This is a genomic window from Arthrobacter sp. GQ119 (assembly GCF_059759125.1).
Map to the genome: position 1 here is coordinate 165008 of NZ_JCAXEA010000005.1, position 54866 is coordinate 219873.

The 54866-nt window shown below is 65.9% G+C and carries 54 protein-coding genes, 1 tRNA gene, 1 other RNA gene and 1 pseudogene (1 of these 57 cut by a window edge); 29 read left to right on the forward strand and 28 right to left on the reverse strand.

The features are described from left to right. From AC6CH3_RS06760 to AC6CH3_RS06780, 5 genes are all read left to right on the forward strand, one after another. Positions 1 to 11 carry the final stretch of an adenylosuccinate synthase gene (locus AC6CH3_RS06760; RefSeq protein WP_487440125.1) on the forward strand. Its footprint begins 1279 nt before the window's first position, so the window shows 11 of its 1290 coding nt (coding positions 1280-1290); the start codon falls outside the window, past its left edge; it ends in the stop codon at positions 9 to 11. Between the two features lie 210 nt (positions 12 to 221). Next, on the forward strand, positions 222 to 752 hold the full coding sequence (locus AC6CH3_RS06765; RefSeq protein WP_498131691.1) for a hypothetical protein: 531 nt from the start codon (positions 222 to 224) through the stop codon (positions 750 to 752). 111 nt (positions 753 to 863) lie between these two features. Then, the gene (locus AC6CH3_RS06770) at positions 864 to 1412 is read left to right on the forward strand and encodes an RNA polymerase sigma factor (protein ID WP_498131692.1); all 549 of its coding nucleotides are present in this window, start codon (positions 864 to 866) and stop codon (positions 1410 to 1412) included. Further along, on the forward strand, positions 1409 to 2104 hold the full coding sequence (locus AC6CH3_RS06775; RefSeq protein WP_498131693.1) for a hypothetical protein: 696 nt from the start codon (positions 1409 to 1411) through the stop codon (positions 2102 to 2104). Before AC6CH3_RS06770 ends, AC6CH3_RS06775 begins: the two co-directional genes overlap by 4 nt. Before the next feature lie 232 nt (positions 2105 to 2336). After that, the gene (locus AC6CH3_RS06780) at positions 2337 to 2762 is read left to right on the forward strand and encodes a CoA-binding protein (protein WP_498131694.1); all 426 of its coding nucleotides are present in this window, start codon (positions 2337 to 2339) and stop codon (positions 2760 to 2762) included. Positions 2763 to 2790: 28 nt separating this feature from the next. Here the strand turns inward: AC6CH3_RS06780 and AC6CH3_RS06785 are convergent, their stop codons facing one another. Next, a complete protein-coding gene (locus AC6CH3_RS06785; protein WP_498131695.1) occupies positions 2791 to 3819 on the reverse strand; it encodes an isopenicillin N synthase family dioxygenase in 1029 nt (342 codons plus the stop codon). A gap of 45 nt (positions 3820 to 3864) precedes the next feature. Here AC6CH3_RS06785 and AC6CH3_RS06790 point away from each other — a divergent pair, with 45 nt between their 5' ends. Genes AC6CH3_RS06790 through AC6CH3_RS06810 form a run of 5 tightly spaced genes read left to right on the forward strand, consistent with a single transcriptional unit; the run spans position 3865 to position 6427 of the window. After that, a complete protein-coding gene (locus AC6CH3_RS06790; RefSeq protein WP_498131696.1) occupies positions 3865 to 4269 on the forward strand; it encodes an MmcQ/YjbR family DNA-binding protein in 405 nt (134 codons plus the stop codon). Next, entirely contained in the window at positions 4262 to 4810 is a 549-nt protein-coding gene (locus AC6CH3_RS06795; protein ID WP_498131697.1) for a DUF1990 domain-containing protein, read from the forward strand. Before AC6CH3_RS06790 ends, AC6CH3_RS06795 begins: the two co-directional genes overlap by 8 nt. 14 nt (positions 4811 to 4824) lie before the next feature. Further along, positions 4825 to 5448: a hypothetical protein gene (locus AC6CH3_RS06800; protein WP_498131698.1), complete on the forward strand. Its 624-nt coding sequence runs from the start codon at positions 4825 to 4827 to the stop codon at positions 5446 to 5448. A gap of 18 nt (positions 5449 to 5466) precedes the next feature. Then, positions 5467 to 5760, forward strand: coding sequence for a DUF503 domain-containing protein (locus AC6CH3_RS06805; RefSeq protein ID WP_498131699.1), 294 nt, complete (start codon positions 5467 to 5469; stop codon positions 5758 to 5760). A 13-nt stretch (positions 5761 to 5773) separates the two neighbouring features. Beyond that, on the forward strand, positions 5774 to 6427 hold the full coding sequence (locus tag AC6CH3_RS06810; protein WP_498131700.1) for a type IV toxin-antitoxin system AbiEi family antitoxin: 654 nt from the start codon (positions 5774 to 5776) through the stop codon (positions 6425 to 6427). Positions 6428 to 6552: 125 nt separating this feature from the next. Here AC6CH3_RS06810 and purL read toward each other — a convergent pair whose 3' ends face one another. From purL to purS, 3 genes are read right to left on the reverse strand one after another with little or no spacing between them, the layout of a single operon-like run. After that, positions 6553 to 8871, reverse strand: a complete 2319-nt coding sequence (gene purL, locus AC6CH3_RS06815; protein WP_498131701.1) for a phosphoribosylformylglycinamidine synthase subunit PurL — start codon at positions 8869 to 8871, stop codon at positions 6553 to 6555. Continuing rightward, complete coding sequence (gene purQ / locus AC6CH3_RS06820; RefSeq protein ID WP_498131702.1) at positions 8868 to 9644, reverse strand: phosphoribosylformylglycinamidine synthase subunit PurQ; 777 nt, start codon at positions 9642 to 9644, stop codon at positions 8868 to 8870. Before purQ ends, purL begins: the two co-directional genes overlap by 4 nt. A 1-nt stretch (position 9645) precedes the next feature. Beyond that, a complete protein-coding gene (purS, locus tag AC6CH3_RS06825) occupies positions 9646 to 9897 on the reverse strand; it encodes a phosphoribosylformylglycinamidine synthase subunit PurS (RefSeq protein WP_400579806.1) in 252 nt (83 codons plus the stop codon). Positions 9898 to 10135: 238 nt separating this feature from the next. Between purS and AC6CH3_RS06830 the strand changes: the two genes are divergently transcribed. Further along, positions 10136 to 10321, forward strand: coding sequence for a hypothetical protein (locus tag AC6CH3_RS06830; RefSeq protein ID WP_498131703.1), 186 nt, complete (start codon positions 10136 to 10138; stop codon positions 10319 to 10321). Positions 10322 to 10677: 356 nt separating this feature from the next. Beyond that, positions 10678 to 13758 carry a S8 family serine peptidase gene (locus tag AC6CH3_RS06835; protein WP_498131704.1) on the forward strand — a complete coding sequence of 1027 codons (3081 nt, stop codon included), beginning with the start codon at positions 10678 to 10680 and terminating at the stop codon, positions 13756 to 13758. A gap of 117 nt (positions 13759 to 13875) precedes the next feature. Here the strand turns inward: AC6CH3_RS06835 and AC6CH3_RS06840 are convergent, their stop codons facing one another. The 3 genes from AC6CH3_RS06840 to AC6CH3_RS06850 are packed head-to-tail and all read right to left on the reverse strand — an operon-like array spanning position 13876 to position 15837. After that, on the reverse strand, positions 13876 to 14265 hold the full coding sequence (locus AC6CH3_RS06840) for a serine protease inhibitor (protein WP_498131705.1): 390 nt from the start codon (positions 14263 to 14265) through the stop codon (positions 13876 to 13878). Then, entirely contained in the window at positions 14262 to 15209 is a 948-nt protein-coding gene (locus AC6CH3_RS06845; RefSeq protein ID WP_498131741.1) for a 3-methyladenine DNA glycosylase, read from the reverse strand. The genes AC6CH3_RS06840 and AC6CH3_RS06845 overlap by 4 nt, the downstream gene beginning before the upstream one ends. Before the next feature lie 25 nt (positions 15210 to 15234). Beyond that, on the reverse strand, positions 15235 to 15837 hold the full coding sequence (locus AC6CH3_RS06850; protein ID WP_498131706.1) for an SSI family serine proteinase inhibitor: 603 nt from the start codon (positions 15835 to 15837) through the stop codon (positions 15235 to 15237). A gap of 242 nt (positions 15838 to 16079) precedes the next feature. Here AC6CH3_RS06850 and AC6CH3_RS06855 point away from each other — a divergent pair, with 242 nt between their 5' ends. Next, the gene (locus tag AC6CH3_RS06855) at positions 16080 to 18491 is read left to right on the forward strand and encodes a S8 family peptidase (RefSeq protein ID WP_498131707.1); all 2412 of its coding nucleotides are present in this window, start codon (positions 16080 to 16082) and stop codon (positions 18489 to 18491) included. A 150-nt stretch (positions 18492 to 18641) separates the two neighbouring features. Here AC6CH3_RS06855 and AC6CH3_RS06860 read toward each other — a convergent pair whose 3' ends face one another. Further along, the gene (locus AC6CH3_RS06860) at positions 18642 to 19154 is read right to left on the reverse strand and encodes a MarR family winged helix-turn-helix transcriptional regulator (protein WP_498131708.1); all 513 of its coding nucleotides are present in this window, start codon (positions 19152 to 19154) and stop codon (positions 18642 to 18644) included. 110 nt (positions 19155 to 19264) lie between these two features. Between AC6CH3_RS06860 and AC6CH3_RS06865 the strand changes: the two genes are divergently transcribed. Both AC6CH3_RS06865 and AC6CH3_RS06870 read left to right on the forward strand, forming a co-directional pair. Beyond that, the gene (locus tag AC6CH3_RS06865; protein ID WP_498131742.1) at positions 19265 to 19459 is read left to right on the forward strand and encodes a hypothetical protein; all 195 of its coding nucleotides are present in this window, start codon (positions 19265 to 19267) and stop codon (positions 19457 to 19459) included. A 152-nt stretch (positions 19460 to 19611) separates the two neighbouring features. After that, on the forward strand, positions 19612 to 19803 hold the full coding sequence (locus tag AC6CH3_RS06870; protein ID WP_498131709.1) for a hypothetical protein: 192 nt from the start codon (positions 19612 to 19614) through the stop codon (positions 19801 to 19803). Positions 19804 to 19875: 72 nt separating this feature from the next. Here the strand turns inward: AC6CH3_RS06870 and AC6CH3_RS06875 are convergent, their stop codons facing one another. The 5 genes from AC6CH3_RS06875 to AC6CH3_RS06895 all read right to left on the reverse strand — a co-directional run bounded on the left by AC6CH3_RS06875 (position 19876) and on the right by AC6CH3_RS06895 (position 26005). Continuing rightward, the gene (locus AC6CH3_RS06875) at positions 19876 to 21234 is read right to left on the reverse strand and encodes an aspartate kinase (RefSeq protein ID WP_498131710.1); all 1359 of its coding nucleotides are present in this window, start codon (positions 21232 to 21234) and stop codon (positions 19876 to 19878) included. A 164-nt stretch (positions 21235 to 21398) separates the two neighbouring features. Then, positions 21399 to 21998, reverse strand: a complete 600-nt coding sequence (gene recR, locus AC6CH3_RS06880; protein WP_400579816.1) for a recombination mediator RecR — start codon at positions 21996 to 21998, stop codon at positions 21399 to 21401. 192 nt (positions 21999 to 22190) lie between these two features. Further along, positions 22191 to 25508 (reverse strand): DNA polymerase III subunit gamma and tau, encoded by a 3318-nt coding sequence (locus tag AC6CH3_RS06885; protein ID WP_498131711.1) that lies wholly within the window; start codon positions 25506 to 25508, stop codon positions 22191 to 22193. Then, positions 25507 to 25603, reverse strand: an RNA gene (ffs, locus tag AC6CH3_RS06890) — signal recognition particle sRNA small type. Before ffs ends, AC6CH3_RS06885 begins: the two co-directional genes overlap by 2 nt. Positions 25604 to 25681: 78 nt before the next feature. Then, on the reverse strand, positions 25682 to 26005 hold the full coding sequence (locus AC6CH3_RS06895) for a hypothetical protein (RefSeq protein ID WP_498131712.1): 324 nt from the start codon (positions 26003 to 26005) through the stop codon (positions 25682 to 25684). Positions 26006 to 26186: 181 nt separating this feature from the next. On the opposite strand from AC6CH3_RS06895, the gene AC6CH3_RS06900 reads away from it, so the two are divergent. Beyond that, positions 26187 to 26274 (forward strand) — tRNA-Ser (locus AC6CH3_RS06900). A gap of 64 nt (positions 26275 to 26338) precedes the next feature. Here AC6CH3_RS06900 and AC6CH3_RS06905 read toward each other — a convergent pair. Beyond that, entirely contained in the window at positions 26339 to 27247 is a 909-nt protein-coding gene (locus tag AC6CH3_RS06905; protein WP_498131713.1) for an oxygenase MpaB family protein, read from the reverse strand. Between the two features lie 649 nt (positions 27248 to 27896). Here AC6CH3_RS06905 and AC6CH3_RS06910 point away from each other — a divergent pair. Further along, positions 27897 to 28250 (forward strand): annotated as a pseudogene (locus tag AC6CH3_RS06910) (M23 family metallopeptidase); the annotation flags it as partial. A 236-nt stretch (positions 28251 to 28486) separates the two neighbouring features. Here AC6CH3_RS06910 and AC6CH3_RS06915 read toward each other — a convergent pair. The 3 genes from AC6CH3_RS06915 to AC6CH3_RS06925 all read right to left on the reverse strand — a co-directional run bounded on the left by AC6CH3_RS06915 (position 28487) and on the right by AC6CH3_RS06925 (position 29472). Beyond that, complete coding sequence (locus AC6CH3_RS06915; RefSeq protein WP_498131744.1) at positions 28487 to 28669, reverse strand: hypothetical protein; 183 nt, start codon at positions 28667 to 28669, stop codon at positions 28487 to 28489. Positions 28670 to 28788: 119 nt separating this feature from the next. Next, a complete protein-coding gene (locus AC6CH3_RS06920) occupies positions 28789 to 29256 on the reverse strand; it encodes a hypothetical protein (protein ID WP_498131745.1) in 468 nt (155 codons plus the stop codon). Positions 29257 to 29262: 6 nt separating this feature from the next. After that, a complete protein-coding gene (locus tag AC6CH3_RS06925; RefSeq protein ID WP_498131746.1) occupies positions 29263 to 29472 on the reverse strand; it encodes a hypothetical protein in 210 nt (69 codons plus the stop codon). Between the two features lie 450 nt (positions 29473 to 29922). Here AC6CH3_RS06925 and AC6CH3_RS06930 point away from each other — a divergent pair, with 450 nt between their 5' ends. After that, entirely contained in the window at positions 29923 to 30834 is a 912-nt protein-coding gene (locus tag AC6CH3_RS06930) for a metallophosphoesterase (protein ID WP_494033222.1), read from the forward strand. 55 nt (positions 30835 to 30889) lie between these two features. Here AC6CH3_RS06930 and AC6CH3_RS06935 read toward each other — a convergent pair whose 3' ends face one another. After that, complete coding sequence (locus tag AC6CH3_RS06935) at positions 30890 to 32428, reverse strand: stealth family protein (protein ID WP_498131714.1); 1539 nt, start codon at positions 32426 to 32428, stop codon at positions 30890 to 30892. A gap of 172 nt (positions 32429 to 32600) precedes the next feature. Continuing rightward, positions 32601 to 33530, reverse strand: coding sequence for a hypothetical protein (locus AC6CH3_RS06940; protein WP_498131715.1), 930 nt, complete (start codon positions 33528 to 33530; stop codon positions 32601 to 32603). A 147-nt stretch (positions 33531 to 33677) separates the two neighbouring features. On the opposite strand from AC6CH3_RS06940, the gene AC6CH3_RS06945 reads away from it, so the two are divergent. Together AC6CH3_RS06945 and AC6CH3_RS06950 are read left to right on the forward strand one after the other, a co-directional pair. Next, entirely contained in the window at positions 33678 to 33977 is a 300-nt protein-coding gene (locus AC6CH3_RS06945) for a type II toxin-antitoxin system VapB family antitoxin (RefSeq protein WP_205651433.1), read from the forward strand. Next, positions 33970 to 34641, forward strand: coding sequence for a LytR C-terminal domain-containing protein (locus tag AC6CH3_RS06950; protein ID WP_498131716.1), 672 nt, complete (start codon positions 33970 to 33972; stop codon positions 34639 to 34641). Before AC6CH3_RS06945 ends, AC6CH3_RS06950 begins: the two co-directional genes overlap by 8 nt. A gap of 3 nt (positions 34642 to 34644) precedes the next feature. Here AC6CH3_RS06950 and AC6CH3_RS06955 read toward each other — a convergent pair whose 3' ends face one another. Beyond that, entirely contained in the window at positions 34645 to 35295 is a 651-nt protein-coding gene (locus AC6CH3_RS06955) for a TetR/AcrR family transcriptional regulator (protein ID WP_498131717.1), read from the reverse strand. Between the two features lie 52 nt (positions 35296 to 35347). After that, on the reverse strand, positions 35348 to 36076 hold the full coding sequence (locus tag AC6CH3_RS06960; protein ID WP_498131718.1) for a DsbA family oxidoreductase: 729 nt from the start codon (positions 36074 to 36076) through the stop codon (positions 35348 to 35350). Between the two features lie 240 nt (positions 36077 to 36316). Between AC6CH3_RS06960 and AC6CH3_RS06965 the strand changes: the two genes are divergently transcribed. Then, positions 36317 to 37405 carry a glycosyltransferase family 4 protein gene (locus AC6CH3_RS06965; protein ID WP_498131719.1) on the forward strand — a complete coding sequence of 363 codons (1089 nt, stop codon included), beginning with the start codon at positions 36317 to 36319 and terminating at the stop codon, positions 37403 to 37405. A gap of 39 nt (positions 37406 to 37444) precedes the next feature. Then, positions 37445 to 39577: an amylo-alpha-1,6-glucosidase gene (locus AC6CH3_RS06970; protein WP_498131720.1), complete on the forward strand. Its 2133-nt coding sequence runs from the start codon at positions 37445 to 37447 to the stop codon at positions 39575 to 39577. Here AC6CH3_RS06970 and AC6CH3_RS06975 read toward each other — a convergent pair. Genes AC6CH3_RS06975 through AC6CH3_RS06995 form a run of 5 tightly spaced genes read right to left on the reverse strand, consistent with a single transcriptional unit; the run spans position 39574 to position 44227 of the window. Further along, complete coding sequence (locus AC6CH3_RS06975) at positions 39574 to 40113, reverse strand: GNAT family N-acetyltransferase (RefSeq protein ID WP_498131721.1); 540 nt, start codon at positions 40111 to 40113, stop codon at positions 39574 to 39576. The two genes, AC6CH3_RS06970 and AC6CH3_RS06975, sit on opposite strands and share 4 nt — an antisense overlap. A gap of 11 nt (positions 40114 to 40124) precedes the next feature. After that, positions 40125 to 41120, reverse strand: coding sequence for a sugar phosphate isomerase/epimerase family protein (locus tag AC6CH3_RS06980; RefSeq protein ID WP_498131722.1), 996 nt, complete (start codon positions 41118 to 41120; stop codon positions 40125 to 40127). 1 nt (position 41121) lies between these two features. Continuing rightward, a complete protein-coding gene (locus tag AC6CH3_RS06985) occupies positions 41122 to 42333 on the reverse strand; it encodes a Gfo/Idh/MocA family protein (RefSeq protein WP_498131723.1) in 1212 nt (403 codons plus the stop codon). Positions 42334 to 42359: 26 nt separating this feature from the next. Beyond that, positions 42360 to 43481 carry a Gfo/Idh/MocA family protein gene (locus tag AC6CH3_RS06990; protein ID WP_498131724.1) on the reverse strand — a complete coding sequence of 374 codons (1122 nt, stop codon included), beginning with the start codon at positions 43479 to 43481 and terminating at the stop codon, positions 42360 to 42362. Further along, complete coding sequence (locus AC6CH3_RS06995; RefSeq protein WP_498131725.1) at positions 43478 to 44227, reverse strand: sugar phosphate isomerase/epimerase family protein; 750 nt, start codon at positions 44225 to 44227, stop codon at positions 43478 to 43480. Before AC6CH3_RS06995 ends, AC6CH3_RS06990 begins: the two co-directional genes overlap by 4 nt. A gap of 159 nt (positions 44228 to 44386) precedes the next feature. Here AC6CH3_RS06995 and AC6CH3_RS07000 point away from each other — a divergent pair, with 159 nt between their 5' ends. The 7 genes from AC6CH3_RS07000 (at position 44387) to AC6CH3_RS07030 (ending at position 51441) form a co-directional block, all read left to right on the forward strand. Beyond that, positions 44387 to 45607: an ROK family protein gene (locus tag AC6CH3_RS07000; RefSeq protein WP_498131726.1), complete on the forward strand. Its 1221-nt coding sequence runs from the start codon at positions 44387 to 44389 to the stop codon at positions 45605 to 45607. A gap of 35 nt (positions 45608 to 45642) precedes the next feature. Further along, a complete protein-coding gene (locus AC6CH3_RS07005; protein ID WP_498131727.1) occupies positions 45643 to 46755 on the forward strand; it encodes a Gfo/Idh/MocA family protein in 1113 nt (370 codons plus the stop codon). A 1-nt stretch (position 46756) separates the two neighbouring features. Beyond that, the gene (locus tag AC6CH3_RS07010; RefSeq protein WP_498131728.1) at positions 46757 to 47497 is read left to right on the forward strand and encodes a ThuA domain-containing protein; all 741 of its coding nucleotides are present in this window, start codon (positions 46757 to 46759) and stop codon (positions 47495 to 47497) included. Between the two features lie 88 nt (positions 47498 to 47585). Further along, on the forward strand, positions 47586 to 48779 hold the full coding sequence (locus AC6CH3_RS07015) for an MFS transporter (RefSeq protein ID WP_498131729.1): 1194 nt from the start codon (positions 47586 to 47588) through the stop codon (positions 48777 to 48779). Positions 48780 to 49010: 231 nt separating this feature from the next. Beyond that, positions 49011 to 49310, forward strand: coding sequence for a BatC protein (locus AC6CH3_RS07020; protein WP_498131730.1), 300 nt, complete (start codon positions 49011 to 49013; stop codon positions 49308 to 49310). Between the two features lie 3 nt (positions 49311 to 49313). After that, complete coding sequence (locus AC6CH3_RS07025) at positions 49314 to 50519, forward strand: cupin domain-containing protein (protein WP_498131731.1); 1206 nt, start codon at positions 49314 to 49316, stop codon at positions 50517 to 50519. A gap of 82 nt (positions 50520 to 50601) precedes the next feature. Beyond that, on the forward strand, positions 50602 to 51441 hold the full coding sequence (locus AC6CH3_RS07030) for a sucrase ferredoxin (RefSeq protein WP_498131743.1): 840 nt from the start codon (positions 50602 to 50604) through the stop codon (positions 51439 to 51441). A gap of 138 nt (positions 51442 to 51579) precedes the next feature. Here the strand turns inward: AC6CH3_RS07030 and aceB are convergent, their stop codons facing one another. Beyond that, positions 51580 to 53250 carry a malate synthase A gene (aceB, locus tag AC6CH3_RS07035; RefSeq protein ID WP_498131732.1) on the reverse strand — a complete coding sequence of 557 codons (1671 nt, stop codon included), beginning with the start codon at positions 53248 to 53250 and terminating at the stop codon, positions 51580 to 51582. Positions 53251 to 53460: 210 nt separating this feature from the next. Then, on the reverse strand, positions 53461 to 54804 hold the full coding sequence (aceA, locus tag AC6CH3_RS07040; protein ID WP_498131733.1) for an isocitrate lyase: 1344 nt from the start codon (positions 54802 to 54804) through the stop codon (positions 53461 to 53463). Between the last annotated feature and the right edge of the window lie 62 nt (positions 54805 to 54866).

Sequence of the window (54866 nt, forward strand, 5' to 3'; positions counted from 1 at the left end):
TCAACGACTGACACTCCGGCTGCAGCGCCAGCAGTCCCGACGGCGGCGGGTCACCTTTAAGGTGGCCCGCCGCCGTCGTGCATCCGGCCAAAAAAAGAATTTCCGTTGCCGCGTAACCTCCGCACCATCCGCTGCGATTACGTATGTGTAAGCGCCGGGCCGGGACCGTCCCCCATCGGCCCCGGCCCGGCCTTCAACCAACCAAAGGATGATTTTTTCTCATGAAGAGTGTTAGCAAGACCACCAAGATTGCTGTCGGCGCCGCCATCATCGCTATCGGAGGTTTCTCCAGCATCGGACTGGCCAACGCGGCCCAGGTAGCCAGCTCGCAGCACGCAGAGGTGACCCCCGCTACGCCCGCCGTTCCGGCCACGCCGTCTGTTCCCTCCACGCCCGAGGTCCCGGAGGTGCCCGCAGTTCCGGCTACCCCCGCCGTTCCCGCGACGCCGGACGCCAAGGCCAAGGCCGCCGGCGAGGCTGCTGACGCTGCTGACGCCGCTCTGGAAGCGGACAAGAATGCCGCCAACGCCCAGGTCAACGTCTCGGGCGCCGGTGCTGACGTGAACGCCGCCATCCCCGCTACGCCTGCTGTTCCCGCCACCCCGGCCGTTCCCGCTACCCCGGCCGTTCCCGCTACCCCGGCTGTCCCGGACGTTTCGGAGAAGGTCGGCTCGCCGGCTGCCCCGTCGGTCTCCGCCGATGCCGAGGCCAACGCTGAAGCTGACGCCGACCTGCCCGAGGCCGGCAAGTAACACGATCCCTTACGGGATCGCGCAATAGGGCGATCCCCAAATAGGGTTGCGAGGTGTGCGGCGGCTAGGCTTACTACCGCCGCACACCAGCAGTAAGGGAAGGACAGCTTCTTGGCAGCCCAGCTGACCGATGACGAATTGTCAGCCGCCCTTGCTGGCGACCCTTCCGGCTTCAGCGCTGTCTACAGCACCATTTCCCCCGCCGTTCTCGGCTATTTCCGCGCCCGCGGTGTGGACGACGCCGAAGCCCTGACGCAGGACGTCTTTGTGGATATCCTGCCAAAATTGACCGGTGTTAAAGGCGGCCACACCGGGTTGCGGACGTTTATCTTCTCGGTGGCGCACGCCCGGCTCGTCGATTACCGGCGCCGGTCCGCCAGAACGCCCCAGCTGACCGAATTCGACCCGTCGCAGGACCAGCGGCGGTCCCGGTCCGCCGAGGACGAGGTCCTCGGGTCGCTGGGCGGAATAACCTCCTCGCTTTCGAAGCTCAATGACGAGCAGCGGGAAGTCCTGGTCCTGCGGATTGTCGCGGACCTCTCGGTCGAACAGGTGGCCGGCATTATGAACAAGACCCCCGGGGCCATCAAACAGCTTCAGCGGCGCGGGCTCATTGCCCTGCGCGAACTCGTCAAGGAAAAGGACCACGCAGCATCATGAGTGTCACGCCGACAGGCCGAGAAGACGGAGAGATCCAGGCGATCCTCCTGGATTCCGGGCTCGAAGAGGACGCCGATCTTCGCAGGTCCCTCGAGGAACTGCGCGGGCTGTCCCAGGTTGCTGCCCCGGCGCCCCGCGCGGACCTCGCCGCACTGCTCACGCCGGGCGTGGCCAGCCTGGAACTGCGCCGCCGCAACAGGCAGCGGAGGATGGGAATCGTAGTGAGCGCCGCAGTGGTCGGGGCAATGGGCCTTGGCGCCGGCGCCGTGGCAGCGTCCAGCGAGGACTTCCGCCGCAGCGTGGGCCACACTGTGGAGATCATTCTCCAGCCTGCGGGCCGGACGACCGCACCCGAGCCCGACACGGCCCCTCTTTCGCCCGCTGACATGCCTCCAGTGCTTGGGCCAACGGGCTCGGCGGTACCTTCAGCGCCGGTCGAGGCGGGAACGGCCTCGCCGTCGGCACCAGCCGGGGCCGAGCCGGGCCACTCGAATGGTTCAGCTGAGCCTGGTGATGGAGAGCAGATGCTGACTCCGCCTGCCCGTCCCACAGACGTGCCCGCTATTCCCGGGACCGGCGCCGCTCCCAAGTTGCCGGCAAAACCGCTGCCGTCACTTCCTTCGCTGCCACCGACTGTCCCTGGCGCGGTGCCCAGCGCAATCCCCACGGAGCCTGTCCCCGGGAAGCCCTGATTCGGCCGCAAAAAAAGTTCCAAAAACTTTTGGAATCGGCGTAACTTCCCGGGCGCGCCCGTCGATTACCTAAAGTGAGAGTGCCGGTCTGGACATTGTCCCCCATCAATGTCCAGGCCGGCACTTTTCTTGTTCCTCTCCGTCGGCGGTTTCTTCCAAGCCGACTGCCGTCCGCTGAGGCGTTCACTTATTCGATGAACGTGGGCAAAGCCCGCAGGAGTAGGCTTGCTGCATGGCACACGTTAACGATCGAGCAGTGATTGAACGCCTCATGCGAACGAAGGGGACGTGGGCCATCGTCGGCCTCAGCACGAACGAATGGCGCTCCGCCTATGACGTGGCCCTGTACGTCCGTGACCGGATGGGCATGGAGATCATTCCCGTGAACCTGCGCGGGGATGATGTTCACGGGGAGAAGGGGTACCGCTCCCTGGCCGACATACCGCCGGCGAAGCACCCGATCGACGTCGTGGAGTGCTTCGTGAACTCGCACAAGGTCGGGCCGGTCATTGACCAGGCAATCGCCGTCGGCGCCAAGGCAGTCTGGCTGCAATTGGGTGTTTTCGATGACGCCGCCGTGGAGCGTGCAAAGGCCGCCGGGCTGGACGTCGTGGTGGACTCTTGCCCTGCCCGCGAAGGCTGGCACTACGGGCTCTGACCGTTGCCGGGCCAAGGTCCGGACCAGCTCAGCGCTTCATCAGCTCCGGGTAGTGACGCTCCGTGACATCCGGGTGCGCCCGCATCCTGCCCTTGAGCATGTTCAGCCCGAACGAGGCGAGCATCGGGTTGTACGGGTCGTCGGAAATGCCGCGGGCCTGCGCCTTGAGTTCTGCCGGGAGCGGTACCGGATCGATCACCGCATCGAGCCGTGGCGACCAGAAGAACGGCACGGAATAACGGTCCACGCCGGGTGGCGGCGCCTGCACCCGGTGGATCGTGGCGGCGAGGTAGCCCTCGGTGGCCACCTCCAGCATTTCACCGAGGTTCACCACCAGGGCTTCGGGGATGGGCTCCACCGGCACCCAGTCGCTCGCGCCCGGCGGCAGCACTTCCAGCCCGCCCACCTCATCCTGCAGGAGGAGGGTCACAAATCCGTAGTCCGCGTGCGAGCCGACGCCCTGATCGCCGGCCTCCTCGACGACTCCGCCGACATAGTGGACCAGTTTGCCCATCCAGGCCGGTGAGTCCCGGAAGGGTTCATCAAAGTAGTTTTCCGGCAGCCGGAGGGAAACGGCGATGGCGCGCATCAGTTCCGCGCCCACTTCGGCCATGAGTCCGGCCCATGCCATAGCCGCCGGCTTCAGCTCCGGCAGTGCTTCATCCGGCCACATGTTCGGGCCCTGGAGGAGCCAGTACGGCTGATCGGGAGGATAGTCCCTAACTGGTTCGCGGTCTGGCGAGTAGTCGATCTGTTCGCGCGCATCCGCCCTTCCCTGGGTGACTTCCGTGCCCATCCGGGTGTAGCCACGGAAATGGGGCGAGAGCCGGTTGTCGAGCTTCATCCGCTCTTCGAGGGGCAAATCAAAGAAGCGCTTGATCGTGGCCAGCAGCTCCTTCGCCTGGCCGGGTGAACCTCCGTAGCCGGTGACCTGGAAGAAGCCGACCCGGTGCATGGCATCGCGGAGCTTGTCTATGAAGTCCGGGCTGAACGATCCATCGGCCTGGCGTGCCGCGCCAAGGTCAAGCACGGGTATGGTCTGCTGACCTGCTGCCATGCTCGCAGACTAGCACCGCAGGGAAAGGCTTTGTAGGCTCGCTGCATGAATCCAGCCGAATTGAGGGAAATCTGCCTGTCGTTTCCTGGCGCGTTTGAGGACTTCCCGTTCGGCCCGGAAACGTCGGTTTTCAAAGTCCGGGCGGCCGTTGCGGGCGGAGCCAGACACGAGGCCAAGATGTTCGCGGCGTCCACCATGGACCCGGAAGACTGGTCCGTGAGCCTGAAATGCGAACCGGCACTGGCCGAACAGCTGCGGGCCGTGCATCCCGAGATCACCGGCGCCTGGCACATGAACAAGTCGCACTGGAACGGCGTCCGGCTGGATGGCTCACTGCCGGACGACATGATTCGCGACATGGTGGAGGACTCCTACGACCTCGTGGTTGCCTCGCTGAGCCGGAAGCAGCGTGAGCAACTCGGATGGGCCAGACTGGTGGGCAATGACTGAAAGACGTCTGGCGCAGGGTGAGCTCAACTATCCGGGAATCGGCTCCACGCAGGGCGGGATGCCCCCTGCGGGGTTCCCTTGCCTGGTCACGCAGACGTATCTGGGCGAGGGCCACGCGACGTACCGCCGGGTGGCCCGGGGCATCCTCTCCTGGGAGTTGCAGCGCCGCTCCGGGCTGAGGGTCCGCACCGAGTCCGACGCCGTGGTTCCCGGCGCGCGCGTGGTGAGCGGCTTCGGCGTCGGGCCTTTCCGCATCAACGCACCCTGCGAGGTGGTCTGGGTACGGCAGCCTGAGCCGGGCGCCGGGCCGCAGTCAGCCGGCTTTGGCTATGGAACACTGCCCGGCCATCCCGCACGGGGTGAGGAAGCCTTTGAAGTGGCAATCGACGAACAGCAACGGGTGTTTCTCAAGATCACGGCCTTCAGCAGGCACTCGAACTGGTTTTACACCGCAGGCGGTTTGCTGGCCAGGGCGGCGCAGCGGCACATCACTTCCCGATACATTGAAGGGGCACGCCAACTCGCAACCGGTGAAAGCTGATCAGGAGACGGTACATGCTGGACCAAAAGACCCTTGACCGACTGTGGGATTTCGACAACCCCGGGCTGTCCGAACGGCGGTTCCGGGACGCGATGGACGACCAGAAGTACGATGCCGATGAAAGGGCGGAGCTCGCCACCCAGCTGGGCCGGGCGATCGGGCTGCAGGGCCGCTTCGAGGAAGCCGATTCCCTGCTGGATTCGATCGACGGCGAAGACGAACCCACGATCGGCATCCGCATCATTCTCGAGCGCGGACGGATCCTGAACTCCAGCGGCCACCCGGCGATGGCGGTTCCGTTGTTCGAACAGGCCGCAGAGCTGGGTGACCACCTGGGTGAGGAGTTCCTCGCCGTGGATGCCCTTCACATGCTCGCCATCGCCGATGCTGAGCATGCGGAACTGTGGACCCGGAGTGCGCTTGAGTACGCTTCCACGGCCCATGACCCAAGCACCAGGCGCTGGATGGTGGCGCTGCACAATAATCTGGGCTGGGCGCTCCATGGCGCCGGCCGTTTCGCCGAGGCGCTCGTGGAGTTTCAACTGGCCGAGCAATGGGCGGACAGGGTGGGAACGCCGGCCCAGCAGCAGTACGCCCGCGATGCCATCGCAGAATGCGAGCACGCCCTCGCCGGCTGACGCCGCTAGCATGAGGGGATGTGGATCGGATGGATTGAGTTCGACATCCTCCTGGGCGATGTTCACAGCCTGAAGGAGAAGCGCTCCCTGGTCAGGCCGCTGCTCGCGGAACTGAAACGGCGCTACGACGTCTCCGTGGCGGAGGTGGGGGACCAGGACCAATACCGGCGCACCCGGCTCGGCGCCGGCCTCGTCGCCGCGGACCGGGCGCACCTCGTGGAGGTGCTCACCGCCGTCGAACGCTTTGTGGCCGCCCGCCCTGAAGTGGACCTGCTCAGCGCGCGCCAGCGCGAAATTCACAGCGAGGACTGAGCCCCACCATCGATTGCTCCGTAGCGGCCCTTTTGAGAGTGCGGAAGGGCTGTCTTGGAGCAGCTGCGCCGCATCCCACCTCACCGCCGCGGAGCTCTCCTCGCTGCCGCGTCGCCGGCAGAAGGAGGAACTGCAGATGTACCACGTGATCCGCCCGGAGGGCGCAGCCCACCTCAACCGCCCCCATGTGATCGTCCACCGCATGAAGCTCTATGAGGACGAGGTCACCGTGCTGGACGGGATCCCCATCACCACTCCGGAGCGAACATGGCTGGATCTGGCCGAAATGTTAAGCGTCGACGAACTCGTGGTCGCCGGTGACAGCTGCGTTCGTGTTCCGCGTGCAGAGCTGGAGGGCAGGGACCTGCCGGTGTGCAGTCTGGATGACCTCCAGCGGATGATCGACCGTCATAAAGGTAAACGAGGTATCCGCAAAGCCAAGGAAGCCATCAAGCTCATCCGCATAGGCTCCGACTCCCCGCACGAGGGTGAACACCATGGCGATGAAGGACAGATTGTCCGGGATATCGCCCGTTCCGAGAGGTACGAATTCCTGGGCTGGACGGAGGTCCGCATCTCCAAGCGCCACATCGTCCATGGTGCCAAGGCCGCGGTGGCCAAAGTCCGTAACGCACTGCTTAGGGCCGGCTGGCGGCCAGGTCATTAAGCAACGATTGCTCCGTTACTGCCCTTCTGAGCGATCAAAAGGGCAGTAACGGAGCAATCGATGGGGTGGGCCCACGCCGTCAGGGTTCCCTGGCCGAGCTTGCGAGGCTAGGGCGACGGTGGGGCTTAGCCGAAGTACTTCGGCAGGGTGGCCTCGTGGGCTTCGCGGAGGGCGTCGAGCGGGAGTGCGTCCACGCCGTTGATCTCCAGCTGGCCGCTGGCAGCGTCCACCACGCCGATCCGGATGTGGGCGAAGCCGCGGGCGGTGCACATGTCCGTGAAGCGGACTTCCTCCGAGCGGGGGACGCCCACGATGGCGCGGCCCTGGGACTCGGAGAACAGCGCCGTGAACAGGTCAATGCCGTCGCGGTCCAGAACATCCTGCAGCGCGATCCGGGCACCGACGCCATAGCGGAGTGAGGACTCCACGAGAGCTGCCGCGAGGCCGCCCTCGGAGAGGTCGTGCGCGGAGTCCACCATGCCGTCGCGGGAGGCGTTGATCAGGATTTCACCCAGGGCGCGTTCGGCCGCCAGGTCAACCTTGGGCGGCAGGCCACCGAGGTGTCCGCGCAGGTTCGACCACTCCGAACCGTCCAGTTCCGCGGCCGTCGTGCCGAGCAGGTAGATGGCCTGGCCGTCCTCGCGCCAGCCCGAGGGTGTGCGGCGTGCGACATCGTCGAGCTTGCCCAGCACAGCGACCACCGGGGATGGGTAAATCGGCGTCGTGCCGGTCTGGTTGTACAGCGAGACGTTGCCGCCCGTGACAGGGATGCCCAGCTCCATGCAGGCGTCCGACAAGCCGCGGATGGCCTCGGCGAGCTGCCACATCACGTCAGGGTCCTCGGGGGAGCCAAAGTTCAGGCAGTCGCTGACGGCCATGGGCACGGCGCCGGAGGTGGCCACGTTGCGGTACGCCTCGGCGAGTGCCAGCTGGGCGCCCTGGTATGGGTCCAGGTAGGTGTAACGGCCGTTGGCGTCGGTGGCCAGGGCAACGCCCAGTCCGGATTCCTGGTCCACGCGGACCACGCCGGCGTCGTCCGGGAACGCCAAAGCCGTGTTGCCGCCGACGTAGCGGTCGTACTGGTCCGTGATCCAGGACTTGTCGCACATGTTCGGCGAGGAAATGAGCTCGGTGACGGCGGCGGCCAGTTCCGCGGGGGCGGAGGGACGGCCGGTGTCCTGGACGGAGCCGGTGAACGCGTCCGCCTGCACGCCGTCCTGCCATTCCGGCCGGGCGTACGGGCGGTCGTAGACCGGACCGTCGTGCGCCACGGTGCGCGGGTCCACGTCGACGATGACCTCACCGTCCCAGGTGATGATGAGGCGTCCGGTGTCGGTCACCTCGCCCAGCCAGGAGTACTCCACGGCCCACTTGTCCATGACTGCTTCAAAAGCGGCCACGTTCTCGGGGGTGACCACGGCCATCATGCGTTCCTGCGACTCGGACATCAGGATTTCGCCCGGGGTCAGGGTGGGGTCGCGCAGCAGCACGGAGGTGAGTTCAACCTGCATGCCGCCGTCGCCGTTGGAGGCGAGCTCGGACGTGGCGCAGGAGATGCCCGCAGCGCCCAGATCCTGGATGCCTTCCACCAGTGAACCCTTGAACAGCTCAAGGCAGCACTCGATCAGGACCTTCTCGGCGAACGGGTCGCCCACCTGGACGGCGGGGCGCTTGGACGGCTTGGTGTCGTCGAAGGACTCCGAGGCGAGCACCGAGGCGCCGCCGATGCCGTCGCCGCCGGTGCGGGCACCGAACAGCACCACCTTGTTGCCCTTGCCGGACGCGTTGGCGAGGCGGATGTCCTCGTGGCGCATGACGCCGACTGCCAGCGCGTTCACCAGCGGGTTGCCCTGGTACACGGAGTCGAAGACCATTTCGCCGCCGATGTTGGGCAGTCCCAGCGAGTTGCCGTAGCCGCCGATGCCGGCAACGGCCCCGTGAATGACACGGGCCGTGTCAGGGTGGTCGATCGCACCGAAACGCAGCGGATCCATGACGGCCACCGGGCGGGCACCCATGGAGATGATGTCGCGGACAATGCCGCCGATGCCGGTTGCGGCGCCCTGGTAAGGCTCCACGAACGACGGCGAGTTGTGGGACTCGATCTTGAACGTGACGGCCCAGCCGTCGCCCAGGTTGGTGACGCCGGCGTTTTCGCCGATGCCGACCAGCATGTCCTTCTTCATCTCGTCCGTCACCTTTTCGCCGAACTGGCGCAGGTGGTTCTTGGAGGACTTGTAGGAGCAGTGCTCGCTCCACATGACGGAGTACATGGCCAGCTCGGCGCCCGTGGGGCGGCGGCCCAGGACCTTCACGACCTCGTCGAACTCGTTCTGCTTCAGGCCCAGCTCGGCCCAGGGGAGTTCGGTGTCCGGGGTCTTGGCCGCGTTCTCGACAGTGTCGATGTTGAACTTCTTGCCGACGGTTTCAGCTGAGGTGGTCACTTGGCGCCTCCCACAATCTTGTTCAGTACGGAAGTGAAGAAGCCCAGGCCGTCCGTGTCGGTCCCGCCGAAGCCGTCCAGGGATGCCGGGCCGAACCCGGGTTCCACTGCGTGCTCGGGGTGCGGCATGAGGCCCACCACGTTGCCGGCTGCGTTGGAGATGCCGGCGATGTCGCGGCGTGAGCCGTTCGGGTTGAAGCCCACGTACCGGAACACCACGCGGCCTTCAGCCTCGAGCGCGTCCAGCGTCTTGTCGTCGGCGATGTACTGGCCGTCCTGGTTCTTCAGCGGCACCGTGATCTCCTGGCCCTCGGCGTAATCGAGGGTCCAGTCGGTGCGGCTGTTCTCGACGCGCAGCACCTGGTCGCGGCACATGAACTTCAGGTGGTCATTCTTGATCATCGATCCCGGCAGCAGGTGCGACTCGGTGAGGATCTGGAAGCCGTTGCAGATGCCGAGCACCGGCAGCCTGGCATCGGAGTTGGCGGCATCAATGACCTTGGACATCAGGGGCGCGAAACGCGCGATGGCGCCTGCCCGGAGGTAGTCGCCATACGAGAAGCCACCGGGAATGATGACGGCGTCCACGTCACCGAGTGACGTGTCGGCGTGCCACAGCGATACGGGCGTGCCGCCCGCGAGCTGGACTGCGCGCGCAGCGTCGCGGTCATCGAGCGTGCCGGGGAAGGTGATGACGCCGATCTTCGCGCCCGCGAGGCTGCGGGCACCTGGAGCGCCGGCGACTGCCTCGCCGATCAGGGGGAGTTCAGTCATCTCAGGCCTCGACGACCTCGACGTTGACGACGTCCTCGATCACCGGGTTGGACAGCAGGGTCTCGGCAGCTTCCCGGGCCTGGGCCAGGATTGCTTCGGTCACCTCGCCGTCGACGGTCAGTTCGAAGCGCTTGCCCTGGCGGACAGAGCTAAAGCTGGTGAAGCCTAGGCGGGGGAGTGCACCCACGATGGCCTTCCCCTGCGGGTCCAGAATCTCGGGCTTGGGCATGACGTCGACAACGATCCGGGGCATCCGGTAACTCCTGTGCGTGAGCATTGGGTAAGGGCGCAGCGGAGTGGTGCCGTCTCACGCCGTTCGTCTGCGGCCTTCTGGCACAAATGGCACAACATGGACGGGCGCTCCGCGAGCTTGCCTGCCCATTCTACCGGCCGCAGCGGCGCAAGCCGTATTCGGGCCCAGTGACGCTGGCCTCCTGTTAAGGCCGACGGCGGCTCTGGCCCGCCGTCGGCCCCGTCAGTAGGATTGCGGCATGGCTGAGAAACCGAAATCCGTAGTGTTGCCAGTGGTCGTTGCCGCCGTGTTCGCAGGGCTGGGGAGGATGGTTCTGCAAAAGATCAAGGCGGACCGCGCCGCCAGGAACAGCCGCACGGCGGGTCCTGTGGACGAGAAGACGCGCCAGTGGATCAGCGAGGTGGTCCGCACTCCGCGCCAGTAGCGACCTCCGGGCAGCCGTCTTCGGATGGCGCCGGTTCCGTCCACGGCTCGGCGGGCACCCCTTCCGGGGTGCCCGCCTCCGTCATTTAAGGGCGCGCTGTTGAGCTGAGTGACAAACTTTAAAAAGTGGTTTGTGGCATATGTCATAAGCGCGTGACAGTGGGTACTGTGGGGATCGGCTGACCTTGGGGGAATCGACAGGACCTGTCAATCTCGCGCGCTTGGCCGCATGAGCCCGGCGGCGCAGCCGGGACCGTTCCTTATGAAAGGTTCAAATCACTCGTGAATTCCGCAGGAAAGAGCTTCTTCCGAAGCCGGGGGGTGCGGAAAGCAGCGGCACTGTGTGTCGCTCTGCCTATGCTCCTTTCATCCCTCGCCACATTGCCGGCCGTCGCCGCCCCCACCCAGGGCATGACGCAAGCGGGGGAGCACAAGACCATTGATCCGAAGGACCTTCAGGCGGGCCGCTACATCGTGGTCCTCACTGACAAGCCCGCAGCAACATACGACGGCGGCACCGCAGGATATGCGGCCACCAAACCGCGGGCAGGGCGGAAGCTTGACGCCCGCCGGGCCGAAGTGCAGAGGTACCAGTCTCACCTGGAGGCCAAACAGACAGCGCTGGCGCAACAGGAAAACGTGCAGATCGGGCGCAGGTACACCGCCGCCCTCAACGGTTTCAGCGCCACACTGACGGCTGACCAGGCAGTGAACCTTGCCAAGGACCCGGGCGTCCTCACGGTCGCACCTGATACCCAGCGGGCACCGGATTACTCCACCACCGACTTCCTCAAGCTCAGCGGCCCCGGCGGCACGTGGAATACACAGTTCGGCGGCCAGGACAACGCGGGCAAAGGCGTTGTGGTCGGGGTCATTGATTCCGGCTACACCCCGTCCAGCGCCTTCTTCGCCGGAGGGGAGGTGAAGCCGCTCAAGGGGGAGCCGCAGGTCGGCGTCCCCTACCGCACCGCGGGCGGCAGGATTGCCATGCTGAAATCGGACGGCAGCACCTTTGAAGGCGAGTGCCAGAAGGGCGAAGGATTTAATGGCAAAGCCTGCAATTCCAAGGTCCTGAGCGCCCGCTACTTTTCCGAAGCCTTCGAGGACACCGTGGCCAAGAAGGACCGTGCACCGGAAGAGCTGATTTCCCCGGTGGATGTCGGCAGCCACGGCACACATACAGCGAGCACCGCCGCCGGCAACCCCAACGTCGAGACATTCGTGGATGGCCGCAGCTTCGGAGTGACCAGCGGCGTTGCCCCGGCCGCCAAGCTTTCCATCTACAAAATCTGCTGGGAAGACAACGACCCCGCCACGGGAGGCTGCTACACCTCCGCTTCCATCGACGCCATCAACCAGGCGGTGCTGGACGGCGTTGACGTGCTGAACTACTCCATCTCGGGCACCACATCCACCACGACGGACCCGGTGTCCCTGGCGTTCCTGTCGGCAGCCTCGGCAGGCATCTTCGTTGCGGCGTCTGCCGGCAACTCCGGGCCCGCAGCCAGCACCGTCAACCACGGTGAACCCTGGGTCACGACGGTTGCGGCCAGCAGTTTTTCGCAGGAACTGCAGGGCACGGCTGAATTCTCCGACGGCAGCAAATTCCGCGGCGCCAGCATCATGAACCGCGAGGTTACCGGCGCCGGGGTGGTCCTCGCCGCGAATGCAGGGTCCGGACAGGATCCCACCCCGCGGCTGTGCGGTCCGGGTTCGCTGGATCCGGCGAAGATTTCCGGCAGGGTGGTGGTTTGTGACCGCGGCACCTATGACCGCGTGGCCAAGAGTGCCGAGGTGGCCCGCGCCGGCGGGGTCGGAATGATCCTGGTCAACGTGACCAGTTCGTCCCTCGACGCGGACAGGCACTCTGTGCCCACCGTGCACGTAAACCCTCCTGCCACGGAGGAGATCAAGGCCAAAGTGACGGCGAACCCGGCCATTACAGTTTCGCTCGTGAACAAGGACACCACCGGACAGCCGGCCGAGGCGCAGCCGCAGATCGCCGGTTTCTCCTCCCGCGGACCGCTCATCGCCACGGACTCGGATCTCCTCAAGCCCGACGTCGCCGCCCCGGGCGTAGCTGTCCTGGCCGGCGTCTCGCCCATCGGTGCCGGCGGGGACACCTTCGGGTTCATGTCCGGGACGTCCATGGCGGCGCCCCATGTTGCCGGATTCGGCGCCCTCGTCCTGGGCAAGAACGCCCATTGGTCCCCGGCTGCCGTGAAATCGGCCATGATGACCACGGCAGGCGACGTCAAACTGGCCGACGGTTCGAAGAACACCGATGTCCATGCCACCGGTGCCGGCCAGGTCGACCCGGCCCGGATGCTGAACCCGGGCCTGGTCTACGATGCCGACGGCGATGACTACCTGAGATTCATCCAGGGGACCGGGGTTGACCTGGGCATTCCGGACCTTGGCAGCACCAAGTCCCGTGACATGAATGTCCCGTCCTTCTCCCTCGGAAACCTGGCAGGCAGGATCGAGGTCACCCGGACGGTGACCGCGCTGACCCCGGGTGTGTACCGGGCCAAAGCACGCGTCCCCGGTGTGAAGGTTGCGGTGACCCCGTCCATCCTGTCCTTCAACGCCCCCGGCGAAAAGCGCACGTTCAAGGTTTCCTTTGAGAACCAGAGCGCCGCGCTGGGGCAGTTCGCCATGGGGTCGCTCACCTGGGAGGGCTCGGACAGGAGTGTGGTTTCGCCGATCGCGGTGCGCCCGCAGTCGGTGGTGGCTCCCAAGAACGTGGCCTTCAGTTCCACGGGAGGCAATGGCTCCGGAGCCATCAGCATCGTCTCAGGTACCAATTCGCCTACCAACGTGACGCTCGACGGGCTGTCCAAAGCTGATTCTTCCGCCATCGAGCTGGTTCCCGGACCGTTCAGGTACACGACTGACGCCTCGAACTTCGTGAAGACCGTGGAGGTTCCGGCCGGTGCCCCGCTGGCCAAGCTGTCCGTCTTCTCGGCCGATGAAAAGGCCGACTTCGACATGGTGGTCATCACGCCCGGCAACCAGGCGATTGTCGCAGCCACTGCATCGGCCAGTGAAACGGTGTCCATCCCCAACCCCGCACCGGGGACCTACCGGATCCACGTGAATCTGTACGACAGCCCCGGCGGCCAAGCCACCAAGGCCTCTGTGGATGCCGCGGTGCTGGGAGCAAACGTTGGAAACGCAACGGTCACCCCTGACCCCGTGCGCCTCCACAACGGCAGATCCGGCAGCCTGGCGCTGTCGTGGAAGAACCTGGCCCCCGGCTCGTACATCGGCCGGATCACGTTCGACGGGGCCAGCGCACCGACCTTCGTCAGCGTCGTGGTGACACCGGGCGCCGTCGCGGGCGTCCCACCGGCTTCGGAAGATCCGAAGAAAAAGAAAGAACGGGGAAAGGTCCATAACGAGGACCTGACACGGATTCCGGATAACTCCATCTAGGAAGGTCCCGGAACCGGGTTCCCTGGGGACTCCCCGGCAGCAGTGGCCGGCGGTGCGCGCCGCCGGCCACTGCTGCTTTTAAGTGGGACACTGCTGTTTTAACCCGCCCATGCTCTCTTAGACTGCGCCGGTGGACCCGGAAACCCCACCCAGCAGCGGAGCGAGTGCGTGCCAGCGCGCAATTTCGCAGCCGTCTGTCAGGGAGAACCTGCAATGCACCTGCCGCTCACCGAACGTTCCGGTGACCACGGCCACCTGCGGGCCACCGTACTGCTGCGTGCAGAGCATTGGAGGTCCCGGAACGGGAAAGAAGATCCCTTCCCCGAACCGTTCGACGGCGGCAACCGCCCCCGCAGGGTCCGGCAGGTTCGACTCCGGCGGATGTCCCGGCCGTCGGGCCAGGGTGAAAGTCCGCTCAGGACCTCCGGGCGCCTCGGTCAGGGTGACGGTCAGGTCCAGGTCCAGGTCTGAATCCGGGGCGGGTGCATTGGCGCCGGCGCCGGTCATTGCTGGCCTCCGGAAGCGTCCCCGCCGAGGTCCTCGAAGAGAGGAGCGAGCGCCGCCAGCAATCTGCCGCGCAGCATCTGCGCCTCTGCGGAGAAGACACGCTGCTGCTCAACGTAGGTGGCCTTGCCTTCTGCCGTCTCAATCCTGATCGGAGGATAGCCCCAGTCGGCGAGATCATACGGAGAGGCCTGCATGTCCATGGCCCGCACCCGCCATGAAAGCTCAAAGCACTCCATCACCAGTTCGCTTGGCAGCGCCGGCGAAAGCTTGTAGGCCCACTTGTACAGATCCATGTTGGCGTGGAGGCAGCCCGGCTGTTCCATGGTCCGTTGGTTCTCCCTGCTGGGCGTGAGTTCATTCAGCGGAAGCGCATCCGGTGTGTAGAAACGGTACGCGTCAAAATGCGAACAGCGGATCCGGTTCTCTTCAACCACTTTGTCAGTGCCGGCGCCGCCCAGCCGCAGCTTCAGGTATTCGTGCCGCAGCTCGAACTTCTCCTGCCGGTACACCATGGCCCATTCGTGCAGGCCGAAGCAGCCGAACTGCGCCGCACGCGCGGCGGTGCCGGCCAGGATGATCCGGGCAAAAACGAGGGCGTCGCGTCGGGCGGCCAGAAACGCCGGGCGGTCAAGGGTGACCGCGGTGCTGCCGGGCGGCAGGCCACGCAAGCTGAGTTCGCCGGCGTCGAGTGCGCGGTAGAACTTCCACGTGCGGCGCGGGCCTGCTTCCGCTCCGGCGAGAATGACGCCGTCACCGGGATGCCAGCGCAGCAATTGGCCGGGCTTTTGCGTGTAATAGGTGAAGAGGAAGTCCTCCACCGGGTGCTTTCGGCCGGCGGAGCGCCGTTCAAGGTAGGGATCGGCGTAACGGCGTACCCGTTCGGCATGGGCGGCTTCGCGGTCCCGCCAATCGGCAGCCGGGAGAACGAGCGGTTGATCCTGCATCTCGAGCATTACGCCGGGCACGGACCTAAACTGCCCCACCGGCAGACCCCAGAATGTCCTTGGCAGCGTTCCATGCGCCAATTTCGCAGCCGTTGCGCAACATGAAAGTACTCTCCACAGGGGTGCCGTCAACGACTCCCGTCACCGTGGCCACTTGGGGGCCGCCGTACTGCTGGGTGCACGAGACGCCCTTGCGGGGCGCGGGCTGGTTCAGGACGGCAGGATTCTCCTTCAAGGCGGCACAGGCCGCGGCGGCACCCGGATGCTGGCTTTCGGCCACCGGGGCGCCCGCCTTGCAGACGAGCGTGTAATTGACGGCGGTTCCGTCCTGGGAGGGCTTAACGGCGATGGAGAGCTCGGCATCTCCGGTTCCGGGCCCCGAAGGCAGCGGGGCGGGGGCGGACGGAGCAGGGGCAGGCACGGTCGTCTCGGCGTCCGGAGGTGTGGTACCGGGTGCTGTGGTCCCGGGCGCGGATGTACCCGGCGCAGGAGTGCCCGGTTCAGACGTGCCGGGTGATGCGCTCGTGGCTCCGGGAGTGGGCTGCCCCGTTCCGGTATCCGGATTACAGGCAGCCAGGCCGCCCAGCACTCCGAGGGCGAGCAGCACAGAAATGAATTGCTTGCGCATGCCGGATCTCCTCAAGTTTTTCCCATTCTACCGTCGGCCCACCCGGCGGTCCGGAACGGCCCGGTAACGGTGTCCGGCAATCGCTAACGGAAGGGTATCGATTCTTAGCGGCGTCCGCGGTATCTTTCTGACATTGACGGGTGCGGCTACAACCAAACAGTGATGACGCCTATGGGGGGCGGAGCGTCCAGTTCGTGGGACCGAAGGTCTGCAGGTCCAAGAACCAAGGAAGGCATGTCCCCATGACCACCCAGCAAGAATCCTCCCGCCCCAAACTCAGCAGGCGGCTGCCTGCTGTGCTCGCCGTCGGCCTTGCCCTGGTCCTCGGCCAGGGGCTCGCCGCACCCACGTCTGCCGCACCCGGGCCGTCCGGCGGCCGGTCGGCTTTCGACGACGGCCGATACATCGTGATGCTCAAGGACAAGCCGCTGGCCACATACTCGGGCGGCGTGGCGGGCATTCCGGGCACGGCCGTTCCGAAGGGCAAGAAGCTGGACTCCTCCGGGTCCAACTCCCGCAAATACGACGCGCACCTCAGGTACAAGCAGCGGCAAACGGCCGCGGCCAAGGGCGTGCAGATAGACCAGAGTTTCACCCTGGCCGTCAACGGCTTCAGCGCCGCCCTGTCCGCGGAACAGGCCAAGCAGCTGGCCGGTGACAGAAGCGTGTTGGCCGTCGTTCCCGATACGATGCGCAAGCCGGACTACTCCAGCACCGATTTCCTCGGTCTTCCCGGCCCGGACGGTGTCTGGAAGCAGCAATTCGACGGCAGGGATGACGCCGGCAAGGGCGTCGTCGTGGGCGTCCTGGACACCGGCTATTCGCCGGACAATCCGTTCTTCGCGGGCGACACCGTCCCGCCGCTCTCGGGGAGCCCAAAGATAGGCCGGCCCTTCCACCTGCAGGGCAACGTCATCGCCATGCGCAAGGCCAACGGCGACACCTTTATTGGCGATTGCGTTGCCGGGGACGGGTTCGAGGGGACGGAGTGCAACAGCAAGGTCATTGGTGCCCGCTTCTACGACCAGGCCTACAAGGCTGTTGTTCCGCCCGAGCAGAGATCCCCGCAGGAGCTTTTCTCCCCCTTGGATGTCAACGGACACGGCTCGCACACGGCCAGTACGGCAGCCGGAAACAGCGACGTGACCCAGACGGCAGGCGGACGCGATTTCGGCACGAGTTCGGGCGTCGCCCCGGCGGCGAAGATTGCGGTGTACAAAGTCTGCTGGGAGGGCGCTACACCCGCAACGACCGGGTGCCTGGAATCGGACATCATCAGGGCCATCCAGGACGCCATCCTCGATGGAGTGGACGTAATCAATTTCTCGATCTCGGGCAACAACACCACGACCATTGACACGGTTTCGCTCGCCTTCCTCAACGCCGCCGCCGCTGGGGTTTTCGTGGCAGCGTCGGGCGGCAATTCCGGCCCCGGTCCCAGCACGGTCAACCATGCCGGGCCTTGGCTGACCAGCGTTGCCGCTTCGACGTTCGACAGCTCACTCCGTGGAACCGTTGAACTCTCGGACGGAGCGAAGTTCGCCGGAGCGAGCGTGATGAGCACGGAGGTCACCGCGAAGCCGATCGTCCTCGCAGTCGCCGTCAAGGCAGCCGCCGCCGCTGATACGGACGCGGCGCTGTGCGTTCCGAACACGCTCGATCCGGCCAAGACTGCGGGAAAAATCGTGGTGTGTGACCGCGGCATTATTCCCCGGGTCGACAAGAGCGTTGAAGTGGAGCGTGCCGGCGGAGTGGGCATGGTGCTGGTCAACCTGCTTCCAGGCTCACTGGATGCCGACCTGCACAGTGTTCCGACCGTCCACGTGGGCGATCCGAAGGTCAAGGACGTGGTGGCGGCGAGTCCGGGCCTGACCGCCAGTCTCAAAGCAACCGACACCACGGGGGAGCCACTTCCCCCGGTCCCGCAGATCGCCGAATTCTCGTCCCGCGGCCCGACGCTGGCATCCAACGGCGATCTCCTGAAGCCCGATGTCACGGCCCCCGGTGTGGCTGTCCTGGCAGCCGTCTCGCCGATCGGCTTTAAGGGCGAGACCTTCGGCTTCCTCTCGGGAACGTCCATGGCCGCGCCGCACATTGCAGGATCGGCAGCGCTCCTGCTGGGCAAGAACCCGCAATGGTCCCCTGCGGCCGTGAAGTCGGCCATCATGACCACGGCGTATGACCTCGTCGGAGCGGACGGAGCGAAGGTTCACGACGTCTTTGCCCAGGGCTCAGGGCATGTGGATCCCTCACGGTTCGCGTCGCCCGGCCTGGTGTACGACGCCGGGCTGGCTGACTGGTTCGGATTCCTCCAGGGCCTCGGCATTGACCTGGGCGTGGTGCCGGTGGCCGCCAAGGATGTCAACGTGCCCTCCGTGGCGCTTGGTTCCCTCGCCGGCAGCCAGACCGTCATCCGGACTGTTACCGCGGTCAAGGCTGGAACCTACCGCGCCACCGTTGAGGTTCCGGGCGTGCAGGCGACAGTCAGCCCGGCGGTACTGACCCTCCGCGAGGGCGAGAGTGCCACATTCACGGTCACATTCACCACGGCCGGAGCCCCACTGGACACTTACGCCACAGGCTCGCTGACGTGGGCATCGTCGGACAACACCGTGCGCTCGCCGGTGGCGGTGCGGCCCGTGGCCGCCCCGTAGCGGCGGCAACTCCGGCAGGTCCGGCGGGAAGGCATGCCAGCCAGAACGACGCCGGCACTCACCACGAGTGGTGAGTGCCGGCGTCGTTCTGGCTGGCTGCGCGGTTCCGGTACCGGCTGTGGCTTGTTCCTGCCCGGCGCGGGCCGGGACCTAAGCCCGCGGGCCAGCGGTGGCGGCGATGAGATCCATCATGGTTCGGTGCAGCGACTCCACTTGCTCCCGGGTCAGCCCGAGCTTGGCCATCATGGTGCCCGGCACGGAGGTCGCCTGTTGCCGCAGTGCTGCTCCGGCCGGCGTCAGGGCGACAGCAAGGGCGCGTTCGTTGCCTTCGACGCGGCGCCTTGTAATCAGCCCGGCGGATTCCAGCCTGCGGAGGAGCGGGGAGATCGTGGCGGGCTCCTGGGCGAGGGCCTCGCTGATGTCGCGCACAGTGCGCGGGCTGGATTCCCAGAGGCACAGCATCACCAGGTACTGGGGGTGTGTCAGGCCCAAACGCTCGAGTACCGGCTTGTAGGCGCCAACCACGCTGCGGGAGGCGACGGTCAGTGCGAAGCATAGTTGCCGTTCCAGCAGCAGGTCGTCATCGGCCTCGATAACCGAGGTCCGCCGTCCCGTCCCGGCTGGGGCAGTGTGGGGCGTTCCTTCGCTCCGGGAGGCGCTCATAGATGTCCCTTCAATAGTTAGTGCACTAATTATTAGTGTATCGTTGTTTCTGGCAGCAGTGGTTAGGAGAAGTGGATACCGTGGCACAAGAGAACGCAGCACAAAGGTTCATGCGCGCAACCGGCAAGCTGAGGGCGATTTTCGGCCCCGCGAACCGGAGCTCCCTGAGTCACGAAATGACCGAGGAAAATCGCCGGTTGCTCGCCCAGCGCGAGGCGGAAACCGAGCAGTGGGAAACGGTCCGCCGCCCTGACGGGAGCACGTATGTGGTGCCCCGCAACCCTGACGACAAGTCGCTCCGCTAGGCCCGTTGCCCCGCGGTTACCGGGCCATGGGGCGGGGCCTTTTCCGCTGCCCCGGCGTAAAATAAGGGCACTGGCAGTTACGAAGAGCAGATGCTCGCTACCTTCGATCAGGGAAGGGGGTGGTACTTGTGGCACATGTACTCACTGGTTTCATGAACCTGACCGACAGGCTTCGGTTCGTATTCGGCCCTGCCTCCGTAGGCGACGCCGCGGCGCCCGTGGTTCACCGGCATGACGACTTCGAGCACGCCTCGGAAGAAGACCTGGCACAGTTCGAAGTCGAGACCGATTCCGAGGGACACCACTACGCAATTCGCAAGAGTGACCTGAAGTACCTCGAATAGGCAGACATGAAAGCGGCCGCCAGCCTGGATTTGCCAGGCGGGCGGCCGCTTCCTTGTGCTGGGCCCGTTTGCTTAGCGGCCCGTGCCGCCGTAAACGGTGGCCTCTGCTTCGCTGTCGAGGTCGAAGGCCCTGTGGATGACGCGCACTGCCTCGTCCAGGAGGTCGGCGTGGGTCACCACCGAGATGCGGATCTCGGACGTGGAGATCATGTTGATGTTGATGCCGGCGTCGGACAGCGCCTTGAAGAACGTGGCCGAAACACCCGGGTGGGAGCGCATGCCCGCGCCGATCAGGGAGAGCTTGCCGATCTGCTCGTTGTACTCAATGCTCTCGAACCCGATCTCTGCCTCGGCGGCACGGAGGGCTGCAAGGGCATCCGCACCATCGACGATCGGGAGCGTGAATGAGATGTCCGTCCGGCCGGTTCCGTGGGTCGAGACGTTCTGCACGATCATGTCGATGTTCGAGTGCGCGTCGGCGATCACCTGGAAGATGGCGGCGGCCTTTCCGGGGATGTCCGGAACACCCACCACGGTGACCTTGGCTTCGGAACGGTCGTGTGCAACACCGGAGATGATTGGCTGCTCCAAGGCAACTCCCTCTTGAGTCTTGATCTTGTCGTCGGCACCGGGCATGACCCACGTGCCTTCGTGCTGGCTGAATGAAGAACGGACGTGCAGGGGCACACCGAACCTGCGGGCGTATTCGACGCACCGCAGGTGAAGGATCTTGGCCCCGGACGCGGCCAGTTCCAGCATCTCTTCGCTGGAAATGCGGTCGATCTTCTGGGCCGACGGCACCACACGCGGATCGGCGGTGTAGATGCCGTCCACGTCCGTGTAGATCTCGCAGACGTCTGCGCCCAGGGCTGCGGCAAGGGCAACGGCCGTGGTGTCTGAGCCGCCCCGGCCCAGGGTGGTGATCTCGTTGGTGCTGCGGCTCATGCCCTGGAAGCCGGCAACGATGGCAATGTGCCCCTTATCGAGGGCGGTCCGGATGCGGTGCGGATCCACGTCAATGATCCGTGCCTTGCCGTGGATGCCGTCAGTGATCATGCCGGCCTGGGAGCCCGTGAAGGACTGGGCGGAGGCGCCGAACTTGTTGATGGCCATGGCCAGCAGTGCCATGGAAATACGCTCACCGGCGGAAAGGAGCATGTCCATTTCGCGCGCCGGAGCGGAATCGGTCACCTGCGCGGCGAGGTCCAGCAGTTCGTCGGTGGTGTCACCCATGGCCGAAACCACAACAACAACCTCGTTGCCGGCCTTCTGCGCGTCGACGACGCGCCGGGCAACCCGCTTAATGCCGTCAGCGTCGGCTACCGATGACCCGCCGAATTTTTGCACAATGAGCTGGGCGGTCGATGCCGGGTTGACGGTCAGCTCCTGCGGCTGCGGTTCGGTCTTCACATCGGTACTGGGCATACTCATGCGTGCACCCTCACTGGATCAAATCGGAGTTCTGGAGGCCAGGCGGCCTTGCGGCTCGACGGCGTAACTGATGTTGACAGTTTATCGCCGCCCTCCGCCGGGCGTTGAATTGTGACCGATTCCGGTCCCGCAGATGCTCCGGCATGGCCGGCCGGCGCGGCTGATCAGCTGAGAGCGTTGCGCCGGCCCTCGAAAGCGCGGCCGAGCGTGACCTCATCGGCATACTCCAGGTCGCCGCCGACGGGGAGCCCGGAGGCCAGCCGGGTCACCGTGATGCCGATGGACTTGAGCATCCGGGCCAGATAGGTCGCCGTCGCCTCGCCCTCAAGATTGGGGTCGGTGGCGATGATGATTTCCTGGATGGCGCCGTCGTTGAGACGGGTCAGGAGCTCACGGATCCGCAGCTGTTCGGGGCCGACGCCGGCGATCGGATTTATGGCCCCGCCGAGCACGTGGTACCTGCCGCGGAAAGAGCGCGTCCGTTCCACGGCGAGGACGTCTTTGGACTCCTCCACCACGCAGATAACGGTCGGGTCCCGGCGGGAGTCCCGGCAGATATTGCAGAGCTCCTGTTCCGTCACGTTGCCACAGACCGTACAGAACTTCACGCGTTCCTTGACAGTGGTGATGGCCTGCACAAGGCGCTTCATGTCCTCGGGGTCGGCCTCCAGGATGTGGAAGGCCAGCCGCTGAGCCGACTTCGGCCCGACGCCGGGCAGGCGTCCGAGTTCGTCGATCAGTTCCTGAACTGCACCCTCGTACACAATGTCCTCGATTACCTGGTTGGATGATTCCGGCCGTGCTGGCCAACGTCGTCGCTGGCTGGTTCGATGACGTACGGCCCGGCTGCCGTACCTGCCGACGTACGGCCCGGTTGCCGTACCTGCCGACGGTTGGGCTTCCGGTTCCCTTGCAGGCGCCCGGCCGCTGCCTCATGGCGGAACCCGTTCGGCTTGCTAGCGGGGCAGCAGCGGACTTCCATCCAGCGAGCGTTCCTCGATCAGCTTTCCGCCCAGAATACGCTCAACCGCAGCCCGGCCAAACACGCCTGATTCCTCGATGGTTTCGTCATCCGCGCTGGGGATGTCCTGCGTGTAGGAGGCCGTGGGCTCTGCCTGGCGGGCGGGGGCCTTTGCCCGCCCCGCTTCAGCCTCCGGGCTGTTCGACAATCGCTGGTACAGGCTCAGCTTGCCGTTGCCGGAGGGTGACGGAGCTGCCACAGCTGCCGTGCCCTGTGTGGCGGCAGGCGCCCCCGCCGGTGCAGAGCCCAGTGCTGTCACCCTGGTCGGGGCCAGCTGAGGCTGCGCAGAGGGCACGGCGCCAACTGCGAACCCGGCGCCTGATCCCGCCGCCGGCGCAGAGGCCATGGCATAGGCGGGAGCGAATTCGGCGGTGTCCGCCTCGGGCGCTGCTGGTTGCCCGGGTGCGGGGCGGTGGGTGTGCTCTCCTGCCTGTACCTGGGACGGGCGGGTAGTACCTGCGGGGTCCGGAACCCGCGGTTGCGCGGAGGGCGGAACCTGGGCAGCCGCTGGCTCGTACCGGGGCGCGGCAGGCGCCGGGGTTTCCTGCCCGGCTTCGTCGCCGGGCTGGCTCAGGTATTTGCCCACGTTGGTTTCCGAGCCCAGGGCCCACACGCCAGGTGCCTGTTCGACGGCGCGCGCCCACGGGTCGCTTGACGTGTCCCCGACCTGACGGGCTGGCCCGCTGACAGGGGCCGTAGCCTGGGCAGGGGCCGCCGCCTGGACAGGCGCGGTGGCCTGGGCAGCCGGGCGGGAAGCGGCCGCTGGTGAAGGCTCGCTGCGTGGCTCACGCGGGGCCGGGGGCTCCCAGTTCGCTGGCGGTTCTTCGTCCAGCGGCGGCGCATCTTCGTCGAGCGGCGGGCCCCAGTCGTCATCGGGATAGGAGTACGAATGGGTCTGTCCCGCATCGGCCGGCGGCACGGGATCTGCGGACTTCATGGGAGCTGTGGGCTGCCCGGACCGCTCGGGACCAGACGGCCCGAGGGGAGCGCCCACCGAGGGCGTGGAGGGCTGGATGTCCGCGTTGCCGTCGTGGCCGGGCGTCATGACTGACGGCTGCCCTGGCCGGCCTGACCCGGTTGCGGGAGTGGCAGCCTGGCCAGGGGCGGCCGGGGAAAGAGGCACCTGCGGAGAGGCCGCCTGAAGAGCAGCCGACTGAGGCGCGGCCGGCTGAGGCGCAGGGGCCTGCTCTTGCCGGTGAACCGGAGCCTGTCCGGTATCGGGCCGGGCAGGGACCAGGCCCCAGTCCGCGTCCGTCGTGGTAGCCGGTATGTCCCGGCTAATAGGACCTTTTGGGTTTGGCTCAGAGCTCGCTGCGCTGTTGGATCCGCCTGCTGTGGCGGTGATCTGGCAGTCGATGCCTATGGTCTTGTGGATGGCCTGCCGCAGGTTCTCCGAATGGTCGGCCCGCCCGAACGCACCGGCTAGTCCGGGCGTCGTGAAGACCAGCGTCAGGACCTGGCCGTCGAACTGGCCGACCTGGGCGTTCGGCTCGACCAAGGCCCACGTACTGCGCTTGATCTTGGTGAGGGTCTGCAGGATCTCCGGCCAGGCACGGCGGAGCACTTCGACGTCGGCGCCGCCAGGGGACGCCGGCGGCGCGGGACGCGGCGTGCCGGCGGCCGCCGCGGCTGGAGCTGGCCGGGCGTCCTCGGTTGGCGTCGGCTGCACTGGCGCAGGCCGTACTGGCGCCGGCTGTACGGGAGGCGTGGACTCGGGGCCACCAGTGCGAACCGCCTCGGGGGAGGGCTTTCGGAGGCCGGACTGCGGTTCGTCAACTGGCCAGTCGCTGGTGCTGATCCGGGGCGCGGAGATGGGCTCCCGCTGCGCCGGCAACTGGGTGGGCGCGGGGACCGATGGCCCTGTGCCGGGCATCCCTGCGGCAGGTGGGGGAGCTCCGTGAGTTGTCCCTGCCGGGGAAGGCGCCGGCTGCGGAACAGAATCAACGGCAGAAGCCGCGGCAGCGGGTGCCGCAGCGGCCGCAGGGCGAGCAGGCGCAAGGGGAGCAGGGGCTGCGGAAACAGGGGTGGCTGTAGAGGCGCCGGGTTCGTTCCCCGCGTAATTCAGTCTCCGCTCCACACGGTCAATACGTGCGGCAATTCCGCGTTCGGTTTGTTCCGAGCTTGGCAGCAGGATGCGTGCGCACAACAGTTCGAGATGCAGCCGGGGCGACGTTGCTCCCGTCATCTCGGTGAGCGCGGTGTTGGTGACGTCCGCCGCGCGGGACAGTTCCGCGGCGCCCAGGTTGTGCGACTGGCTCTGCATCCTGGCGATCTGGTCGGCGGGCATGCCGCGAAGAATGGACTGGGCACTCTCGGGCATGGCCTGGACGATGATGAGGTCACGGAAGCGCTCCAGGAGGTCTTCCACGAAGCGGCGCGGATCGTGACCCGTCTGGATGACGCGGTCAACCGCCCGGAATACAGTCGCTGAGTCGGAAGCGGCGATGGCCTCGACCACATCGTCCAGGAGCGAGGCATGAGTGTATCCGAGCAGCGCCACGGCGAGCTCGTAGTCCAGGCCGTTCGGGCCGGCTCCCGCCATGAGCTGGTCCAGTACCGAGAGCGAATCCCTGACGGAACCGGCCCCGGCGCGGATGACCAGGGAGAGCACACCCGGCGCAACGGGGACGTTTTCCTGGTTGCAGAGAAGTTCGAGGTACGCCAGGAGCGGCTCCGGGGGCACGAGCCGGAACGGGTAGTGGTGCGTGCGGGAGCGGATGGTCCCGATGACCTTGTCCGGCTCCGTGGTGGCAAAGATGAACTTGATGTGTTCCGGCGGCTCTTCAACGATTTTCAGCAGGGCGTTGAATCCCGCGGACGTGACCATGTGGGCTTCATCGATGATGAAGATCTTGTAGCGGTCCCGCACCGGGGCATAGGTGGCCCGTTCCCGAAGGTCCCGGGCGTCGTCCACGCCGCCGTGGCTGGCAGCGTCGATCTCGATGACATCGAGGGATCCGGCACCGCCGCGGGCCAGTTCAACGCAGCTGGGGCACACGCCGCACGGCGTGTCCGTAGGGCCCTTGGCGCAGTTGAGGCAGCGTGCCAGGATGCGGGCCGATGTGGTTTTGCCGCAGCCACGGGGACCCGAGAACAGGTAGGCGTGATTCACGCGGTTCTTACGCAGGGCCGTCATGAGCGGCTCCGTGACATGTTCCTGCCCGATAACGTCCGCGAATGAGTCGGGACGGTACCTGCGGTAAAGGGCGGTAGTAACAGTCACAGGGAAAACCCTACCAATCGGGGCTGACATAAAAGACCCCCCATGCACCCGCCAGAGCCCGCCTACCCTTGCTACCTTCCGGTCCTGGGGGAGTTCAACAGGATGACGCCACATGAGGGGCCGTCAGATACTTTACCTGAAATTTCGGTGTGCCCCGAATCGGCCCGGTGGCCGGTTGGCGGTGGCCGGTTGGCGGTGGCCGGCTACCGGTGTCCGTTCGCCGGCCAGCTCATGAAGGCCGGTTCCTCATAGGGATGCGCCGTGCGCAGTGCACGCACGACGGCGTCGAGCAGCTCATCCGCGACGACGCACTCCACACGCAGTTCGGCCACCTGCTCGGGAACGCCTTCGGCTCCGATAAATGGCCGGGAGCCGCTCAAGGGGGTGAAACGGCCTAAGCCGGGCGACGTGAACGAGCAATGCGAGTAGTCACCCAGCCGCCCGGCGCCGGCGTCTCCGATGGCGGACAGTACGGCTTCGGCGTGGGACTCGGGAACGTAGACGACCAGGGCGTGCAGCTGCGACATGACACCATCCTGCCACCGGGACGCAGCCAAGTCGCGGCTGCGCAGCCCCGGAAGGGCGGGCTGCTGGAGGGCAACCGCAGGAGGGCGCCTGGAGGCGGGAAAATTGCAGACCGCAACGCTCGATTGGGCGATGCCGGAAAGTTCGGGTATTCTAGTATCTGCTTTTGATTCAGAAGCAGCTGGAGAATTCGCCTAGCGGCCTATGGCGCACGCCTGGAACGCGTGTTGGGTTAACGCCCTCGGGGGTTCAAATCCCCCATTCTCCGCCACCGGAAACCCGGTTCCGATTTTGTCGGAACCGGGTTTTCTTTTTCTTCCGGTATTCGGCGCCGGCTACGTCAGCCCCAGCCGCCGAAGGCGCTGCCGAGCGGCACGTTCGCTGGGTCCCATCCGGCCCAGCGCAAGGCGTACGACGGCGAGAGTCACCCTTGTTGCCAGTCCCACCGGAAGGGGCAGCGGACCTAGCTGCGCCTTCCGCAGCCCCAACATTTCGCGGTACCGCGGCTCGAGGCTGAGCACCGCACCCGCAAAAAGCACCCGGTAGCCGGGCATCAGCCATGGATGCAGGGGAGGGTTCCGAATGAAGGCTACGGTTTCCGCAACCCGTTCGTCCGCTCGCAGGGCGCCCGACGCGAACCAGTCGTTCAATTCCCGGGCCACCTCGGCTTCACGGAGCGGCGGTGAACTGACGCCCATCAGCCGCCCTGCCTGTGCCCATTCACGGACATAGGCGTCGGGTCCGCCCGGAATGGGTCCGCCCCATTTCTTGTGCGCCGTGAGGAAGGAATCCATAAACGTGACGTGGACCCATCGGAGTAGGTCCGGATCGTTCGCAGAATAGTCCCGCTGGGCTCCGGCCCCGTCAACGTATTGTCCGCGGACCGAATCGTGGATCCGTAGGACGGAATCTGTCACTAAACGGGCATCCGCCGTGGAGCCGTACGTGACGGCATGAATCCAGCGCGTCGTCCGGGCAAGGCGTCCGAGGGAGTCGTCATGGAATTGGGAGTGTTCATAAACACCGGCCATAACCCCGGGGTGCAGCGTCTGCATCAGAAGCGAGCGGATGCCCGCGACGATGGTGGGCATCCCGCGATGGACAGTCCAGACGGCGGAACCGGGCAGATAAAAGCCCGGGTCATTTCCCTGGGCGAACTTCTCTGCCCAATCGGGCGGCGCAGAAGAGCTGCCCGTCAGCGTCCGTCTGACCTCCGCCTGCCATTCCCTGAGGAAATTGCGCATGCTCCATTCTCGCGCACTAAGTGAGAGCTGGACCACAATTCTGCAGGCCCTTCCGCCGGCCGGTTTGGGTGCCCGCAATGAAGGATCTTGCCCTCCATGCGGGGTGCCGGTTTGGGGGGTTAAACCTATAAAGCACAGGGATTCACCCCCCAGTTTTAGGGGTTTCCCGGGGGCTTCACGTGTGGCCACAATGGAGGACATGCTCGTCGAGACAAGGAGTTGGCGGGTCCTACATCAGGAGAATTCTGTGGCAACACATGGGGGAAACCAAGACACAGCCAGGGCGAACGGCCCTGGACGGATCGCTTTACGGAGCCTGTCTGCGGCGGTTGTCGTAGGCTTCTCCGTCTTCGCGTTCGGGTTCCAATCGCCGGCCAGCCACATCCAGACTCCCGCAGGGGCCCTCGACGAGGCTTCCGTCCGCGTGGTTCCGCCTTCCGGCGTCGTGGGACCTGCGCTGCTTGACCCGGCCAGCACTTCCGAGGGCCGTACCGTAAATGGTCCGGTGGCGGAGTTGGTTGCCAAAGTGCCGTTTGGCCGGACGATCGTAGAGACGTCGTCCAAGGGCGTTGCCTCCGCGAGCAGGGTCAAGTCGCAGTCCCCAGGTGTTGCATCTACCGCGTTGAAGCGGCCAGGAGCAGGTTTCCTCATGTCACCGCTCGAGGTTTTGTATCCGAGTTCCTCCTTCGGGCTGCGGCATAACCCCCTGACGGGCGAACACGGTGAGTTCCATTGGGGCCAGGACTTTGCCGCTCCATGCGGCACCCGAGTCTACGCGGCCGATTCCGGTGTTGTCCGGGCCGCAGGATGGCATCCGTGGGGCGGCGGCAACAGGGTAGAGATCGACCATGGCAACGGGATCATCACCACGTATAACCACCTCCAGGCCGTGGCAGTTGCAAAGGGCGACGCAGTCCGTGTGGGTGAGGTCATTGCTCAGGTTGGTACCACAGGATCGTCCACCGGGTGCCACCTCCACTTCGAGGTGATCGAGGACGGGGAACACCAGGATCCAGCAAAGTGGACCCTGCTGCCGATCCGGCAGGTAGATGCGCTGCAGCAGGCGGTTATGACCAGCTTCGATCCCGCTGCTGCCAATCTGGCGGGCTGGGCGATACCCTTCCTTCGCGGGAACACCGGTGATGGCAGTTCTGAGGCCTCTACCTATTATGATGCCCGGCCGTACACCTGGAGCCCCTCAGTGATGCCCAGTTCCACGGCAACCTGGGCCTCAACCCCTCAGACCAGCACCAGCCCGCTGCAGACCATCGCTCCCGAACCGACGGCCACATCCAAACCCGCTCCCTCGCCGTCGAAAAAGCCAGCCCCATCGACTCCATCGACAACCACCGCGCCGACAACGACCACTCCGCCGGCAACGACCACTCCGCCGGCAACGACCACTCCGCCGGCAACGACCACTCCGCCGGCAACGACTGAGCCGCCGACGACTGAGCCGCCGGCAACTGATCCGCCGACTACTGACCCACCGCCGACGACTGAGCCGCCGACGACTGATCCGCCGACTACTGACCCGCCGACTACTGACCCGCCGACGACTGAGCCGCCGGCAACGACCGAGCCGGATCCTGCACCAGTAGAGCCGTTGCCCGAACCCGCACCTGGCCCGCCTCCAGTTGATCCGACGCCGGACCCCTACGTTGAACCCGCTCCAACTGAGCCGGCACCTGCCCCGGTGGATCCGCCAACCGCAATCGTTGTCGCACCTGCACCTGCACCTGCTCCGGCACCTGCTCCGGCACCTGCTCCGGCACCTGCTCCGGCACCTGCTCCGGCACCTGCTCCGGCACCTGCTCCGGCACCTGCTCCGGCACCTGCTCCGGCACCTGCTCCGGCACCTGCTCCCGCTCCCGCACCTGCTCCGGCACCTGCTCCGGCACCTGCTCCCGCTCCCGCACCTGCTCCGGCACCTGCTCCTGCTCCGGCTCCGGCACCTGCTCCCGCTCCCGCACCTGCTCCGGCACCTGCTCCTGCTCCGGCTCCGGCACCTGCTCCTACACCGCCGGCCCCGCCCGCAGCAACGCCTGTGCCAACAGTTGTTCCTGGCTCAACAGCTCCTGCAACTGCACCTGCAGGAACAGAAACAGCCGTGACGGCGGCCCCCACAACCGCGCCGTAGTGGCGCGGCGGGATTCGCCGTCCGGCTGTTCACCAAAAATGTGAGGAGGTCGAAGGAATGCACCGGAGCCTATGTCGGTTGTCATTAATGACGACCATGCAACCGGCCAGGGAGCACCACGTGCAGTCCTTCCGAAGGATCCGGCTGACGTCCAAGGACGGAGCCGTACCCGAGTCCGCCGGTTTTGAGGGGCCCTGGCAGCTCTCGCGCTGCCAGGGCCAACGGTCCCCGGCCGTCACATTTCCCCTTAATGCCAAGGCAATTTCCCTTGGCCAAGGAAGCAAAGTCGTGGGGCGGCCTGCCCCCGCCGTTGTTCCGGTGATCCCTGAACCGCGGCACCTACAAAGCGGTCATCATCCGGTGTCCGCATAGATGAAACGAAAGCGAGGAGCGTTAGCAAGGTAAGCGGTAGGCATCGTAATTTTTCGACATGCCAACTGCAGTTTCCCCACAGTTTGCTTTTTGTCTGGTTGGATGGAGCGTACTGAGAGGGACACTGGAAGTACCCCGCTTCCTAACTACCGCGAAGGCAGCAATGGAGCTCATCGAGGCCGAGCACCCCAGGCCACGTCATTTTCTACTCCACCTGAGCGACCCCCATTTGTTGGGAGGTCCGGACCCACTTTATGGCGCTGTTGACAGCGAAGCCCGCCTGATCCAGCTCTTCGATGAGGTCCAGGCATCAGGCGCCCGCCCGGAAGCCGTGATTTTCACCGGCGACCTGGCGGACAAGGGAGACCCCGAGGCTTACGCCAAACTCCGCGCGATCGTGGATCCGGCGTGCAGGGACCTCGGCGCCAAAGTCATCTGGGCCATGGGAAACCACGACAACCGCGCGAATTTCAGGGCGGGCCTGCTGGACCAGCCGGGCAATGACGACCCCGTGGACCACAGCTACTACATCAACGGCCTGCGGGTCATCACCATGGACACGTCCGTGCCCGGGTACCATCACGGCGAACTCAGCGGCGACCAGCTGGATTGGCTGGCCGCGCAACTGGAAACGCCCGCCCCGGACGGCACCATCCTGGCTCTGCACCATCCGCCGGTACCGTCGGTACTGGACCTGTCCGTGCTGGTGGAGCTCCGTGACCAGGCTTCCCTGGAGGCCGTGGTCCGCAACTCGGACGTCCGCACCATTTTGGCCGGGCACCTGCACTACTCGACGACGGCGAGCTTCGCCGGCATCCCAGTGTCGGTTGCCTCTGCCACGTGCTACACCCAGGACCTGAACGTTCCGGTGGGAGGCACCCGCGGGCGTGACGGCGGGCAGGCCTTCAACCTCGTGCACGTCTACGAGCACACCATTGTGCATTCCGTGGTGCCGCTGGGAAGCACACCGACCGTGGGGGAATACGTCACCCCCGAGGAAACGGAGCGGCGACTGGCTGCTGCAGGTATCCGGATTCCCGAGCGGGCGAACCGGCCGATTCTTACACGAAACTAGCCTTAAGCCAAAGCCCCCGCAGCCATTGAACTGCGGGGGCTTTGGCTTAGGGTATTTACTTCTCCCAGGGCGCCTTGATGGGGTAGTACTTCTCCAGGAATTCGGTGACCAGATCGGCCCTTTCCCCAGCGGGAACCTCCGGGAAGCTGCCGTCATTGAGGCAGAAGAAGTCTATGTTCCGCTTCGCCAGCAGCTTGGGCAGGTAGTTGAGCCCCGCACGGAGTGTGGTGTCCACATACCTGACCTTGGCGGCTGTCTGGGTGACAGCGCGGCCTGTGAGCAGCGCGTAATAGTGGTAGAACGAATTGGTCACCGAGATGTTGTCCGCTGCGCGGAAGGTACTGGCAGCAGTCTTGGCAAATTCGCTCGGGAATTCGTCCTCCATCTGTTCCACGACGCTGCGGCGCAGGGGTGCAGCGGTATGTTCGAGGTGACGCGTAGTGATCCGGCCAAACCGGTTCCAGAGGAGCTTGCGGTTCACCCTGGCGGCATTCTCGAAGCCGCTGCGCTCGGCCGCATTCTCGCCGAGGCCGATGCGGGTCTCCGCCTCGATAAACTTGGTGATGCCGCCGGGCGTGAAGAACATGTCGGGCCCCACGGGGCGGCCGAAGAACATGTCATCGTTGGAGTACAGGAAGTGCTCCGACAGGCCTTCGATATGGTGCAACTGGCATTCCACAGCCTGGGAATTGTGCGTGGGCAGCACGGAGGGATCGGCGAAAAACTCTTCACTCCGGACAATCGTCACGGACGGGTGGTCAGCCAGCCATTCAGGTGCGGGGGAGTCCGTGGCAATAAAGATGCGGCGGATCCATGGTGCGAACATGTAGACGGACCGGAGTGCGTACTTGAGCTCGTTGATCTGCCGGTAGCGTGCTTCATGGTCGTCGCCCTCCCCGAGCACGGCAGTGGCCTGGCGGGCCCGGCGTGCTGCGATGTATTCGGGAGAGGTGCCGTCCACCCATGAGAAAACCAGGTCGATGTCGAAGCTGATGTCACTTGCGTGGTCAGCGAACATATTCTCGATGGTGGGCCAGGTGTGCCCGTACCGTTCGACAGTTCCGCGCACGGCGTCCTGGGCCAGCATGGTCCGCCGGGTCAGGGAATTCTCGATCGGCAGGATCACCTCATCGTCTTCGAAGCTCCAGAGTTCCACCTGCACGCCGGCGGAAGCGCCGAACTCGAAGCCGCCGCTAGGCTCTACGCGCGGCCTGTACAGCCTGAAGATTCTGGACTGACGGTTCGTGGAGAGCTCTCCGTCGGCCACGAGCACCGACGTCTTCTTCTTGGCATCCACAGTCATGGAGTAGAAAGGCTCATTGCGGCACGCATCAACCAAGGCAGCGCGCAGCGTCTTGCGGTTTTTCCAGTCCAGCGCAATAACCGGGCGGTCGTTGTTGCCGCGGACCAGCAGGTAATCCAGGCCGGCCTGCGCCAGCACGTTCCGGAGGAAGAGCAGATCCTCCACCATGGCCTGGTACGGCGTCCGGTTCTTGTTGATCAGGGCATACCGGCCTGAGGTGCGGACCACGTCCGGCCGGTGTTTGAGGCGCGCAACAGCAGCCGGCGATGTTACTTCCGCAAGTACGGGCACGTCCTCGGAAGTCTGTCCGCCATAGTAGATGTCATCCTGAACCGTTACGTCTGTGATGGTGATTCTCCGTGCTGCTAGGGGTGGGCTCTTACTTGCATGATAGTCCTGCAAGAAAAACTGCAAGGAAAGTTGCCGGCGGGGCGCGGCAGGCCGCGAAGCGGCGGCAGCGGGCTCAGCCCGCCAGTGCCTCACGCCAGCTGCGGAGAAAAGCCGCTCCGGCGTCGTCGTGGATGACCGTCGCCTCCATGCCGAGGTCTTCGGCCGTAAGAATATCGTAGGGCTTGTCCGGCACACCATCGGCGGGCCGGACATCCACATGCTTGACCGCGTGGTCATTGTGGTGCAGCCAGTCGGCCATGGCGTAGTCCGTGCGCGAATCACCCACGGTCCGCCAGGCCTGCGGCGTGATGCCCTGGGCCGCCAGCAGCTCCACCGCCCGGCTTGCGCCCAGGTCCTTGCCGAGCCGTACTGATTCGATGTCCGTGGAAATGATCGTGGGGTCCACGCGGTAGTCGATCTCGTCGTCGGAATTGGGTGCGTGGTGGTCCAGGCGAACGACGCCCAGGCCGTGCCGCTGCATCAGCTCCATGGCTTCGGCGTCGAAGAGCCGCTGCTCGGCGAGGTACTCGCTGTTCGGCACCTCGATGTGCTGTTCCACCGAGACCATGGCGCGCTTGGTCTCGTCGAAGAACATGTGCGAGGAGTAGTCCTCAGCCACCATCCGCCGGATGTCGTCACCGTAGGCGGCGGGCACAGCCAGTTCGCGGTCCACGTGGATCGGTCCGGCCCCGGCAGAGGTGTAGCTGAACCAGACGGCGCCCTTTTCGCAAATGGCATGTATCAGGGTTCTGCCTGGCATGCCCGCCGCGATCATCGGGTCCATCACCTGCTCGCGGATGAAGGCGTCCGAGCGCCCGGTGTTGAAAATGACTGGTATCCCGGCGTTGGCGAGGGCCACCAGGTCCGCGATGATCTCCGGCTTGACGTCCCTGGTGACAGGGCTGGCCACCGGGCCGTCGACGTCCAGGAGCAGGGCCAGGGCGGGGGCCGAGGGCGTGTGGGCGCTGAAGCCCGCGGCAGCATTCGCTGTAGGTGCAGTCATGGTTCCATTCTGTCAGCCGCCGCCAGTGCGGAGTCCCAGGCAGGCACAAGTGCCACGGATGTGACTCATGGTTACTGTTTGGCTACAACCTCCGTCCGCGACCCGATCCACATTCCCTAGAACAGGCAAGGTGCTTACGCTTGCAACGTGATATTCAAAGCTGTGGGCGAGGGACGCCCTTACCCCGACCATGGTTACAGCACGCCCAAGGACTGGGCAGCGCTGCCTCCCCGGCCGGTGCGGCTGGATGAACTTGTGACCACCAAGCGGACGCTGGACCTCGAAGCCCTGCTGGCCGAAGACTCCACCTTTTTCGGAGACCTTTTCCCGCACGTTGTGCAATACAAAGGAACCCTCTACCTCGAGGACGGCCTCCACCGGGCTGTCCGGACGGCGCTCCACCAGCGCACCGCAATCCATGCCCGGGTGCTGGTGATCGATGGCTAGGAAACCCAAGGACGTCACGGTTCTGCACGGACACCGTGTCATCAGTGGTCCAGAGCTCCGTGCCACCCTCGTGGCCGACGACCCCGCTGACCACTCCGCAAAGCTGCGCCGGAAGATCCTGCACGGCGTCGTGCTGATGATGCTCCTCGGGCTGATCGTCACGGGCGTCATGGGAGCCGTGGCGGTCATGAACGGACAGATCAAGCTTCCCGGGACCGACGACAGCCCGGCCCAGACGTCCGCGTGCCCGGCCACGACCTTCGATTACACGCCGAACGCCAAGGTCAAGGTCAACGTCCTCAACGCCACGACCAGGGGCGGGCTGGCGAGGTCAGCAGCCAACGAGTTCCAGGTCCGCAAATTCGCAATCGGAAAAGTCGGCAACGTCGAAACCGGCTACCGCGGCGTGGCCGCGATTGTGTCCGGCGCCGCCGGCCAGGCCGCGGCCTTCACCGTGCAGCGGAACCTGCCGGGTTCGGACTACTTCCAGGACGGGCGCTCCGATGCCAGCGTGGACGTGATTTTGACCGGCGACTACCGGGGCCTGGCCAAGCCTGAACTCGTGGACCAGACTCCCGGCAAGCTGGAGTGCCCGCGGGAAAGCCGTCGCATTGCCGACGACGCCCAGTGGCCCGTTGTCCCCACACAGGGTGCCAAAGGCTAACCCCTAGCCAGCCGCAGCGGGAGGTTCGCCCAGACGGACGGGACGGCCGCCGTCGTCGAACCTGGCTCCGGCACCCAACTGGATGAACCGCACTGTCCGGGAGATCCGTTCCTCCATGTCGTCCGCCTCCCCGCTGCCGCGGGCAGCGCTGGATGACAGGGTTCCATGGATCAGCTGCGCCTGCTGCCGGACGTCCGCCACGGGGAAGTATCCCTGGTCCATGCCTTCGCGCAGGATGTCCTGGAGAAGGTCGCTGAGGCCGCCGACGTGATCTGCAAGCTTGGCGAAGGACGCCGGGGACAGCACAGCTCCCATGGCCGGGCCGGGCGGAAGGTGGCGGCGGCTGAGGTCCTCCACCTGTGAGCGCACATACAGCGCGAGCCGGTCCACCGGATTCTCCAGCAGGTTGAGGGACTCCTTCAGTTCCGCCAGGAAGCGCTCCGTTTCAATCAGGGCGTAGGAGATGAGCAACTCTTCGATGTCCGCGTAGTAGTTGTATACGGCCGTGCGCCCGATTCCTGCGTGGCGGGCAACATCCGTCATGGTCAGCCCGGGCAGCCCGTGCGTGAAGAGAAGTTCGCCAAAGGCATTGAGGATGCGGCGCTGGGTCTCGGCGCGCTGCGCAGCATTGCTGGGGGCCGAAATCCGTGGCATATGCACACTTTACCGCGCTCTGTCAGTAAAACCCTGCGTATCTTTCGACGCGTTAGACCGCGCAGCCCTCCGGGCCGCAGGCCCCGGCGTCCTGCGCTGCGCCGCCCTCTGGCCCGGGGCCGCCGGCGTTGACCATGGCCAACGGATGGGCGTCCGCCCAGGCTTGCTCGAGGGCCATGCTGAACGCTGCCGGGGGCTGAGCGCCGGAGAGGCCGAATTTCCGGTCAATCACGAAGAAGGGGACTCCGCTGATGCCCAGCGCCCGCGCTTCGGCAATGTCGTGGCGGACATCGGCGGCGTACTTGTCAGAGGTAAAGAGCTCGGCAACGGCGCCGGCGTCGAGGCCCAGTTCCCCGCCCAGGAGGGTGAGGTACTCGCGGCTGCCGATGTCCTTGCCGTGTTCGAAGTGATCACTGAGCAGCCGCTCCTTGGCGGCGTCCTGCTTCCCGGCCACGGCGGCCAGGTGGATGAGCCGGTGGGCGGTGAAGCTGTTGGCGACCACGACGGCGTCGAACCTGTAGTGGAGGCCCTCACCTTTCGCCTGGGCCGCTACGTGGTCAAACATCTGTGAGACCTGTTCGGGGGCCATGCCCTTGCGCGTGCTGAGGTAGTCAAGCTCGGTGCCGTCATAGTGTTCGGGCAGGGACGGATCCAGCTGATAGCTGCGCCACTGCACCTCCACGGCATCGCGGTGGGGAAACTCAGCCAGGGCGGCCTCGAAGCGCCGCTTGCCGATGAAGCACCACGGACACGCGACGTCTGACCAGATTTCAATCTTCATGCTTGCCACAACCTTCGCCGGAGCCCTGGCATTCCGCTGCGGCGGTGTCGGTTGGGCCACAGGCGGCCCCGACGGGACAGTCTTGCCCGCGGCCACGCGGGATCTTATCGTTTGACGTAGGTTATGAAGTCAGCCGTCGGATGGCGTTCATCCGAACGCACCCGTTACTCGGGTGTGCCGAGGCAGGCGCTTCTATCCGCTGTCCGGAAGCATCCTGCCCTGTGTCCCAGGAGGCCGGGCATGCGGATAGGACTAATCGCGGGACCGTGGATTCCGGTTCCCCCGCCCGCTTACGGCGGTACCGAGAGGGTAGTGGACAGCCTTGCCCGGGGGTTTGCCGAGGCCGGCCATGAGGTGGTGTTGGCTGTGCCGTCCGACAGCGAATGTCCCGGTCTCCGTGTCCCGGATATGCGGAAGGCCGAAACGGCCGAACTGGGGTTCACGCTTTCGGAACTGAGTCATGTGATACGCGCCTACCGGGGGATGGGGGGAGTGGACATCATCCACGATCACACCATGGCCGGCCCGTTGTACCCGCACCGCCCGCCCGGCGTGCCGGTGGTGACAACCATCCATTGCCAGCTGACGCCGCCGGCGGTGGACATTTACCGGGACATCGGCAGGACCGCAAGCATCGTTGCCATATCCCATGACCAGGTCAGCCGCACACCCGACGTGCCGGTGGCGCGGGTCATCCATCACGGGATGGATCTGGCCGGAGTGCCCGTGGGCACGGGGCAGGGAGGCTACGCGTGCTTTGTGGGCCGAATGTCCCCGGACAAGGGTCCCGCCCAAGCCATCGCCATCGCCCGGAAGGCCGGAATCCCGCTGCGCCTCGCGGCAAAGATCCGCGAACCCGAGGAACTGCGCTACTTCAGGGAGGTCGTTGAACCGCTTCTGGGGCCCACCGTTGAGTTCATCGGAGAGCTTGGGAACGCCGAAAAGTACGCGCTGATGGGCGAAGCCTGCGCCTTCCTGAACCCCATCCAGTGGTCCGAGCCTTTCGGGCTGGTGATGATCGAAGCCCTGGCCACAGGAACCCCCGTGATCGGCACGCCCGTTGGCGCCGCACCGGAAGTGGTGGACCACGGATCCACCGGCTACCTGGCTTCCCTGGACGAACTGCCGGCGCTGTTGCTCCGGGCCGGCGAGCTCAGCAGGGCAGCGTGCCGCGCCTCCGTCGAGCAACGGTTCAGCTCGGAACGGATGGTCGCGGACCACCTGGATCTGTACAGCCAGCTATTGGAGCAGAAGTTGCCTTCCGGGGTTTCCGATCCGGCCATGGTGCGTGAGAATCAGATACACGATTCGCTGGCGCCCGGTTCCTGACCCCGGACGCGGCGCCTGGGCAAGGGAAGGGATCAGCCCATGAATGCCTGGAATGCCGGTACCGAAGCGGGTCCGTCCGAAGCCGGCTCGGTCACCGTGGTCGAAGGGTCCTCGTTCTGCATCTCTTCCCACAACGGCGACATCATTCCTGGCGGACCGCAAGGGGTCTTCTACCAGGACACACGGGTGGTTTCCCGCTGGATGCTCCGGGTCAATGGATCCCTCCGTGAACCGCTGGGCACCCAGACGCCTGCGCCCTTCCAGGCCACCTTCGTTGGCAGGGCGCGCTCCGCTGACGGTAGATTCGACAGCCCGCTGGTGGTCCGGCACCAGCGGCATATAGGTCCCGGGCTGAGGGACGACATCACCATCGTCAATTACTCGTCCGAGCCGGCTGACTGTGACATCGAGCTCAGCATCGAGGCCGACATGGCGGACCTCTTCGATGTCAAGGGCGGCAGGGCGGCAACCGATGCTGTGGTCCGCAGGTCCGTCCAGGGTGCGGAGCTCCATATCGAAGCCGAGCGCAACAGCCAGCGCCGGGGTGCGGCCATCCGCGCAGCAGGGGCGGTGGTACGTGAGGATGCACTGGCTTTCCGGGTGGAAATTCCGCCCAGGGGACAATGGTCCACCGCCGTCATCGTGGTTCCACTGATCAATGGAGTGGCGCCGGATGAGCCCTTTTCCGAGGCTTCGCCTCCGCACCACCGGATGGGTGTTAAGAGGCATCTCGCTTGGGGGGAGCACGTACCGCGGGTGACCGTCCTGGATCGGAACGTTCAAAATGTTCTGAACCGCAGCCAGAACGACCTGGGCTCCCTGCGCATCTTCGATGATGCACACCCTGACCGGGCTGCCGTCGCCGCAGGCGCCCCGTGGTTCATGGCGCTCTTCGGCCGGGATTCGCTGCTGTCCGCGTACATGGCGCTGCTGGTCGACCCGAACTTGGCTGCCGGCACGCTGCAGACCCTCGCCGGGATCCAGGGCACAAAGGTGGATACGGACTCTGAGGAAGAGCCGGGGCGGATCCCCCACGAGGTGAGGTTTGGCATCAGTGCCGGCCTTGCCCTCGGTGGCACAGCGTATTACGGCACGGCCGACGCGACGCCCCTGTTCGTCTCCCTCCTGGGGGAGCTCAGCCGCTGGGGACTCGGCGAGGACATCATTGGATCGCTGTTGCCGCATGCGGATCGTGCCATGGAATGGATCGAGCATTTCGGGGACCGCGACGGGGACGGCTTTGTGGAGTACCAGAGGCCCAACCTCCACGGACTCTTAAACCAGGGGTGGAAGGACTCGTGGGACGGGATAAATTTCGCCGACGGCAGGATGGCCGAGCCGCCTATAGCGCTGTGCGAGGTCCAGGGCTACGTGTATGCCGCCTACGTGGCGCGGTCGCTGCTTGCCCGCTGGGAGGGTGACAAATCCAAGGAGCGCCACTGGGCCGCGCGCGCTGCCCGTCTAAGGACGTCCTTCAACGAACGCTTCTGGATGCCGGACAAGGGGTATTACGCCATCGCCCTGGACAAGGACAAGCAGCAGGTTGACTCGTGCGCGTCAAACATGGGCCACTGCCTCTGGGTTGGACTTGTCGACGAGGATAAGGCCCCGCTGGTCGCGGAGCGCCTCATGTCACCGGAGATGTTCACGGGCTGGGGAATCAGGACACTGGCCTCGGACATGGGCGCGTACAACCCGGTGAGCTACCACAACGGGTCGGTATGGCCGCACGACAGCGCGCTCGTCGCCACCGGGCTGATGCGGTACGGCTTTGTGGACGAGGCCAGCCGGATCGCGAGCGGGCTCTTCGCGGCCGCGGCCCACTTTGGCGGACAGCTGCCGGAACTGTTCTGCGGGTTTGACCGGAGCGACTTCCCGGAGCCGGTGCCGTATCCGACGGCGTGCTCCCCGCAGGCGTGGGCGGCGGCGGCTCCGGTTCAGCTGGCCCGCATCCTTCTGCGCTTTGACCCGGACTTCACCCGGAACGAGGTCCACCTGGCACCGATTCTTCCGGACAGGATGGGCGACATCACCGCCGATAACGTCCTCCTGGGCCGTTCCAGGATCACCATCCGGGCCAAGGGAAGGGAGGGCAGCGTGGAGGGCTTGCCGCCGGGACTGACGCTCCGGAACGACCCCCGCCTGCCGCTTTACAAAGACCTTGTGACTTAGCCGCCCAGCCGCCGCTCCATCACGAAGTCGTGTTCCACAGCGCTTCCCAGCCGGAAGGACTTAGTCCCCACCTTCCGGAAGCCCGACTTTTCGTAGAACCGGATGGCCTTGGCGTTCTCGCTGTTGACGCCGAGCCACAGTCCCGTTGCCCCGGCGGCTGCGGCATGCCCGATGGTGGCCTGCATCAGGTCAGCCGCGGCGCCGAGGCCGTGATGGTCGGGATGGACATAGCATTTGCTGAGCTCCGCCGAGGGCAGGGCGGTAAGCGCGGAGGCCACGTCAGGATCCAGGGCCGGCCGGTTCACGAGCAGGCTGTAGCCGCGGAGACTGCCGCCGCCGGCATCGATGACCAGTATCGTCACCCCGGGGTCGGCGAGATACGCGCGGAAGTGGCGCTCGCTGAGTGTGTCGGCGAGGTGGGCCGCTATGTCCTCGGGGGAGGAGCCCGGCGGGCATGCCAGCGGAAAGGTGACGGCGGCCAGCTCAGCCAGCCGCCCGGCGTCGTCCGCTGTTGCCTTACGGATGGTGTGTGTCATGGGTCCCGATGCTACTGCTTGAAGGCGGCGTCGAAGCTGGTCTGGGAGGCCGGGAAATCGAACTTCTTCAGCGCGGCGAGGGCTTCGGGGGCGCCGTGGAGGCGGTCCATGCCGGCATCTTCCCATTCGATGCTGATGGGGCCGGTGTAGCCGATGGCGGTGAGGGCGCGGAAAGAGGATTCCCAGGGGACATCGCCGCGTCCGGCGGAGACGAAGTCCCAGCCGCGGCGGGGGTCGCCCCAGGGCAGGTGGGAGCCCAGGACGGTGTTCCGGCCCGTCATGCGCAGCTTGGTGTCCTTGCAGTCCACGTGGTAGATCCGGTCCTTGAAGTCCCAGATGAAGGAGACGGGGTCGATGCCCTGCCACATGAAATGGGAGGGGTCCCAGTTGAGCCCGAACGCCTCGCGGTGGCCGATCGCTTCCAGGGTGCGGACGGTGGTCCAGTAGTCGTAGGCGATTTCGGAGGGGTGGACTTCGTGGGCGAAGCGGACGCCGCATTCGTCGAAGACGTCCAGGATGGGGTTCCAGCGGTCCGCGAAGTCCTGGTAGCCGGCGTCGATGACCTTTTCCGGGACGGGCGGGAACATCGCGACGTACTGCCAGATGGAGGAGCCGGTGAAGCCGACGACGGTGTCCACGGCCAGGGCCTTGGCAAGCCGGGCGGTGTGTTTCATTTCCTCGGCGGCACGGGTGCGGACGCCTTCCGGGTTCCCGTCGCCCCAGACCTTCGCGCCGACGATGGCTTCGTGGCGGAAGTCGATCGGGTCATCGCAGACGGCCTGGCCCTTGAGGTGGTTCGAGATGGCCCAGACTTTGAGGTTGTATTTTTCCAGCACGGCGAGCTTGGATTCGACGTAGCCGGGCTCGTCCCACCGCCAGGCGTCCAGGTGGTCCCCGGACACGGCGATCTCGAGGCCGTCGTAGCCCCAGCCGGAGGCCAGGTGGGCGACTTCCTCGAAGGGCAGGTCGGCCCACTGGCCGGTGAACAGGGTGTACGGGCGGGGCATGTCAGGCTCCTTCGGCGGGGGAATCGCTCACCGGGGCGGTGAGCTGGACGGTGGAGGACTTTGCGCTGGCGGATTCCTCGACGGCTGCCAGGACGCGCTGGACGGCCAGGCCCTCCTCGAAGGACGGCGAGGGGGCGCTGCCGCCGTCAATCGCAGTAAGGAAATCACGGATCTGGTGGGTGAACGTGTGTTCCCAGCCGATGATGTGGCCTTGCGGCCACCAGGCGTGCATATAGGGGTGTTCGGGTTCGTTCACGAGGATGCGGCGGAAGCCCTGTTCCCTGGCCGGGGCCCTCGCGTCCAGGAAGCCAAGCTCGTTCAGGTTCTCAAGGTCGAAGAGGAGGGCCCCTTGGTCGCCATAGATTTCCAGCTTCAGTGAGTTCTTTTGCCCGGTGGCCATTCTGGAGACCTCGACCGAGGCGATGGCCCCGCCGGTGAGTGACAGCGTGGCCCAGGCGGCGTCGTCGACCGTGACGTCCTCCGGGCCATGCTCACCCGGCCGGCTGGAAACGAAGGTGTGCAGGCGCCCGGAGACCTCGGTGACGGCTTCACCGAGGAGGAACGTGACCTGGTCGATGGCGTGGGAAGCGATGTCGCCCAAAGCGCCGGAGCCCGCCGCGTCCTTGCGCAGCCTCCAGGTCATCGGCGCCTGCGCATCAGTGAGCCAGTCCTGCAGATAGGAGGCCCGGACATGGCGGATGGCGCCGAGCCGGCCTTCGGTGATGAGTTCCTTGGCCAGGGCAAGCGCCGGGACGCGGCGGTAGTTGAAGCCGATCATCGACTGCACACCGCGTGTTCGCGCCGCCTGTGCCGCGCGGGTCATGGCTTCGGCCTCGGCCATGGTGTTGGCCAGCGGCTTCTCCACCAACACGTGTTTCCCGGCCTCGAGGGCAGCGAGTGCGATCTCCGCGTGCATCCACCCCGGGGCGCAGATGTCCACAATGTCGATGTCGTCCCGGTCCACGACGGCGCGCCAGTCGGTGGCGGACTCGGCCCACCCATACATGGCGGCGGCGTCGGCGACCTGGACCTTGTCCCGTCCTACGAGCACTGTCCGTTCGAAGGCCGGAACATCGAAGTAGCTGGCCACGTTCCGCCAGGCGTTGGAGTGGGCCTTGCCCATGAACGCGTAACCGATCATGGCCACTCCCAAAGGGCGGGCATCCGGGCGGGAACCAGGGTGGGCACTACGGCGGGTTTCTTGGGTCGTCATTGCGCTGTTCCTAAAGTGTGGAGGTCCTAGAGTGTGGAGGCAGTGGGGTCCCAGTCCTCAGGGAGCGCAGGGGAGGCCGGTGCGGAGCTTTCGACGTCGATGAACGTTCCGGAGTCCACGGACTCGGAGATGGCGACCATGGTGTCCAGCACGTGGTAGGCGAGCTGCCCGGTGGCACGGTGCGGGCGGTCCGAGCGGATGGCGCGGGCCATGTCCAGGACGCCCATGCCGCGGCCGTTGGAGGGGCCCGTGGCGGGGATGACGGTCCAGTCCTCGTCGCCGGCGCGCCAGAGCCTCAGGTCGCCGTCAAAATAGTTCGGGTCCGGGAGGGCGATCGTGGCTTCGGTGCCCGTGATCTCCACGAAACCCACCCGCTCGCGGGGCGACTCGAAGCTGAAGACGCTGTGTGAGGACTGTCCGCCTTCGAACTGCGCCATCGCGCTGACGTGGGTGGGGACCTCGACTTTGAATTCCTCGCCCAGCATCGGACCGGAACCGATCACGCGGACCTCCCTGGACTTCGAGCCCATGGCCGCGACTCTGCTGACCGGACCGAACGTCTGTACCAGGGCAGTGAGGTAGTACGGCCCCATGTCGAACAGCGGGCCGGCGCCGTATTGGAACAGGAACGCCGGATTTGGATGCCATGATTCGGGGCCCGGCGTCTGGAAGGTGGTCATCGCCGTCAGCGGCGTGCCGATGTCGCCGCGTTCGATCAGGCGGCGGGCGGTCTGCAGCCCGGCACCGAGGAAGGTGTCCGGGGCGCAGCCGAGCCGGCGTCCGGCGTCCTCTGCTGCTTTCAGGAGTCCCAGTCCGGATTCGCGGTCCAGCGAAAAGGGCTTCTCCGTCCAGACGTGCTTTCCGGCGGTGACGGCGGCGGTCGCCACTTCCACGTGGGCGGCCGGGATGGTCAGGTTGACGATGATTTCGACGTCGGGATGGTTCAGTGCCGCGTCCACCCCGCCCGAGGCGGGGATGCCGTATTCCCTGGCCCGCGCCGCGGCCGCGTCCTCGGAAAGGTCGGCGATGACGTGGACCTTCAGGTCAGGGAACACCGTCAGGTTGTCCAGGTACTGCTTGCTGATGTTGCCTGCGCCGATGACGGCGACGCCCACCGGGCCGCCGCCGCGTGCCGGTGTCTCGGTCATGAACGTACCTGCCCGGTTGCCGCCTTCTGCAGGAAGGACAGGCTCTGGGCGATCCCGTCAAAAATGTCTCCGGAGTAGTCGTCAAACTCGACTACCCCGACTTCCAGGGATTTTGCGGCCGCGATGACATCCAGCACTGCCACCTTGCCCTTGCCCGCCGGCAGTTGCGCCTTGGTATCTGTGGTGAGCGGGCCGTCCTTGATGTGTATGAGCCGCACCCTGTCGCCCAGCCGGGTGAGAATTTCGACAGGATCCTTGCCGCCAACGGCAACCCAGTAGGTATCGACCTCCAGGACCACCTCAGGATCCAGCAGCCCGGCGAAGTACTCCAGGGCGGACTGGCCGTCGATGGTGGACTCCAGCTCCCACTGGTGGTTGTGGTAGCCCACCCGGATGCCGTAGTCGGAAGCCTTCCTCGCGGCAGCATTGAGCTTCTCCGCGGTGGCCTGGATGTCCTCGGCGGACTGCCAGTGCTCCGCCGGTATGTAGGGCTCGATGACTGTTTCCATGCCCAGGTCCCGGGCCGCGGCAAAAATCTGGTCCTGGTCCTGGCTGAGCAGGGGGGCGTGACCGGACGGGGCCGTCAGGCGGTTGGCCTTCAGCGCTTCCCCGAGTTCCTTGGCTGTCGCCACAAAGTTGTAGGGCTCCACCTGGGCGAAACCGATCTCGGCCACTCTTTGGATGGTGCCGGCAAGGTCCTCCTCGAGCGGTTCGCGGAGGGTATAGAGCTGGAGCGAGTAGGTCATGGCTTTCCTAACTTCGTTGCCGGTCGTACCGGCATCAGCGACTGGAAACGTGCCCGGGAGTAGGTCAATTACGAAGCTACGGCTACTTTTGCCGCAAGTCAATCAAAAGTTTGCAGAACCACTGACATAAGTCCGCCGTTCTGTGCTATTCCTTAAACCATGCAGACATCCCCCGCCCTCGAGCGGCCGTCGGAGGACACCGGGCTCCTGGCCCGTGCGGGCGACCTCTTTCAGATGCTCCGTGACGGCAAAGCGCGGACCAGGGCCGAACTGACAGCGGTCACCGGCCTCGCGCGGACAACAGTGGCGGCCAGGATCGACGCCCTGTCGGCCCTCGGCTTCGTGGGTCCCGCTGGCGAGGCCGCCTCCTCGGGTGGCCGGCCGCCGTCGCGGTTTGTCTTCAACGCGGGCATGAAGGTGGTGTTCGCGGCCGACGTGGGCGCTACGCACGCTTCCGTTGCGGTCACGGACCTGAACGGGGACATTCTGGCCCGCCACTCCGGCGACCTGGGCATCTCGCAGGGGCCGGAAACCGTCCTCGACTGGGTCATCGAGAACTGCAGGACGCTGCTGCGAAGCATCGGCCGTGCGGAAGGAGACGTGGCGGGTGTGGGAATCGGCCTGCCGGGGCCCGTGGAGCACGATACCGGCCGGCCGGTCAAGCCTCCCATCATGCCGGGCTGGGACGGGTTCGACGTGGCCGGCTACGTCGGCGCCGAGCTGGGAAGCGACGTCCTGGTGGATAACGACGTCAACATCATGGCTGTGGGCGAGCGGCATGCCTACTGGCAGGACCACCGGAATCTGCTTTTTGTGAAGGCTGCCACCGGCATCGGGGCAGGCATCATCAGCAGCGGTCAGCTGCAGCGGGGAGCAGACGGTGCCTCGGGGGACCTTGGACACGTCCGCGTTCCCAGCGGCGAGGACGTCCAATGCCGCTGCGGCAACCACGGCTGCCTCGAGGCGCTGGCGTCCGGCCCCGCGCTGGCAGCAAAACTGAGGGCCCAGGGCATCAATGCCGACTCCGGTACTGCCGTGGTTGACCTGGCAGCACAAGGGGATGTGCAGGCCATTCTCGCGCTCCGGCAGGCGGGAAGGGACATGGGGGAGGTGCTTGCCATCTGCGTCAATCTCCTCAATCCCTCCGTGATCGTGGTTGGCGGCAGCCTCTCGCGGGCCGGTGACCAGCTCCTGGCAGGCATCCGGGAGACCGTCTACCGCCGCTCACAGCCGCTTGCCACATCCAAGCTGCGCATCGAGCAGTCCAAAGCACCGGTTGATGCTGCCATCTGGGGAGCGAGCCGGATGGTCATTGAGCACGTACTTTCGCCCGAGGCGGTGGAATCCGCCATCAGGAATGCCGCCCTTCACACCGCCTAGCGTTTTCACATCGACGAGAAACAGAGGATTCATCCGTGAGCAACCATCAGCCATCGTCCCTCCCGGGAACGGCACCCCTGAAAGTTGGGGTCGTCGGCATCGGATGGGCCGGTCAACAGCACATCAAGGCCTTCAAGAACATCGACGGTGTGGAGCTCGTCGCCGTCGCGGCCATGGAGGCGGACCTGCTGGCCGGTATCAAGGCCGAGTACGGCATCCCCCACACGTTTGCCCGCTGGGAGGACCTGATCGAACTCGAAGGGCTCGACGCCGTCAGCGTCGCTGTGCCGACGTTCCTGCACGCCCCGATTGCGATCGCCGCGCTTGAGCGGGGGCTGCACGTGCTGAGCGAAAAGCCGCTGGCACGCAACGGCGAAGAGGGCCGGAAGATGGTCGAGGCAGCCCGCGGGGCCGGCCGCGTCCTGGATGTCGCCTTCAACCACCGCCGCCGCGGCGACATCCAGAAGCTGAAGAGCATCATGGACGACGGCGAGCTGGGTCGTCCGTACTACGCCAAGGCCTCCTGGCTCCGCCGGCAGGGCATCCCCATGCTGGGCAGCTGGTTCACCAATCCCGCGCTCGCCGGCGGCGGGCCGCTGGCCGACATCGGCGTCCACGTCCTGGACTACGCACTGCACCTGCTGGGCGAACCGAAGGTCCTCTCCGTGTCTGCGTCCACGCATTCCGAGCTTGGCCCCCGCGGCCTGGGCGGGAACGCCCGCTACACCGCGATGCAGTCGGCGCACAAGTTTGAGGTGGAAGACTTCGCCTCTGCCTTTATCCGGCTTGAAGGCGGAGGAACGCTGATCCTCGAGGCCGGCTGGGCGGCTTACCGGGACGAAGCAGACCTGATGGACTTCACCGTCTACGGTACCGACGGCGGCGCTGACCTGCGCGCCGTCGGGGCCTCCGACGCCCCCGTCGCAGAGCTTCGCATCTTCAAGGAGAAGGACGGCGAAAATACCGACTACACGGTGGTGGCGGAACCCGGCCGGGCGCACCAGGCCGTGGTGGAAGATTTCGTGGAAGCCGTCCGGGGAGGCGAGTCCGTGTGGGGCGGCCACGACGGCTCGCTGGCGTTGACCCGCGCCCTGGTGCTCGACGCCTGCTACAAGTCCGCCCTCGAACAGCGCGAAGTGAGGCTCTGACATGACTGACAAACTCAACATCCTGGTGTGGAACGAAGGTGTCCACGAGGCCCATAACGAGCCGGAAACCATGGCCGAGATGTACCCCAACGGCATCCATGGCGCCATCGCGGACGGCCTGAAAGGCTTTTACGCGGATTCCAGCATCACCACGGCCACCCTGGCCGACCCGGAGCACGGTCTTTCGGAGGAAACCCTGGCCGCGACCGACGTCCTGCTGTGGTGGGGGCATGTGGCCCACGGCGAGGTCAGCGACGAGGTCGTCGAACGCGTTCAGCGCCACGTCCTGGGCGGCATGGGGCTCATCGTCCTCCACTCCGGCCACTTCGCCAGGATCTTCACCAAGCTCCTGGGAACCACCTGTTCCCTCAAGTGGCGCAACGACGGCGAACGCGAACTCGTGTGGACAGTCAAACCTTCGCATCCGATTGCCGCCGGCGTGGAAAGCCCCATCGTCATCCCGAAGCAGGAGATGTACGGCGAGCTCTTCGACATTCCGGAGCCGGATGACCTGATTTTCATCAGTTCCTTCGAGGGCGGCGAAGTCTTCCGGTCCGGGGTCACGTTCTCCCGCGGCAAGGGCCGGATCTTCTACTTCAGTCCGGGTGACCAGGAGTACCCCGTCTACCATCAGCCCCAGATTCAGCAAGTGATCGCCAACGGCGTCGCCTGGGTGGCGCAGCCCGCCCAGTTCCGGGAAGCCCCCGGCGTGGGCAACGCCCAGCGGGACTGGTACCTGTAGGGGCTGGCTCCGCCGGGCGGGACGCACGTGATAGCAATGAACTGATGAAACCGCCTGCCGTGCTCCCGCCCACCAAGCCCGCCGTTCCATGAGGGACCGTGTCGGCTCTAGAATTCCCGGCAGCTGGATTCTCCTCGCCTGCATAGGCCTGATTGCCCTCAACATGCGGGGACCCTTCGTGGCTGTGGCACCTGTGGTGGGGCCAATGCAGCTGGACCTCGGGTTCTCGCCGGTGGAGCTGGGTCTGCTCACGGGCATCCCGGTGCTGTGCTTCTCCCTCGCGTCGCCGCTTGCCTCGCTGGCGGCGCGCCGGCTGGGTGCGGAAGTGGCCATCACCCTGACCCTCCTGGGGGTTCTGGCGGGCGTCGTCGTGCGCTCCGTGGGCGGCGGGGCCACGGTGATGCTCGGGACCGTGATTCTTGGCGTGGCCATCACGGTCGGGAACATCGCGGTGCCACTGATCATCCGACGGGATTTTTCCTCCCGCCGGCAGGGGACTGCGCTGGAGATCTACACCGCCGCCCTGAACATCGGTTCGTTCATCACGTCCGTGGTGACGGCGCCCCTGGCTGAAGCCGCCGGGTGGCGGCCGGCGCTTGCCGCCAGTGCGCTGTTCGCCGTCGCCGCAATCGCTTTCTGGGTTCCCGCAGCCGGACGCGGGGCATACATCCCCGCAGCCGACGACGGTTCCGGTGGCCCGCCCGCCAGCGGCCAGCCGGCCTCGCCGTGGACCACGGTGGGGCTGACCGCCGGTTTCGCCGGACAGGCCATCTCCTATTACGGCGTGACGGCCTGGCTGCCCACGCTGCTGTCCGACGAACTCGGCATGGCACCGGCCGCCGCCGGCGCAGGGTCCTCCCTCTTCCAGATCCTGGCAATTCTGGGCGGACTGGGGGTTCCGCTGGCGGCGCGGTTCATGAGTACGACGGCGGTCGCTCTTACCTTGGGAGCCATGTGGCTCACCGTTCCCCTCGGGCTGCTGCTGGCGCCGCAGCTGTGGTGGGTCTGGTCGTCATTTGGCGGCGTGGCCCAGGGCGGCGGCATCACGGTGATCTTCACGGCCATCATCAAGCTGGCCCGCGACCAGACTTCGGCTGGCCGGATGTCGGCGGTGGTCCAGGGCGTGGGCTATGGCGTCGCCGCCGCAGCGCCGACGTTCGTGGGCTACGTCAACAGCGTCACCGGAGGCTGGACGGTGCCACTGCTGGTGATCCTCGCATCGGTGCTGGCGTTCATTCTCGGAACGGCGCTGTCCGTGCGCAAGGTGCCGAAACAGCGCTAAAGCCGCAACCCGCCGTCGTCCGCCCCTTAAGCATCCAGCGCGAACGGACACCTAAGCCCCCGCACATGACCAGCTCTCCCCCACCGGCGAGGTGTAAGGGAACAGGCTGTTCCCACGGCTGACCCATATCGGTAGGGTGATCACGGGCGGTATCGATGAAGGATCGCCCGGTTTGATGATCAGCCGCCGGTAATGGGGCTGATCCCGGCCATTCGATTCTCGGGAGGAAGCATGACCAGTCCAGAGCAGGATCCGAGCCAGCAGGAAGGCCCGGCGGACGGTGGCGCCGCCGGCGTCCCGGGCGCCCGTGACGGGGGTGCCGACGGGGGAGCTGACAGCGGTGCCGACGGCGGTGCAGACAGCGGCGCTGACGGCGGTGCAGACAGCGGTGCCGACGGGGGTGCGGACAGCGGTGCCGATGGAGGCGCGGACAGCGGTGCCGACGGGGGTGCGGACAGCGGTGCCGATGGAGGCGCGGACAGCGGAGCCGACGGCGGTGCCGATGGGGGAGCCGCAGAACGGGGCATCTGAATTTTGAGCACCACCCGCACTGACCTTCAGGACCCCGGCGCCGTGGAAGGCGCCGGGGTCCTGGAGACACGCCTGATTGATATCGGCCGCGAGAGGTTCGCCGGCGACATCTGGGGGCGCACAGCGCTGCTTACCCGTAGCGCCGGCGACTTCTCCGATCTGTTCTCTGCTGAGGCCGTTGACGAACTGATCTCGCGCCGTGGTCTGCGCACACCCTTCCTCCGCGTGGCCAAGGGTGGCTCCACATTTCCCGACTCGTCATTCACCTCCCCTGGCGGCGTCGGCGCCACCATCTCTGACCAGCTGGACGACACCGCGCTTTGGCGCAAATTCGCTGATGGTGCCACGCTCGTCCTGCAGGCTCTGCACCGCACGTGGGAGCCAGTCTCTGACTTCAGCAGCAGGCTGAGCACCGAACTCGGACATCCGGTACAGGCCAATGCCTACATCACCCCGCCTCAGAACCGCGGGTTCGACGATCACTACGACGTCCACGACGTCTTCGTTCTGCAGATTGAGGGCACCAAACGCTGGATCATCCACGAGCCGGTCCACCCGGACCCGCTGCGTGATCAGCCCTGGACTGATCGCCGCTCCGCTGTCGCCGAGGCTGCGAAAGGCGAGGCCTACATCGATACCGTGCTCGAGCCCGGGGATGCCCTCTACCTGCCGCGCGGCTGGTTGCATGCCGCCCAGGCGCAGGGCGAGGTTTCCATCCACCTCACGCTTGGAATCCACAGCTGGACCCGCTACGCGTTGGCCGAACAGCTCGCCCAGGCCGCGCTTGTAGTGCTGTGCGACGATCCCGAGATGCGCCGTACGCTGCCATTGGGCGTCGACGGACCGGGCGCGGAGGTCGACACCGTCCGTGAGCGCCTCGCCGCTGCCGTCGCGGCGGCTGATGCCACGTCTCTGTTCCACCGCACCCGGCGAGGTCAGGGACGCCCGGCGCCGCTGGGACCGCTGGCCCAGCTCGCCGCCGTCGAGGGCCTCAGCCCCGGGTCCGTGGTGCGGCTTCGCGATGCCCTGGAAGCACGGTTGGAGGGATCGCGCCTGACCACGCGCGTGGGTTGGCTCGACTTCCCAGAGACCGATCTGCCATTTGTAAGGCGCCTGCTCGACGGGGAGGTTCACGCCGCGAGTGATCTCGGCGTCGAACTCGTTGAAAGACTGTTGCGCGCGGGGGTCCTCGTTCCCGTTGAACAGTGACTCCGTGAACAGCGACTCCGCCGCAGTGGCTGCCACGGAACGCTTCTTCTGCTCTGAAGGCGCCCGGAAGCGCGGCGACCCGATTGCGGGCACGGCCTCGCACGGCGTCGTCTGGGTGCTCATCGAGCACCGGGGCGGGTGGCCGCTCAACGGCTTCGAGGGGCTTGATCTTGAGCCTGAGACCAAAGCGATCGTGCTCGCGGCCGCAAAGGCGGCGCAGGCGCGGGTGCTGCTGGTGAGGCGGCCCGGCCCCCGCCGCCGTGAGGGTCAGAGCCATTGGGCAGTACTGCGCCATGAGAACTCCGGCGCCTATCGTCAGCAATGGGGAACGTGGAGCAAGGACGAGGATCTGGCGGAGATTGCCACAGCCCTCGGCATCCCCGGAAAGCTCGGCCATCCGCCCGTCATCCTGGTCTGCACTCACAGTCAGCATGACCAATGCTGTGCCGTGTGGGGACGGCCCGTGGGGCGTGCACTGAGTGAGCGCTGGCCGGAGCTGGTGTGGGAATGCACGCATATTGGCGGTGACAGGTTCGCAGGCAACGTCGTTGTCGCGCCCGACGGCGTCTACTACGGCCGTCTGGATGCCGAGTCGTCCGTCGCGACGATCGAAGAGCATCTTGCCGGCCGCATCCACGGGGAGTTTCTGCGCGGATACACGGATCTCTTCCCGCCGCAGCAGGCCGCTGTCGCCGCCACGCTCAGACGTTTCGGCCCGGCCGGCCGGCATGACTATCTCGTTGCGGAGACCTTTCGCGACGGCGACCACTGGCGGATCCGCATTACCGGTAGCCCGCCTCACCCGGCGCGTGTCGACGTCGAACTGGAGGCCCGCCGCGCCCCGCCGTGCCAGTTGACCTGCCGCGGACCGGCCATGAGCTCGGCCCTGGTCTACGAGCTCACGTCGATCCGCGCAGTCTGAAGGTTCGCCCTCTCTGAAGGGCCTCAAGTGTCCGTTGCGCTATGGAGATGGCTCCGCTGCCGGGCTGCCTCCCCGGATTTCGGGGGTGCTGTTGCGAAGGCGTGGCAGCCCGGCGGGCGGAAATCTGGGCCGCCTTTTCTAGGCGGCCACGAGCTCGTCCTCGATGGCTTCGGCCGTGGCGTCAGCATTTTGGCGGGCCTCGTGCAGGTACCTGGCGTAGGCCGGAACCGTCAGGAAGCTGGGGAACGTGTCGCTGAGCGTGACTTCCTCGAAGATGTCGCGGGCGTCGGCGAAGCGGTCGCCGTCAAAGCGTTCCAGCCGGGCGAACTCCTCGTCCAGCATGTCCTCGACCCACTCCTTGGTGATGATCTCGCCGTGGTCCGTGATGGCCCGCGAGTAGATCCACTGCCACAGCTGCGAGCGGGAGATCTCCGCCGTGGCGGCGTCCTCCATCAGGTTGTGGATGGCCACTGCGCCGTTGCCGCGCAGCCAGGACTCGATGTAGCGGATGCCCACTTCGATGTTGTTCCGGATGCCCTGCTCGGTAATGGTGCCATGTGTGGCAGCAACGTTGATCAGGGCACGGTCGTCCGGGATGACGTCCTCACGCAGGCGGTCCAGCTGGTTGGGCCGGTCGCCGAGGACGCCGTCGAACACCTCGCGGCAGATCGGAACGAGGTCCGGGTGGGCCACCCAGGAGCCGTCAAAGCCGTCGGCGGCCTCGCGGGTCTTGTCAGCGCGGACCTTTTCGAAGGCGTTGGCATTGGCGGCCTCGTCCTTGCGGTTCGGAACAGCGGCAGCCATGCCCCCAATAGCCATGGCTCCCCGCTTGTGGCAGGCGCGCACCAGCTGCTCGGTGTAGGCGCGCATGAACGGCTGGGTCATGGTCACCTGGCCGCGGTCCGGCAGGACGAACCGGGGGCCGCGGGTGCGGAAGTTCTTGATCAGGGAGAAGATGTAGTCCCAGCGGCCGGCGTTCAGGCCGGCGGCGTGGTCCCGCAGTTCATAAAGGATCTCCTCCATCTCGAAGGCGGCGGTGATGGTCTCAATCAGCACGGTGGCGCGGATGGTGCCCTGCGGGATTCCGAGCAGGTCCTGGGCCAGGATGAAGATGTCATTCCACAGCCGGGCCTCGAGGTGGTTTTCGATCTTCGGCAGGTAGAAGTACGGGCCCTTGCCCTGGGCCAGCAGGCGGCGTGCGTTGTGGAAGAAGTACAGGCCGAAGTCCACGATGCCTCCGGCCACCGGGGCGCCGTCGATCAGCATGTGCTTCTCGGGCAGGTGCCAGCCGCGCGGCCGGACCACAATCGTGGGCAGTTCGTCCGCGGCGCGCAGCCTGTACTCCTTGCCCTCTGGGGAAGTGAAGTCGATCCGGCGCTCCAGCGCATCCGTGAGGTTCAGCTGGCCCTGGATGACGTTGCGCCAGGACGGCGTGGAAGAGTCCTCCATGTCCGCCAGCCACACCTTGGCGTCCGAGTTCAGGGCGTTGATGGTCATCTTCTTGTCCACCGGTCCGGTGATCTCCACGCGGCGGTCCTCCAGGCCGGGGGCCGGGGGAGCGACGCGCCAGTTCGGATCGTTGCGGACGGATTCGGTCTCGCGGAGGAACCGCGGGTCCTGGCCGCCGGCGATTTGATCCCGCCGTGCCCTGCGTGCCCGCAGCAGCTCCTCGCGCCGCCCGGCCGTGGCCTTGTGCAGCCTGGCGATGAAGGCCAGCGCATCCGGAGTGAGCACCTCGCCCTGCCGGCAAATAGGCTGCGCAGTCAGCGTGATCCCGTTGATAGTGAAGTTATCGATGAAGCTGTTCATTTCATTTGCTCCTTAAAGCAAGAAGGATGTTCGACGGCGAGCGGTGACGTACCTAAACAGGCGGTGAACTGGACATCCGGCAGCGTGCGTAAAAGGGGCCCTATGGCCGGCTTCGTCCTCGCCCAGCGAGGTAAGAAGCCGGCCATGGGGAATAGCACGCCGAGGATCGTCCGGTTTGCCGACGGACGCAAGACCTGCCGTCGGAAGTTGTTAGTGGAACTGGCCTTCTTCGGTGGATCCCACCAGGGCCAGGGTGGATGCGTTCGGGTTGAGCGCAGTGGCGATGTCGTCGAAGTAGCCGGTGCCGACTTCGCGCTGGTGCTTGGTTGCGGTGTAGCCGCGGGACTCGGAGGCGAATTCCTTCTCCTGCAGCTCGACGTAGGCGCTCATGCCTTCCCGGGCGTAGCCGTGGGCGAGGTCGAACATCGAGTAGTTCAGGGCGTGGAAGCCGGCCAGGGTGATGAACTGGAAGGTGAAGCCCATGGCGCCGAGTTCGCGCTGGAACTTGGCGATGGTGGCGTCGTCCAGGTGCTTGCGCCAGTTGAACGACGGGGAGCAGTTGTAGGAGAGCATCTGGTCGGGGAATTCGGCCTTGACGGCTTCGGCGAACTTGCGGGCCAGCTCCAGGTCGGGCGTCCCGGTTTCCATCCAGATGAGGTCCGAGTACGGGGCGTAGGCCTTGGCGCGGGCGATGCAGGGTTCGATGCCGTTGCGGACCTTGTAGAAGCCCTCCGGCGTGCGAACCGGCTGTCCCCCTTCGCGGAGGATGAATTCCTGGTCGCGCTCGTCGACGTCGGAAGTGATCAGGGTTGCCGCCTCGGCGTCGGTTCGGGCGATGACGACGGACGGGGTGCCGGCGACGTCGGCCGCCAGGCGGGCGGCATTCAGGGTGCGGACGTGCTGCTGGGTGGGGATGAGCACCTTGCCGCCGAGGTGGCCGCACTTCTTCTCCGAGGCGAGCTGGTCCTCCCAGTGAACGCCTGCGGCGCCGGCCTGGATCATGGACTTCATCAGCTCGTAGGCGTTGAGGGGTCCGCCGAAGCCGGCCTCGGCGTCGGCGACGATCGGCACCATCCAGTCCTCAAGTGTCTGGACGCCCTCGGAGAACTCGATCTGGTCAGCACGGAGCAGGGCGTTGTTGATACGGCGGACCACCGTGGGAACGGAGTTGGCAGGGTAGAGCGACTGGTCCGGGTAGGTGTGGCCGGAGTTGTTGGCATCTGCGGCGACCTGCCAGCCCGAAAGGTAGATGGCGCGGAGGCCCGCCTTGACCTGCTGCACTGCCTGGTTGCCGGTGAGGGCGCCCAGGGCGTTGGTGTACTGGCCGGTTTTGTGCTCCTCGGTGAGCTGCTTCCAGAGCTTCTCGGAGCCGCGGCGGGCCAACGTGTGCTCTTCGGAGACACGGCCGCGGAGGCGGACGACGTCGGAAGCTGAGTAGTCGCGGGTGACGCCTTCCCAGCGCGGGTTGGCAGCCCACTCGAGCTCCAGGGCGGCGGCCTGCGATGCTGTGTCCTGGGCGGACGGCTGCTGGGTGGGCTCAAATGCTGCAGTCATCGTTGTCTCCTTGTTTGCTACCCGGGTCATTCCGGGTGGTGGTTCCGGGCTGACCGGCCCTG

Bases quoted from the DNA above. Each gene is read 5' to 3' on its own strand.
- AC6CH3_RS06765 (WP_498131691.1), top strand. From the start codon at position 222: ATGAAGAGTGTTAGCAAGACCACCAAGATTGCTGTCGGCGCCGCCATC.
- AC6CH3_RS06775 (WP_498131693.1), top strand. From the start codon at position 1,409: ATGAGTGTCACGCCGACAGGCCGAGAAGACGGAGAGATCCAGGCGATC.
- AC6CH3_RS06780 (WP_498131694.1), top strand. From the start codon at position 2,337: ATGGCACACGTTAACGATCGAGCAGTGATTGAACGCCTCATGCGAACG.
- AC6CH3_RS06785 (WP_498131695.1), bottom strand. From the start codon at position 3,819: ATGGCAGCAGGTCAGCAGACCATACCCGTGCTTGACCTTGGCGCGGCA.
- AC6CH3_RS06790 (WP_498131696.1), top strand. From the start codon at position 3,865: ATGAATCCAGCCGAATTGAGGGAAATCTGCCTGTCGTTTCCTGGCGCG.
- AC6CH3_RS06795 (WP_498131697.1), top strand. From the start codon at position 4,262: ATGACTGAAAGACGTCTGGCGCAGGGTGAGCTCAACTATCCGGGAATC.
- AC6CH3_RS06800 (WP_498131698.1), top strand. From the start codon at position 4,825: ATGCTGGACCAAAAGACCCTTGACCGACTGTGGGATTTCGACAACCCC.
- AC6CH3_RS06805 (WP_498131699.1), top strand. From the start codon at position 5,467: ATGTGGATCGGATGGATTGAGTTCGACATCCTCCTGGGCGATGTTCAC.
- purQ (WP_498131702.1), bottom strand. From the start codon at position 9,644: ATGACTGAACTCCCCCTGATCGGCGAGGCAGTCGCCGGCGCTCCAGGT.
- purS (WP_400579806.1), bottom strand. From the start codon at position 9,897: ATGCCCCGGATCGTTGTCGACGTCATGCCCAAGCCCGAGATTCTGGAC.
- AC6CH3_RS06830 (WP_498131703.1), top strand. From the start codon at position 10,136: ATGGCTGAGAAACCGAAATCCGTAGTGTTGCCAGTGGTCGTTGCCGCC.
- AC6CH3_RS06835 (WP_498131704.1), top strand. From the start codon at position 10,678: ATGCTCCTTTCATCCCTCGCCACATTGCCGGCCGTCGCCGCCCCCACC.
- AC6CH3_RS06840 (WP_498131705.1), bottom strand. From the start codon at position 14,265: ATGACCGGCGCCGGCGCCAATGCACCCGCCCCGGATTCAGACCTGGAC.
- AC6CH3_RS06845 (WP_498131741.1), bottom strand. From the start codon at position 15,209: ATGCAGGATCAACCGCTCGTTCTCCCGGCTGCCGATTGGCGGGACCGC.
- AC6CH3_RS06850 (WP_498131706.1), bottom strand. From the start codon at position 15,837: ATGCGCAAGCAATTCATTTCTGTGCTGCTCGCCCTCGGAGTGCTGGGC.
- AC6CH3_RS06855 (WP_498131707.1), top strand. From the start codon at position 16,080: ATGACCACCCAGCAAGAATCCTCCCGCCCCAAACTCAGCAGGCGGCTG.
- AC6CH3_RS06860 (WP_498131708.1), bottom strand. From the start codon at position 19,154: ATGAGCGCCTCCCGGAGCGAAGGAACGCCCCACACTGCCCCAGCCGGG.
- AC6CH3_RS06865 (WP_498131742.1), top strand. From the start codon at position 19,265: ATGCGCGCAACCGGCAAGCTGAGGGCGATTTTCGGCCCCGCGAACCGG.
- AC6CH3_RS06870 (WP_498131709.1), top strand. From the start codon at position 19,612: ATGAACCTGACCGACAGGCTTCGGTTCGTATTCGGCCCTGCCTCCGTA.
- AC6CH3_RS06875 (WP_498131710.1), bottom strand. From the start codon at position 21,234: ATGAGTATGCCCAGTACCGATGTGAAGACCGAACCGCAGCCGCAGGAG.
- AC6CH3_RS06885 (WP_498131711.1), bottom strand. From the start codon at position 25,508: ATGTCAGCCCCGATTGGTAGGGTTTTCCCTGTGACTGTTACTACCGCC.
- AC6CH3_RS06895 (WP_498131712.1), bottom strand. From the start codon at position 26,005: ATGTCGCAGCTGCACGCCCTGGTCGTCTACGTTCCCGAGTCCCACGCC.
- AC6CH3_RS06905 (WP_498131713.1), bottom strand. From the start codon at position 27,247: ATGCGCAATTTCCTCAGGGAATGGCAGGCGGAGGTCAGACGGACGCTG.
- AC6CH3_RS06925 (WP_498131746.1), bottom strand. From the start codon at position 29,472: ATGACAACCGACATAGGCTCCGGTGCATTCCTTCGACCTCCTCACATT.
- AC6CH3_RS06930 (WP_494033222.1), top strand. From the start codon at position 29,923: ATGGAGCTCATCGAGGCCGAGCACCCCAGGCCACGTCATTTTCTACTC.
- AC6CH3_RS06940 (WP_498131715.1), bottom strand. From the start codon at position 33,530: ATGACTGCACCTACAGCGAATGCTGCCGCGGGCTTCAGCGCCCACACG.
- AC6CH3_RS06950 (WP_498131716.1), top strand. From the start codon at position 33,970: ATGGCTAGGAAACCCAAGGACGTCACGGTTCTGCACGGACACCGTGTC.
- AC6CH3_RS06955 (WP_498131717.1), bottom strand. From the start codon at position 35,295: ATGCCACGGATTTCGGCCCCCAGCAATGCTGCGCAGCGCGCCGAGACC.
- AC6CH3_RS06960 (WP_498131718.1), bottom strand. From the start codon at position 36,076: ATGAAGATTGAAATCTGGTCAGACGTCGCGTGTCCGTGGTGCTTCATC.
- AC6CH3_RS06965 (WP_498131719.1), top strand. From the start codon at position 36,317: ATGCGGATAGGACTAATCGCGGGACCGTGGATTCCGGTTCCCCCGCCC.
- AC6CH3_RS06970 (WP_498131720.1), top strand. From the start codon at position 37,445: ATGAATGCCTGGAATGCCGGTACCGAAGCGGGTCCGTCCGAAGCCGGC.
- AC6CH3_RS06975 (WP_498131721.1), bottom strand. From the start codon at position 40,113: ATGACACACACCATCCGTAAGGCAACAGCGGACGACGCCGGGCGGCTG.
- AC6CH3_RS06980 (WP_498131722.1), bottom strand. From the start codon at position 41,120: ATGCCCCGCCCGTACACCCTGTTCACCGGCCAGTGGGCCGACCTGCCC.
- AC6CH3_RS06985 (WP_498131723.1), bottom strand. From the start codon at position 42,333: ATGACGACCCAAGAAACCCGCCGTAGTGCCCACCCTGGTTCCCGCCCG.
- AC6CH3_RS06990 (WP_498131724.1), bottom strand. From the start codon at position 43,481: ATGACCGAGACACCGGCACGCGGCGGCGGCCCGGTGGGCGTCGCCGTC.
- AC6CH3_RS06995 (WP_498131725.1), bottom strand. From the start codon at position 44,227: ATGACCTACTCGCTCCAGCTCTATACCCTCCGCGAACCGCTCGAGGAG.
- AC6CH3_RS07000 (WP_498131726.1), top strand. From the start codon at position 44,387: ATGCAGACATCCCCCGCCCTCGAGCGGCCGTCGGAGGACACCGGGCTC.
- AC6CH3_RS07010 (WP_498131728.1), top strand. From the start codon at position 46,757: ATGACTGACAAACTCAACATCCTGGTGTGGAACGAAGGTGTCCACGAG.
- AC6CH3_RS07015 (WP_498131729.1), top strand. From the start codon at position 47,586: ATGAGGGACCGTGTCGGCTCTAGAATTCCCGGCAGCTGGATTCTCCTC.
- AC6CH3_RS07020 (WP_498131730.1), top strand. From the start codon at position 49,011: ATGACCAGTCCAGAGCAGGATCCGAGCCAGCAGGAAGGCCCGGCGGAC.
- aceB (WP_498131732.1), bottom strand. From the start codon at position 53,250: ATGAACAGCTTCATCGATAACTTCACTATCAACGGGATCACGCTGACT.
- aceA (WP_498131733.1), bottom strand. From the start codon at position 54,804: ATGACTGCAGCATTTGAGCCCACCCAGCAGCCGTCCGCCCAGGACACA.